The following is a 56,139-nucleotide window of genomic DNA, read 5'->3' on the forward strand; positions in this document are numbered from 1 at the left end:
TGCGGGTAATCGCCAAGGCGGCTCCACAACACCAGGTAGGGGCTGCGCGCCACCACGTGGATGGTATCGATCTGCAGCACGCCCATATTGCGGATGGTGTCCAGCACGTCGGCTTTTTGCGCCTTGCGCCGGCGCGGCTGCAGCAATCCCTGGGCCGCCAGGTGCAGGGCGCGCGCCGCGGCCAGGGTGAGATTCAATTCGGTCAAGTCTCGGTTCCTATGGGAGGTGATCGCCTATTTTAATAGTGATTTGACAGTATTTCTTCGCATTTTACGAGGGATGGTGGCCGCCAAGCAGCACTCCCCCGCTTTTTTCGCCCCGCTGCCGGGCTTTCGGCGCAGAATAAAGCCGTGCCAACGACCACCGCCCGCCAAGTCCTTCGCCAGCTGTATCGCGTGATACTGCTGCCCTCATTCACCCTGGTTTTGCTGGTGGTGATGTGGGCCGACGTGTTTTACCAGCTGAAACTGGACGCCGAAAGCGCGCACTACGACGCCGTTCAGCACAGCCACTCGCTGGCGCGCACGCTGGCCGAAAGCTCCAGCCACGTCCTGCGCCAGGCGGAACATGCCACCCAGTTATTCAAGCTCAAGTTCGAAGAAACCAACGGCGCCGTGCGCCTGCCCGAATTCAGCAAACGGGGGGGATTGCTCGATTCCGTCATGCCGGCCAGGCTTGAACTGCCGATCGCCCTGATCGACGCCAACGGCAAACTGGTGGACAGCATGCACGGCACGTTCCCGCCCAACTCCGCCAACCAGGCCTTTTTCAAAACCTTGTCCACCACGGGCGACGATACGACCATCGTCACCAACCCCATGGTGGAACCGATCACCAAGAAATGGCAAATCCAGATCGCGCGCCGGCTGGAAGACAAGGCCGGCAAGTTCGCTGGCGCAATCGTGCTGATGATCGACCCGGCATTCTTTGTTGAAGACTACGATCGCATGCACGTGGACGAAGGCGGCCTGGTGATGCTCATCAGCCGCGACACGGGCCTGGCCATCGGCCGGGTCGACGAGAAGCTCTTCATCAGCGACACCATGGATTTCGTGGCCCCGGCCGACCCTGTCAGCCGGCCGGAAGAACTCATACTGAAAACGCCGGTCGACCAGACGCAGCGCATCTATGCCTTCCGCGACATGCCGCGCTTCGCCCTGACGGCGGTGGTAGGCGACACGACCGAGCATGCACTGGCCAAATACAATAGCCAGCGCCGCCTGTACTTTGTCGTCACCGTCCTGGTTTCCATCGTGGTGCTGGTGTTCAGCCTGCTGCTCACGCGCCAGGCGCGGCGCCTGCGCGAGAGCATGCGCGAATCGACCGAGGCGCGCGAAAAGCTGCACGCGGCGGTCGACGCCAGCCTCGATACGCTGTTCCTGATGAAGGCCTGCCGCACCGGCGGCAGCGGTGGCGCCATCATGGACTTCACCCTGGTCGATGTGAACGAACGCGGCGCCAGCATCCTGGGCTACCCTGCCGCCGAAGCGCTGGGCAAGCGCATGGGCGATATGCTGACGCACTGGCGCAGCGAAGGCTTCTTCGATAAATGCCTGGCCGTGCTGCAGACGGGCGAGCCGCTGGAAGAGGAAATCGAGTCGACCGTGTTCGGCGAGCGCCTGTGGCTGCGGCACCAGATCGTCGCCATCGAGGACGGCGTTGCCATCACGGCGCGCAACATCACTGAACGCAAACGCTCCGAACTGGCGGTGCGCCAGAACCAGGCGGAACTCCAGGCCGTCAACGACGCCTCCCCGCTCGGCCTGGTGCGCGCCGACCAGGATGGCAAATGCACTTACGTCAACCGCACTTTCGAAGCCATCACCGGCATGCCGCGCGAGGCGGCCCTGGGCGATGGCTGGTTTGACGCCGTGCATCCGAACGACCGCGAGATGCTGCGCGCCTCCTTGCGCCACCTGAGCCAGACGCAGCAAGCCTTCCAGGAAACGCTGCGCTGCGTGCACCCGGACGGCAAGATCGTCTGGACCTCGATCAAGGTGGCGCCGATCGTCATCGACAAGGCAATCACCGGCTACGTCGGCACACTGGACGACATCACGCTGGTGCGCAAGTCCGTCATGGCCCTGCGGGAAAGCGAATCGCGCCTGCGCACCATCGCCGACACCCTGCCGGCCATGGTCGCCTACATCGATTTCGAAGAAATCTACCGCTTCCACAACCTGGCCTACGAGCGCGAATTCAGCAAATCGGGGCTGCACGTCACCGGCCGCACCATCCTGGAAACCGTGGGCGAGAAGCGCTACGGCGTGCTGCAGCCCTTCATTGCGCGTGCGCTGCGCGGCGAAACGCTGACCTTCGAGGAGGAAGACGACGGCGGCGATTACCCGCGTACTTATGACGTGGTCTATATCCCGCAGCTGGACGAAGACGGCATCACGGTAGTCGGCTTCCACGTGATGCGGCAGGACGTCACGGCGCAAAAGCGCGAGAAACAGCAGCTGCTGCGCCTGTCGCAGGTCGACGCGCTGACGGGACTGACCAACCGCGCCGGATTCCTGCAAAAGCTCAGCGAAACAATGGCCGCCTGCCGCGAAAGCGGCGGCCTGATGGCCGTGATGTACCTCGATATCGACCGTTTCAAGCCGGTCAACGACACCTACGGCCACGCCGTCGGCGACGCGCTGCTCAAGGCTTTCTCGGCGCGCCTGTCCAATACGGTGCGCGCCAGCGACACGGTGGCGCGCCTGGGCGGCGACGAATTCACCATCATCATGGACCGCATTTCCAAGCCGGAGGACGCCACTGCCACCGCCGCCAAGATCGTGCATGCAATGCAACAGCCTTTTGAACTGGACGGCATCCTGGCGCACGTCTCAACCAGCATTGGCCTCACTTATTACCGCAATGAGGATGTCAACCCGGCCGAGTTGCTGAAACGGGCCGATTCGCTTTTATACGAAGCCAAACAGGCCGGCCGCAACACCTACCGCAGCAGCCCCGCGCTGGCCGAAGTGCGTTCGCCGAACGCGGCCTGACGCGGATCAAGACATAGGCCTGCCGTTTGCGCTATATTTGCGCTTCCCACGCCCAGCTTTACATTTCATGCGCCTGCTGCACACTTCCGATTGGCACCTTGGCCAGTCGCTGCATAATTTTGAACGCCACTACGAGCACCAGCGCTTCCTGGACTGGCTGCTCGACACCATCGTGTCCGAACAGGCCGATGCCCTGCTGGTGGCAGGCGATATTTTCGACAATGCCAATCCATCGTCGGCTTCGCAGCGGCAGCTGTACACCTTCCTGCAGCAGGCACGTGCCCGGGCCCCGCAGCTGGATATCGTCGTGATCGCGGGCAACCACGATTCGCCCGGGCGCATCGAAGCGCCCGGCCCGCTGCTGGAAGCCCACGGCACCACCGTCATCGGCTACCCGCACCGCGACGCCGACGGCAATATCGCCATGGAGCGCATGCTGGTGCCGCTGACCGGCAAGGACGGCGCGGTCGCCGCCTGGGTGTTGGCCGTTCCCTTCCTGCGCCACGGCGACGTGCCGCGCGTCGCCTCCGTCGCCGCAGCTGATGCCGCCGCTCCAAGCGATGCCGGCGAGGCGCCCGAGACCGCGTCCGCCTTTGGCGCAGCCCCGAACGAAACGCCGGTAGCGCCGCAGCCGGATCCTTACCTTGCCGGCATCGCGGAACTGTACCGGCAGGCGCTGGATCTGGCGGCCGCCCGCGCCGCCGACCGCCAGGCCATCGTCGCCATGGGCCATTGCCACATGGTCAACGGCACCATGTCCGCCGATTCGGAGCGCCGCATCGTGATCGGCGGCACAGAAATGCTCCCAAGCGGGATCTTTGCACCGCCCATCGCCTACGCCGCACTGGGCCACCTGCACCTGGCCCAGCAAGTCGGCCCGCACGAACATATCCGTTACTGCGGCAGCCCGATTCCGCTCTCGTTCGCCGAGACGGGCTACCAGCACCAGGTGCTGCGCGTCGACTTTGACGGCGCCCAGGTCACAGCGATCACACCGCTGCACGTTCCGCGCTCGGTGCCGCTGCTGCGCATCCCCGAAAAGCCTGCTGCGCTGGAAGAAGTAAGGGCCGCGCTGGCCGCCCTCGCCTTGCCGGAAGTCCCGCTGGAACAACAGCCGCTGCTCGAAGTCCGCATCAAGCTCAGCGCGCCCGAGCCGGGCCTGCGCGCCGCCATCGAAGAAGCCCTGCAAGGCAAGCCAGTGCGCCTGGCCAAGATCGAAACCACCAGCGCCGCCCGCGCTTCCCTCGAAGAAGCCGCGCTCTCGCTCGACCAGCTGGCCACTTTGCAGCCGGACGATATTTTCAAGCGCCTGTACCGGCAGCGCTTCGGCAGTGAAGCGCCACCCGAGCAACTGGCAGCCTTTGCGGAACTGGTGCAGCCATGAGGGTGCTGCGCATCGCCGGCAAGAACCTGGCCTCCCTGGCCGATGAATTCGCGGTCGACTTCACTTCGCAGCCGCTGTCCGATGCGGGGCTGTTTGCCATCAGCGGCCCGACCGGCGCTGGCAAGAGCACCCTGCTCGACGCCCTGTGCCTGGCGCTGTACGACGACACGCCGCGCCTGCACAAGGCTGAAGGCAAGACACCCGACGTGGGCGACCCCGTATCATCACAGGACCCGCGCACGCTGCTGCGCCGCGGCGCCGCCGAAGGCTGGGCGGAAGTGGATTTTGTCGGCAACGACGGCGCCGCCTACCGCGCCCGCTGGAAGGTATGGCGCGCCCGCAGCAAGGCCGCCGGCGCCTTGCAGCCAAGCGCCATGTCCCTGCAAAAGCTGCCCGGATTGCAGCCGCTCGGCCACACCAAGACCGAAGTGATGGGGGAGATCGTCCAGCGTGTCGGCCTGAGTTTCGAACAATTCACGCGCGCCGTGCTCCTGGCGCAAAACGAGTTCTCCGCCTTCCTGAAAGCGAAAGACGACGATCGCGGCACCTTGCTGGAAACCCTGACGGGCAGCGGCATTTACAGCGACATATCGAAGCGCGCCTTCGAGCGCTGGCGCGCCGAAGAGCTGAAGCTGAAGACCCTGAGCGCCGGCTTGGCGACACAACAGCCGCTGGCGTCCGAGCAGCGCGCCGAAGTCGTCGCCCGATCCGATGCCGCCGAAGCGGCGCTGCATGCCAGCGCGCAGCGCGTCACGGCGCTGGAAGCGGAACTGCGCTGGCACCAGCAAGCCGAACGCCTCGCAGCCGCCGTGCAGCACGCCCGCGAGCATTGCCAGCAGCGCCAGCACGAATCGGAAACCGCCGCCCCGCGCCGCGCGACACTGGCAAAGCTCGACGCCGTGCAGCCGGCGCGCGCGCTGGATGACGACGTCGTGCGCCTGGCCGCCGAGCGCGCCGCCACCCAAGCCGCGATCTCGCTCGCCGCGCAGGAATCCGAGCGCACACGCATGGCCCTGGAAGTGCTCAGCAACGACGCCCAGCAAGCTGCTGACGTCCTGGCCGCCGCCGAAAGCGCCCAGCAAGCGGCCGCGCCGCTCCTGGACCAGGCCAAGGCACTCGACACCCGCCTGGCGCCGCTGCAAGCCGCCTTCGCGCAGGCCGCCAGTGCACGCGATACGGCCAGGCAGGCCGATGCCGCCGCCCTGTCCGTTTTGCAGGCGCGTGAGGCGCACAACCAGGCGCTCGCCAGCGAACAGCAGGCAGGCATGCAATGGCTGGCCCATCATGAACACTGGGCTGCCTTGGCGCCCGAGTGGCCGCGCTGGGACGTCCTGTTCACGCAAGCGGGCCTGCAAGCCGACCGCGCCGCGAAGCATTCGCAGGCGCTGGCGGCAGTACAGCAGGCCGCAGCCGGCCAGCGGCAGGATGAAGCCCATGCACGCAGCGGCCTGGATGCCGCCACCGAACGCCTGCGCCAGGCAGAAGCCCAGCGCGACCAGGCCGCAAGGACGCTGGCCGGTTTCAACGCCGACGAGCTGGCGCAGCAACGCCAGCACCTCGACCAGCAGCGCGCGCTGCTGGCGGACAGCAGCGCCGCTTGGCAAAACCTGGCGCAACTCACCCAGCGCCAGCAGGAATTCTCCTCCCGCGGCGCCGTCTTGCAGGCAGCACGCGACAGCGCGGCGGCCGAAGTAGCCGCAGCGCGCGAGGCCAACGTCGCGCTGTTTGCCGCTTCCACCCAGGCAGAACGCTCACTGAAGCTGGCGGAAGCCGCCACCGGCGAGAGCGTCGAAAAGCTGCGGGCCACGCTGCAGGACGACTCGCCATGCCCGGTATGCGGCTCGCACGAGCATCCCTACCGGCACGAGGACGGCCCGCTGCACGCCATGCTGGCGCAGCTGCAGTCCGAGGTGCGCGACTGCCGCGACAAACTGCAACGCAACCTGAAGCACGAGGCCGAGCAGCAGGCACGCCTCCAGTCCAGCGTCGAACAGCTTGCCGCCCTCGGCGCCGAGCAGCACAGCCTCGAAGCCGCCCTTGCCGGCGCCCAGCCGCGCTGGAGCGCCGCCAGCACGGCCCTCGCCGGCCACGTCAGCAGCCCGATCGCAGCCCTAGCAGCCACCGGCGACGCCACTTCCGCACGGACGCCGTCAAGCATCGTTCCATCTGCCAGCGACGAAATCCCGGCCTGGCTCGCCGCGCACAGCGCCAGCCTGAACGCCGCGCAACGCAGCCTGGAGACACGGGAGCAAGCGCAGCGCCAGGCCAGCCGCACGCGCGATGTAGCGCAAACCGCCTGCGAGCAAGCTGCCGCCGAATGCAACCGTCACCAGCATGCCCTGGCCGCCGCGCAAGCCGCGCTGGCGCAGTCCGACGCGCAGCAAAAAGCACTCGACGAACAGCGCATCGACACCGCCCTGCAAATCGCCACCCTGCTCGACCAGTTGGACGCGCCACTGTCCCGTCCTGGCTGGCAAGACGAATGGAAAGACAGCCCGTCCCGCTTCCACGAACAACGCAGCCGTGAAAGCAAGCAATGGCAAGCGCAGCGCCGGATGGCCGACGAACGCGCCGCCGCCATCGCCGCACTCTCCACCGAACTGCAAAGCCTGCGCAGCGCACAACAGCGCAGCAGCGCCGACGTGCGCGGCGCACAAGCCGCAGCCGACGCCGCGCAGGCCGCACTGGCCGAAGCGACGGCCGAACGGCAAGCGCTCTGGCAAGGCCGCTCCGTGCGCGAAGTGGAAGCCGGACTGCGCGCAGCCATCGACACCGCCCGCGCGACCTTGCAGGCGCGCCAGGAATCGGCCCAGCAAGCCGCGCAACAGCGAACCCGCGCCGACGAAGCCCTCGCCCAAGCGCTCAAGCAATTGGCGGAAAAAGACAAGGCAGCAGAAGGCGCCACCGCACGCCTGCAGGCCTGGCTCACCGACAATCAGGCCATCGGCATCGCCGGCTTGGAAGCGCTGCGCGCCCTGCTCGCCCACTCGCAGCAAGGCATCCGCGACGAACGCACCGCGCTGCAAGCGATCGACCAGGCCTTCGCTTCCGCCAAGGCGGTGCAAGCCGAACGCGAAGCCCAACACGCCGCCCACCTCGAAACCGCCCCCGCGGGCGAACAACGCAGCGCCGCCGAACTGGAACAGGCCCTGGCAACGCTGCAGGAAGAACGCAAGCAGGCCCACGACCACGCGACGGCCCTCAAGCTGCAGCTGGCGCAGGACGACGCCCGCCGCAAAGCCGCCGAAGCCATGTTGGCCGACATCTCCAAACAGCAGGAAATCGAACAGCGCTGGGCCACCATGTACGAGCTGATTGGCTCCCAGGACGGCAAGAAATTCCGCAACTACGCGCAGCAATTCACGCTCGACGTCCTGCTGGGCTACGCCAACGCCCACCTGGCCCAGCTCGCCCCGCGCTACCAGCTGGAACGCATCGACAACCCCGCCCAGCCCTCGCTCGGCCTGCTGGTGCGCGACCTGCACATGGGCGACGAAAAACGCTCCGTGCACTCGCTGTCCGGCGGCGAATCCTTCCTGGTGTCGCTGGCCATGGCGCTCGGCCTGGCCTCGCTGTCCTCCAACCGGGTGCGCGTGGAATCGCTGTTCATCGACGAAGGTTTTGGCAGCCTGGATGCGGAAACCCTGCGCGTCGCAATGGACGCGCTGGACGGTTTGCAGTCTATGGGAAGGAAGGTGGGCGTGATCTCCCACGTGCAGGAAATGACCGAACGGATCGCCACCAGGATCGTGGTGCAACCCGCCGCCAACGGCCGCAGCGCGATCTCAGTCAGCTAAGCGCCAGGTGCGCTGATCCTGTTCGGCGCGCACCATCTCCCACCCCAGTTCGCGGCGGATCTGCTGTGCGTCGGGCAAAGGACGGCGTTCCTCCTGGCGCGATTGCAGCCAGTTGCGCACGGCTTCCTTGGTGGGTTGCTTGGTCTGGTCCATCGTAAACCTCCATCGGCATGACGGTCACCCATTCAACGCGGGAAGCAGCCGCCAGTTGACGATTCGCCTCGTCCAATTTGTTATCATGTGTAAATGGGAGTCGACGCCATATCATCGTCCAGCAGCGCCGCGCAGCAGGCCAGCGCGCCCGCCCGGAAGGCCGCGCGCGCCGAGTCCACCCAGCAGCAGTACTCCGCCGAAGAGCAGGCAAAGATCGACCAGCTCAAGGCGCGCGACCTGCAGGTACGCCAGCATGAGCAAGCGCACCTGGCGGTCGCCGGCGGCCTGGCCACCTCCGGCGCCACCTACACCTACCAGCGCGGCCCGAATGGCGTGAACTATGCCGTCGGCGGCGAGGTCAATATCGACACCTCGCCCGGCAGCACGCCCGAAGAAACCATCAACAAGGCGCGCCAGATCCAGGCGGCCGCCCTGGCGCCGGCCGATCCCTCCGGCCAGGACCGCAGCGTCGCCGCCAGCGCGGCGCAAATGGCGCAGAAAGCCCAGGCTGAAATTTCAGCTAAGCAACAAAAGCTTGCCGCCAGCTATGGGCATTCTGAAAAGCAAGTAACGGTCGATATATTTGCCTGATAAAATCGCCGTTTTGCCCGGATTCCTTGCCATGTTCCTGAAAGCTCCACGCAACCTGACTTTCAAGTGCGCAAAATGCGCCAAAGCAGTAAAAGTTACTTTGCAGAAAACTTCTGCATGTTCCCACATTACGCCGTACTATGGTGTCTGCAGCTGCGGCGAAGTGAAGCTGCACGCCACTGGCGCCCCGGAAGCGGTCAAGTCCTACCTCGAATCAAACGGTTTGTGGACCCATCACCATTGATTTGGCTCAAGAAATCCTGAAACTTGCCGTAGCAGGGGGAAGTGCCCTAAAAGGTTTCCAATCATGAACCCCTTGAACTCCATTGGCCCGCGCCACTATCAGAACACTACCCTTTCCCCGGCTGTCAGCCAGCAGGATGGCAAGGCCACGCCTGCCAATGTGGTGAATGATGTGAACTCGGACAGCGCGGTTTCGCTGTCCAGCAATGCTGTCGACCTGCAAAAACGTGTCGAGCAGCTGGGCAACCGGACGGTCGACATGGCTCAGGACCTGATCGGCAGCTTCGCAAAGAGCTTGCTCGGAGACAATGCCAAAGGCGCCAAGATTTCTTTCGATTCCGTTGCACTGGAATCGAACGCCAGCTTCGGCGCCGCCGCCCTGCACGCCGAAGGCAGCGATGGCGTCAGCGACGCCCTGGGATTCAGCCTGAGCGAAGACTCCCACTTCCTCGGCAAAGGCACGATTACCACCGCCGACGGCCGCAAGCTGAACTTTGAAGTGGAAATCAAGTACGAAGCCCGCGCTACCGCCGGTGCAGCATCGAGCGTGCCATCGCGCCGCAAGGAAAATGCCGACCAGAACCCGGCCATGCCGCTGCCGAAAGTGGATTTCCCCGATATCGACTTCCCGGGCAGCCTGGCCGACCTGTTCCGCCTGATGGACAAGAGCGTCAGCGCCACCGTCAAGCAGCCGGACGAGCAGGGCAAGGAAAGCGACGCCGGCAAGCTCAGCATGCGCCTGCTCAAGCTGGTCGATTCCGCGACGCCGCTGGACAACTTCCTGCCGCCGAACGCCAGCGAAAAAGCGAAAGCCTACGGCCTCCTGCAGACCCAGCCTGGCCAAGCCGCCGACCTGGCGCATGCCGCCAACGACAGCCGCGATGCCGCCCGCAACGGCCAGATTGATCCGCCATCGACTGAAATCGAACCGGTCAAGACCGATGCAGCGCCAATCGACCCACCTAAGGCAGAGATCGCACCGATCGACCCGCCCGCGGCATAAGCCCGCGTATAATTGCGGCCTCCTTACTTGAAAGTCGGGGTCAGCTCTGGCAATCGGACATTTTGCTGCGCAAAATGTCCGATTGCCAGAGCTGACCCCGACTTTCTTACTACGAGCTACACATGCAAGAAATCCATTGGACAGAACAAGGCGAGCCGCGCTCCGCGCGCTGGCATTCCGAAGCAGGTAATCCGCCGCCCAAGCGTGTGCAGGTTGCCGATGACAGCATGAACGCTGACGTCGCCTACCGTCTGGCCTGCGAGGGCACCGCCCTGCTCTGGCGCGGCGATTTCCAGAACGCGCGCCAGCTGTTGCAGGCCCTGGCACGCCGGGCCGACCATAAGAAAGCCAAGGGCGGCAAAGGCCGCAAGGTGACCGCAGCCAAGGCGCCGGCCAACGCTACCGAGGCCTTCCACCTGTACCGCCAGGCTCAGTCACAGCGCGCGCGTACCCTGGCGATGGTGTTGATCCCTTTTGAGGCCGGTTACAAGATTCCGCTGCGCCGTGCGCCTGACGTGGCTTTGGCCTGCAATGAAGCTTATGGCCGCGGCGAGGATGCTTTCGTCATTTCCTTGCGCGAGCTGCAAGGCTTGATCGGCGCCCATGAATGGCGCAAGGCTGGCGTTCCGGTGGCTGCCCTGGGCGAGCGCATCCATCCGCATTACGGTGTGTTCTCGCCGGTACGTGGCGAATACGTGCAGCTGGTTGCGGATGCGCCCTTGCCGAAGGGTGCGTCCGAGCTGGCTTTCGATATTGGCGCGGGTACCGGCGTGCTGTCGGCCGTGCTGGCCAAGCGCGGCGTGCGGCGTGTGGTCGCCACCGATATGGACAAGCGGGCCCTGAGTTGCGCACGTGACAATCTTTCCCGCCTGATGCTGGATGGCAAAGTGGAATTGCTGGAAGCGGACTTGTTCCCTCCTGGCCAGGCCCCTCTGGTGGTCTGCAACCCGCCATGGGTGCCGGCCCGCCCCAATTCCTCGGTCGAGCATGCAGTTTATGACCCGGATAGCCGCATGCTGCGGGGGTTCCTGTCGGGCCTGAAAGCTCACCTGGCGCCACGCGGGGAAGGCTGGCTGATCCTGTCCGACCTGGCCGAACACCTGGGCCTGCGCTCCCGCGCCGAGCTGGAAAGCTGGATCGCCGACGCCGGCCTGACAGTGCTGGGCCGCCTGGACGCGCGCCCGGTCCACCCCAAGGCGAGCGATGCCAGCGATCCCCTGCATGCGGCGCGTTCGGCTGAGGTCACCTCGCTGTGGCGTCTGGGCGCTGCGTAATTCGACCTTGCGGAACCGCGTTGGGCGAGCTATAATGCTTGCCTCAGACGCGGGGTGGAGCAGTCTGGCAGCTCGTCGGGCTCATAACCCGAAGGTCACAGGTTCAAATCCTGTCCCCGCAACCAGATTCCAAAAAGCCGTTGCCCTCGCAGCGGCTTTTTCCATTTCCGGGTGCGCCAATGCGGATTTGCTCATACCTTGCGGCCCTGCCCTTGCTGGCAGCTTGCGCTTCTGCCACCGGCACTTCCGACGTCCTCGCACAAGAACTGAGCGCCAGGATCCTGGCCAGCAGCAGCGCCACCCTGACGCTGGAACAATGGTGCGCGGACCATGCCATGGCGGCCGAACCGAAAATCGTGGCGCGCCTGGTGCGCGGCGACGCCAAGCCAGCCAGCGCCGAAACCATCGCCCGCCTGGGCAGCTCCGACATCAAATACCGCCGGGTACAGCTCTATTGCGGCGCCCACCTGTTCTCGGAGGCCGACAACTGGTACGTCCCGAGCCGCCTGACGCCCGAGATGAACCGCCTGCTCGACGCAACCGACACGCCGTTCGGCAAAGCAGTACAGCCGCTGGCGCCATACCGCCGCACGTTCGCCAGCAAGATGCTGCATTCGCCGACCGCGCTGTTCGAGCACGGCGCGATCCTGTACACGTCCTCGCACCTGCCCATCGCCGAAGTGCGCGAAACCTATCAGCGCGGCACGCTCGCATTTTTGTAATCTAACTGTCACAATTGCACGCTACAAGAACCGCAAGGAGTAGCGCGTGAGCGACCAGAACCACAAAGACCAGCCGGCCAGCCCTGCCCGCCGGCGCATTTTCCAGGCCGCCGGTGCAGCCGGCCTTGCCGCCAGCCTGCCAGGCGTGACCGCCGCGCCAGCCAAGAAATCCGCCAGGCCTGCCAAAGCCATGTCCCTGGACGAGAAGCTGCAGGCCAACGTCAAGAACGTCGTGGTGATCTACCTGGAAAACCGCAGCTTCAACAACCTGTTCGCCGATTTCCCAGGCCTGGAGTCGCCAATGTCGGCGCTCAAGCCCGCCGATTACCAGCAGCGCGACTACGACGGCAGCATCCTGCCGTCGCTGCCGAAAGTCTGGGGCGGCCTGGTGCCCGTGCCGCAGGACATCGCCGGCAAGCGCTATGAACTCAAGGAAGACCAGCTTTCCGGCCTGCCGAATGCGCCATTCAAACTGGTCGACGCTGAAGGCAAGCCGCTGCCGGAAGCCGTCATCACGCGCGACCTGTGGCACCTGTTCTATCAAAACCAGATGCAGATCAACGGCGGCAAGAACGATGGCTTCGTCGCCTGGGGCAACACCGGCGGCATGGTCATGGGATATTACGGCGAGACGGAGAAAAACCTCGGCCTGTGGCAGGTGGCGCGCCAGTACACACTGTGCGACAACTTCTTCATGGCAGCCTTTGGCGGGTCCTACCTGAACCACCAGTTCCTCGTGTCGGGCCGCTGCCCGGTCTACCCGGACGCCGCCAACAGCCCGGCCAAGCGCAAGATCGCCGTGCTGTCCGACGGGCCAAGCGGCCACACCCTGGCGATCGATCCCAAGAGCCCGAAGACTGCGCTGGAAGGCAAGCCGCACTATGTGAACGACGGCGCCATTACGCCTGATGGTTTCGCCGTCAACACCATGGCCCCGCCCTACCAGCCGAGCTTTATCCGTCCCGCTGCGGGCGGCGACCCGCTGCATGCGGATCCGCACGACCCGGCCACCCTGCCACCGCAAACCTATGACACCATCGGCGACCTGCTGTCGCGCAAGGGCGTGAGCTGGGCATGGTATGGCGGCGCATTCCAGGCGGCGCTGGATCACAAGGGTGGCGGTTCCAAGCCGAACTTCCAGTACCACCACCAGCCATTCAACTACTTCAAGAGCTTTGCGCCGGGCACCGCCGAACGCAGCACCCACATCCGCGACGGCGGCCTGGGTGACAGCCCGATTTCCAACAAGTTCCTGGCCGACGTGGTGGCCGGCAAGCTGCCGGCAGTGAGCTTCTACAAGCCGCAGGGCAACCTGAACCTGCATGCCGGCTACTCCGATATCGAATCGGGCGACCAGCACATCGTCAACGTGCTGGAGCACCTGAAGAAGTCACCACAGTGGAACAATATGGTCGTGGTGGTCACTTTCGACGAGAACGGCGGCTGGTGGGATCACGTGGCGCCGCCGAAAGGCGACCGCTGGGGTCCGGGTTCGCGCATTCCGGCCATCATCGTGTCGCCTTTTGCCAAGAAGGGCAACGTGGACCACAGCTTCTACGACACCACCTCGATCCTGCGCCTGATCACGCGCCTGCACGGACTGCCGCTGCTGGAGGGCCTGGCCGTGCGCAACAAGGCCTTCGCCGAGCGCGGCGCGTTGCCGCCGGGCGACTTGACGGGAGCCCTCGCCTTCCGCTGACATGGTTGCCCGTGTTACAATTCGCCCGTTTTAAAGGGAAGCCCGACTGATTCAGCCGGGCTTTTGTTTTCTACGGCGGATAATGAGAGATAAAAAAGACAACGCGACAATCGACCTGCCGGGCTTCGAGCCCGCCGAGCCGATGACGGCGGAAGCCAAGCTTCCACCGCCGCCGCGTGTCCGCCGTGCTCCGCGCAAGCAAGAACAACTCGACCTGCTGGGTGAACTCGGTCCCACCGACTCCAGCGGCCTGCCAATCTGGCAGAATGATCCCAACCTGGACTTAACCGGCCTGCCGATCTGGCGCCGAGACTGAATATGACCGCCTTCGCTACCCTGCCGCTGTCCGACAAACTTCTTGCCAACCTGGACTCGCTGGGATACCGCGAAATGACCGAGATCCAGGCGCAAAGCCTGCCCTCCATCATGGAAGGGCGCGACCTGATCGCGCAAGCCAAGACCGGCAGCGGCAAGACCGCAGCCTTCGGCATCGGCTTGCTCTGCAACCTGAATACCGCCTGGTTCGCCGTACAGGGCCTGGTGCTCTGCCCGACCCGCGAACTGGCCGACCAGGTGGCCGGCGAATTACGCCGCCTGGCGCGCTGCGTGCCGAATGTGAAAGTAGTCGTGCTGACTGGCGGCTCGCCAATGCGTCCGCAAATCGCCTCGCTGGAATTTGGCGCCCACATCGTGGTCGGTACGCCGGGCCGCGTACGCGACCACCTGTCGCGCGAATCGCTCGACCTGTCCAATGTGCGCATGCTGGTACTGGATGAGGCGGACCGCATGACCGACATGGGCTTTTACGACGAAATCGCCGGCATCGTGCGCGCCTGCCCGAAGCGTCGGCAGACCTTGCTGTTCTCGGCCACTTACCCTGACGATATTCGCCAGGCGACGGAAGCCTTCCTTTACGATCCGGTCGAAGTAACCGTGGAAGCGCAGCACAGCGGCGGCCAGATCGAACAGCGCTTCTACGAAATCGACTTCGACGAACGCGACAAGTCGGTGGGCAAACTGCTCAAGCACTACCAGCCCGCCTCGGCCATCATCTTCTGCAACACCAAGGTGCACTGCAAGGAGCTGCTGGACGAACTGCACGCCGAAGGCTTCTCCGCCCTCGCCCTGTATGGCGAACTGGAACAGCGCGAACGCGACGAGATCCTGGTGCTGTTCTCCAACCGCAGCTGCTCGATCCTGATCGCCACTGACGTCGCGGCGCGCGGCCTCGATATCGCGAACCTGGAAGCGGTGATCAACGCCGACGTTTCGCGCGACACCGAAGTCCACATCCACCGCATTGGCCGCACCGGCCGCGGCGGCGAAAAAGGCCTGTCGCTGACGCTGTGCGCGCCGAACGAGAAGAAGTGGGTCAAGCTGATTGAAGACTACCAGGGCGCGCCGGCTGAATGGCACGACATCAAGGAGCTGGCGGAAGACGAATTCGTGAACGCCGAACCGGCGCCAATGCTGACGCTGTGCATCGCCGGCGGCAAGAAGGAAAAGCTGCGTGCCGGCGACGTGCTGGGCGCACTATGCGGCGACGGCGGCCTGACCAAGGAGCAAGTCGGCAAGATCGCCGTGACCGAGTTCCAGACTTATGTCGCGCTCGACCGCCGCATCGCTCATCAAGCCTTCGACCGCCTGAAAGCCGCCAGCACCATCAAGGGCGGTGACTTCGGCAGCTTCAAGGGCCGCAACTTCAAGATGCGCTTTATCGAAGTCTAAGCGCGGATGGAGACGCTGGCGGGGAATTGCGGGGCGCGGCGCACCATGGTCGCCTGCTCGAAGGCGTAAGCCATGCCGATCAGGGCCGCTTCGCTGAATGCGGTGCCAACGAAGGACAGGCCCACCGGTAGGCCGCGAACATAGCCGGCCGGCACTGTGACGTGCGGGTAGCCGGCAACGGCGGCGGGGGAAGAGAAGCTCTTGCCGTAATGGTCGCCGTTGATGAAGTCCGTCAGCCATGCGGTGCCGTCGGTTGGCGCAACCAGGGCGTCAAGTTCATGCGCTTTCAGCACCAGGTCGATGCCCTCTTCGCGTGAATAACGGTGGTTGTTGGCCAGGGCGTCCTGGTATTCCTTGCTGTCCAGCCCGGGTTTGGCTTCCGCGCGCTCCAGGTATTCCTGGCCGAAGTATGGCAGCTCCAGCCGGGAATTCTGCTTGTTGAAGGCGATCAGGTCGGCCATGTTTTTCACCTTGGCCTCCGGCGCATAGTCGCGCAGATAGGCTGCCAGGTCGGCCTTGAATTCGTGCAGCAGGACTTCGGTTTCGCTGTCGCCGTATTTTTCCGTGTTGGGCACCTGCACATCGACCAGGATTGCACCTTGTGCTTTCAAGGCTTCCAGCGCCTTCTCGATTTCGGCATCGACGCCATCGCTGCCGCCGAAGAAGTTGCGCGCCACTCCGAGGCGTTTGCCGCGCAAGCCATCGCGCTTCAGCGCCGCCGAGTAATCGGCCGTCTTGCCGTCGCCGTCTTGCGTCACCGGGTCTTTCGGGTCGACACCCGCCATTGCCGCCAGCATCAAGGCCGCGTCCGAAACACTGCGCGCCATTGGACCGGCGGTGTCCTGCGAGTGCGCAATCGGGATAATGCCGCTGCGGCTTACCAGGCCGATGGTCGGCTTGATGCCCACCAGTCCGCAAATCGATGCCGGCGAAACGATGGAGCCATCCGTCTCCGTTCCCACCGCCAGCGTGGCCAGTCCCGCCGCAATTGCCGCGCCGGAACCGGAACTCGAGCCGCTGCAGTTACGGTCCAGCGAATAGGGATTGCGCGTCAACCCGCCGCGCGCACTCCAGCCGCTGACGGAATGGTTGGACCGCATATTGGCCCACTCGCTCAGATTGGTCTTGCCGATGATGACGGCACCAGCTTCGCGCAAGCGCGCCGCCACGTGCGAGTCGCGCGCAGCACGCACGCCGGCCAGCGCCAGCGAACCGGCGGTTGTGCTCATGCGGTCGCCGGTGGCGATATTGTCTTTCAGGAGCACGGGAATGCCATGCAAGGGTCCGCGCACGCGGCGGGCGTGGCGCTCGCGGTCCATCTCGCGCGCAATCTTCAGCGCTTCGGGATTGATCTCGATGATCGAATTGATGCGCGGGCCGGATTTGTCGATGGTGTTGATCCGCGCCAGGTATTGCGAAGTGAGCGCATGTGAGGTCAGCTTGTTCGCCGCCATCAGCTCCTGCTGATGCTGGACGCCGGCATCCAGCACCGACGGCACCGCTGCCTGCGTACGCGGCAAAGTGGCTGCACCGCCGGCAGCCAGCCCCAACTTCACGAAACCCCTTCGATCCATCTGGTACGCCCTCTTATGTAGAAGAACAGCAAGAAACCACTAGCATACCAGCATGTTGCAAGTAAACAATGCTGCACAAAAGGAAAAAGCCCGCACGAGCGGGCTTTTTATTGCGCGATTGCAACAGTTCAGTGCATCAGGCGCGAACGACCTTCTTGAACTCGTGGGTACGGGTGTCGATTTCAACGATGTCGTCCTGGGACACGAACAGTGGCACCTGGATCGAGAAGTTGCGGCCTTCAATGGCGTTTTCCAGTTTCGCTTCCTTGGTCACGTTGCCGGAGGTGTTGCCCTTGACAGCTGGCTCCGAGTAAATGATCTGGCGAGCGATGGTGGTTGGCAGTTCAACCGAGATTGCCTTGCCGTCGTAGAAGACAGCTTCGCATTCCATACCGTCTTTCAGGTAGTTGACGGCTTCGCCCATGTTCTCTTCTTCGATTTCGAACTGGTTGTACTCTTCGTCCATGAATACGAACAGTGGGTCAGCGAAGTACGAGTAGGTAACTGGCTTCTTGTCCAGAACGACCACGTCGAACTTGTCGTCGCCGCGGAACACGTTTTCCAGCGGGGAGCCGGTCAGCAGGTTCTTCATCTTCCATTTGTAGGTGAAGCCAGTGCGGGACGAGCCGTTGACGTCGGAACGCAGAACGATGAATGGCTTGTCTTCAACCATGATGATGTTGCCGACACGAATCTCTTTTGCGAATTTCATAGCGAATATATACCGGTTAAGGGGAGTTGCAGTAACCGCGCATTATAGCACGGGGATATGATTTGTTACCTCAGCGATGCACAAAATTTAGTCAAATTCGTGGCCAGATCGCCGTTGGCCAGGATTTTTTGTTGCCATTCTGCCGACTTTGCCGAAATTTCAGGCATTGCCGTCACGAGGGCTTTCCACAGGCTTGGCCAGTTGCCCGGCGCGGCGCCATTCCAGCACAGGGAGAATTCATCGAGCGCACTGCCAGCGGAATAGCGCTGCAGGAAAGCGCGCAACTTCTTATGGTGCAGGTTTTCATCCTGCGCGTAAATATGCCAGATGAAGGGTTTGCCAGCCCATTGCGCCCGCACCCAGGAATCTTCTCCGCGCACAAAGTTCAGGTCGCAGGACCAGAGCAGCTTGTCGTAATCCTGCTGCGGCACGAAGGGCAGCACGCGCACCGTCAGCGCGCCCGCGGTCCGCACCGCGCCCGGCACCGCAGGTGCGCCGAGGAACGCGGCCACCGCATCGTTCGCCACGCCTTCCGGCACCAGGCAGGTCAGCGCTTGCTCGGCTTCGCGCCATGCAGCAAACAATTCGGCGACCGGTGCGTAGGGATAGCAGAACAGCGAAACCTTCATTGCTGCCGCTTCGGCCGCCGTCACACCCAGTGACGACAGAAAGCCCGACACCGCAGCGGGATCGGAAATATAGGCTTTGCGCTCAGCCTCAAGACCTGTTTCGCACAAGAGCCCGCCAGTTTTTTCAGTGAAGCCCGGGAAGAAGAAATACTTGGTCAACGGCAGGCGCGGATGCTTGGATGGCAAGCTGTGGCAGCCTTCAACCCACTCCTCCGCGCTCAAGCCTTCCAGGTTCAGCCATACCGGGCGCTGCGGGCGCTGGGCCATCGCGGCGATATAGCCGGGCGGGATGTCGCAGCCGAAAAACTCGATCACGATATCCGCCACCTCGGCCGGCGTGAACTCGCCTTCCTGCGACGCCCAGTGGCGCACGGCCACACTGTCGATAAGCTGGCGCTCGGCGCGCAGGTCAACTTGCGCGCAGATGCGCTGGAACGTCACCATATCGTCGACCCACAGCGTCACGGCGATGCCGTGCTCGCGCTGCAGCTGGCGCGCCAGGCGCCAGCAGATGCCGATGTCGCCGAAGTTATCGACAACTTTGCAAAATAGATCGAGGGACAAAGATGGCATAGGCTGAAAACGAAAAAGCCGCACTAGGCGGCTTCATTCTAATCTGTGGCGTCCCCACGGGGATTCGAACCCCGGTACTCACCGTGAAAGGGTGATGTCCTAGGCCTCTAGACGATGGGGACCCTGGACTTGCACTACGCTTTAAAGTTACTTGGCGTCCCCACGGGGATTCGAACCCCGGTACTCACCGTGAAAGGGTGATGTCCTAGGCCTCTAGACGATGGGGACGTCGAAAAGCGTGCGCGAATTATATCAGCGTGCAAGCCTCATTTCAAGGGCGCAACGGCGAAGTGTTCGGTGCGATTGTGATTCACATAATGTGATTCGGCCGACATCATGCCAACCAGCACCAGTATCGCCAACGGCGGCAGCGTAATGGCAAAGATCAGCGCCAGCCTTTCCCATTTCATGTGCATGAAGACAGCGACGATAAAGCCGGCCTTCAGCACCATCAGAATCAGGATCAGCGACCAGCGCAGCAAGCCGTGCACATGGAAGAAGTCCACCAGGTAGGAAAAGAAGCTCAGTACGAACAGCAGGATCCAGACTTTGACATAAATCGCTATCGGGTGCTGTTGATGGGCAGCGGTAGCATCGGACATGGCGGCCTCCTACCAGAGATAGAACAATGCAAAGATGAACACCCAGACAAGGTCGACGAAGTGCCAATACAGGCCGGTGATTTCGACGATGTCATATCCCTTTTTCTCGTAATGCCCGTTCAATACACGCCGCGCAATGATCCCCAGGTAAATCACACCCGCCGACACGTGCAGTCCGTGGAAGCCCGTAATCATGAAGAAGCACGAACCGAATTGCGCCGCACCCATTGGATTCGTCCAGGGGCGCACGCCTTCGTGAATCAGCTTGGTCCACTCAAAGGCCTGCATGCTGACGAACATCACGCCAAATGCGGCGGTCACCAGCATGAGGATGGCGGCCAGCTTTCTGTTGCGCGCGTAGGCTGCGTTGACCGCCATCGCCATGGTGCCGCTACTGGTGATCAGCACAAAAGTCATGATCGCAATCAGGAGCAGCGGGTAGTCGGTACCATTGATGGTCAGCGCGAAGACTTCGCTGGGATTGGGCCACGCTGACGTGGTGGAGGTGCGCACCGACATATAGCCGGTAAGGAAGGTGCCGAAGATGAAGGTGTCGCTCAGCAGGAAGATCCACATCATCGCCTTGCCCCACGGGACGCGGAACGCAGCGCGGTCGCCCGACCAGTCGGAGACGAAGCCCTTCATGTCATTGGTGCCGGTATCCATACCTCACCTCACAGGAATGCCTATCGTTGAGCAGAAAGCCCTGACCAGGTCCGGCGTCACCATGAACAGCAAGGCGAACAGCGCGAGCCAGAGGACGAACAGGAAATGCCAATACTGTGCGCAAAGCCCGATTGCCTCGCCAGCTTTACGCACCGCAAACGCAGCGGCGACCATGCCGCCCATCACGTGCACCGCGTGCAGGCCGGTAATCAGGTAAAAGAAGCTGTTGGCCGGATTGGCGGCGACGCCATAGTCGGCTGCCGTCATCGCCTGCCATGCGTAGAGCTGGGATAGCACGAACATGGCCGACAACACGAGCGCACCGATCGAAGCACTGCGCGCCGCATCGCGCCGGCCGGCAGCAACGTGGCGACGGGCCAGCTCCCACGCCAGGCTGCACAGCACCAGCAGCCCGGTGCTGCAATAAAGCTGCCACGGCACGTAAGTGATGGGCCGCCAGTCCTCGTACGCGGCACGCATCATGTAGGCCACGCCGAACAATCCGAACAGGGTGGAAACCACCACCATGAAGACCCACAGGCCGGTGCGGCGCGCCCCCTGCGGCCAGGCGGGACCATTGCCGCCATTGGCGCGCAACGTTGCGTTGGCGCTCATTTCGGCACCTCCGCCGGATCATGCTGCGGTGACAGGTGCGCCTTGGGATGCGGCGGCGGCGCATGCGGATCCGGGCCATATTCCGGTCCCGCATTCTGCGGGATGTAATCGCCCCCGGCACCCGGGCCATCGACACCGTATTCATACGCCCCACGGTGCACCGACGGCAGCTCGTGCCCCCAGTTGCCATGCTCCGGCGGCGTTTGCGGCGTGTACCACTCCAGGCTGGCCGCGCGCCACGGATTGCCGCCCGCCGCTGCGCCCCTGCGCACACTCCACGCAATATTAAACAGGAACAGCAGCTGCGCCACGCCGACAATCAGGGCCACGACGGAAATGAAGGTGTTCAGTGTATGGGCCGACTGCGGGATGAACGCATAGTTCTCGTAAGCGTAATAGCGGCGCGGCATGCCGAGAATTCCCAGGTAGTGCATGGGGAAGAAGATCGCATAGGCGCCGATGAAGGTAATCCAGAAGTGCGCCTGGCCCAGCTTCTCGCTGTACATGCGCCCAGTGACCTTTGGATACCAGTGATAGAGCCCGCCAAACACCGCCAGCACCGGCGAAACCCCCATCACCATATGGAAGTGCGCCACCACGAAGTAGGTGTTCGACAGCGGAATGTCCACGCTCACATTCCCCAGGAACAGGCCGGTCAGCCCGCCTATCAGGAAGGTGCTGATGAAGCCCAGCGCGAACAGCATCGGCACCGTCAGGTGGATGTCGCCACGCCACAGGGTAAGCGTCCAGTTATAGACCTTCAGCGCAGTCGGCACCGCGATGATCAAGGTAGTGGTCGCAAAGAAGAAGCCGAACCATGGGTGCATGCCGCTCACATACATATGGTGCGCCCACACCACGAAGCTCAAGCCGCCGATGATCACGATCGCCCACACCATCATGCGGTAGCCAAAGATGCATTTGCGCGCATGCACGCTGATCAAGTCCGAGATCACGCCAAAGGCCGGCAGAGCAACGATGTAGACCTCCGGGTGCCCGAAGAACCAGAACAGGTGCTGGAACAGCAGCGGGCTGCCGCCCTTGTAATGAAGCTGCTGCCCCATCGACACCAGTGCCGGCATGAAGAAGCTGGTATGCAGCGTCTTATCGAACATCATCATCACCGCGCTGACGAACAGCGCCGGGAAGGCAAGCAGCGCCAGGATGGTTGCGACGAAGATGCCCCACACCGAGAGCGGCATGCGCATCAAGGTCATGCCGCGCGTGCGTGCCTGCAGCACCGTGGTCACGTAATTCAAGCCGCCCATGGTGGCAGCAACGATGAACACCGCCAGCGAAATCAGCATCACAATGATGCCCCATTCCGTTCCCGGCGTACCCGGCAGGATCGCCTGCGGCGGATAGAGCGTCCACCCTGCCCCGGTCGGCCCGCCCGGCACGAAGAAGCTCACGCACAGGATCACCACCGCCAGCAGGTAGAACCAGTACGACAGCATGTTCAGGAACGGGAACACCATATCGCGCGCCCCGACCATCAGCGGAATCAGGTAATTCCCGAAGCCGCCCAGGAACAGCGCCGTCAGCAGGTACACCACCATGATCATGCCGTGCATGGTGATGAACTGGTAATAGCTGTTCGGGTCGATGAACTGGAATTTGCCCGGAAAGCCAAGCTGCAAGCGCATCAGGTCGGACAGGATCAGGCCGACGGTGCCGATGAACAGCGCCGTCAGCGTGTACTGGATCGCGATCACCTTGTGGTCTTGGCTCCAGACATACTTGGTCCAGAAACTTTGCGGCGCGTGGTCGTGGCCTTCGTCGTGCGAATCGTGGCCGTGCTCTTCACCATAAGACATGCGAGGTCTCCTCAGCGTACAGTCTTGATGTAGTCGATCAATGCCGCCACTTCCGCATCGCTCATCGGATTAGGCGGCATGATGTTCGGATAGCCCTTGACCACTTTGGCCTTGGGGTCGAGGATGGACTGCTTGATATAGGCCTCATCCACCGCGATGGTGGCGCCGCCTTCGAGCGACTCCTGCTTGCCAAACAAACCCTTCCACGTTGGGCCAACACTCGGCGCCCCGTCAACGCTGTGGCAGGCCACGCAGCCCTTCGATTGCGCGATCAGGCGTCCCTGCTTGCCCGGTTCGGCGGGACCGCCCACGCCGCCGGGCGCGTTATGTCCGCTGAAGGTCGGCTGCTTCGCCAGCCAGCTGTCGTAAGCCGCCAGCTCATCCACCACCACGGCGCTGCGCATATTCGAGTGTCCCACCCCGCACAATTGCGCACACATGACTTCAAAGCGCCCGGCCTGCGTCGGCGTCAGCCAGAACTGGGTCACCAGTCCCGGCACCATATTCATGCGGGTGCGGAATTGCGGCACATAGAAATCGTGCAGAACGTCCTGTGCGCGCAACATCACCTTGACCGGCTTGTTGATCGGGATATGGATCTCGCTGCCATCGACCAGCACGTCATCCTGCCCTGCCGGGTCGTCCGGATCGATGCCGAAGGGATTGGTGGCGTTGATGAAACGCACATCCGTCACGCCCAGCTTGCCATCCTTGCCCGGAAGGCGGAAATGCCAGTCCCACTGCTTGCCCATCACTTCGAACACACTCGCGTCCGCCGGCGGGGAAATCAGCTTGGCATACACGTTCAGGCCCGGCGCCAGCATCGCCACGATGCCCAGCGACGTGGCGCCAATCAGCCACCACTCCAGCTTGCCATTATGCGATTCCGCCGCGGCACGATGGCCCTCGCGGTGGCGGAATTTCACCACGGCGTAAGCGACAAACAGGTGGATGACAATGAACAGGACGGCGCAGATCACGAGCGTGATCATCAACGCATCGTCCATCGCCTGCCAGTTGGAAGCGATGGGAGTCAGCCACCAGGGGCTGAGCCAATGAAAAATAACTGCGCCAAGAACAATCAGGATGAGGGAGATTGCCAACGCCATAATGATAAGCCCGGTTAGTTATGGGAAAACTACACACGGCTACGCCCCGCTCGCAGGCGGGGCGTCACTGCCAAGGCTTATTCACTCGCGTTTTTCTGGCCTTTCCAGCATCCGGTAGAACAATGCACAGCTGGCGCCGAAGACGACGTGGGCGCCGAAGGTGGACCACCCCCGCAAATCTGCAAACCAGGTGAAGGCGCCGGACATGCCGTAGAAGTTCAGCACATACAGCAGCACGCCGAAGGCAGCGCCGGTCAGCATCACCAGTCCTGTGCTTGAATCAAGCTGGAACGGGGCGATGATGGCCGCCAGCATCATGGCGAAGGTAATACCGAGGATGTAGTGAACTGCGAGTGCTGCGATGACGACGCTCAAATCGTAGCCGGAAGTTTGCAGCACCTCCCAACCCATGACCATCGCAGCGACCATCCGTGTTGCCAGCCATCGGTCGCCGCCTTGCGCGGTGGCCCAAATCAACTCCAGCAACATCAGGATACCGCCGGCTCCGAAACCGGCGATGGCTGCGGCGGTCCAGTCAGCCTGGCGCGCCACCCAGCGATGCGATTGCAGCATGCGAAGTTCCATGACTTCCTCCTGTGCAGGGTCCGTAACTCATATTAGTACGCAAACCACGAAGATGCAAAGGAGTTAAGCTTGCACGCTTTTTAGGCAGTCTTGGAAGGAAGTAAGAAGAAATGCTGGCGTCCCCACGGGGATTCGAACCCCGGTACTCACCGTGAAAGGGTGATGTCCTAGGCCTCTAGACGATGGGGACCTGTTGGACTATTGCTACGTTGTGCCGCGTTGGTGGAGGTAAGCGGGATCGAACCGCTGACCTCTTGCATGCCATGCAAGCGCTCTCCCAGCTGAGCTATACCCCCTCTGGGCACAACATAATGCGAAAAGCTGGCGTCCCCACGGGGATTCGAACCCCGGTACTCACCGTGAAAGGGTGATGTCCTAGGCCTCTAGACGATGGGGACCATATGGACTTTCCGTTACTGCTATCAACCTGTGCAGACTTGGTGGAGGTAAGCGGGATCGAACCGCTGACCTCTTGCATGCCATGCAAGCGCTCTCCCAGCTGAGCTATACCCCCGTGCTGGCACAGATTGTTACTGCTCTTGGCGTCCCCACGGGGATTCGAACCCCGGTACTCACCGTGAAAGGGTGATGTCCTAGGCCTCTAGACGATGGGGACCCTGGACTTTCTTTTACTGCTTTTCCTTCGCAAAACTGGTGGAGGTAAGCGGGATCGAACCGCTGACCTCTTGCATGCCATGCAAGCGCTCTCCCAGCTGAGCTATACCCCCGTTTTGCAAGGAGACAGAAGTATAGCAGCCCTTCTGTGAAATGCAAATGCTAAATTGCAAGATTGTCGAAAATAATTAAGCAAATTTAGCGAGGCGGGCTGCCACAGTGTCGCGTCCAAACAGTTGCAGCACCGCATCGATGGCAGGCGTCTGCAACTGGCCGGCCACCATCAAGCGCAGCGGCATGGCCAGCTGAGGCATTTTCAGGCCGTGCGCAGCCAGCACTTCCTTGATCATGGCGGCGATGGCTTCCTTGGTCCACTCGACGGTAGCGATACGGGCGGCGAAGTCGGCCACGGCTGGCTTGACGGCATCGGTGTAGTGCTGGGTCATCAGGGCCGCGTCAGGGTTCGGCTGGCGATAGAACAGCATCGCAGCGTCGGCCAGTTCGTTGATGGTGTTGGTGCGGTCTTTCAGCAGGGCCAGCACCAGCGGCAGCGCAGGCGCGCCTTCCAGCTTGCCGCCATCGGCCAGCAGCTTCGGCGTAACCAGTTCGGCCAGGCGGGTGTTGTCGGACTGCTTGATCCAGTGGTTGTTGACCCAGGCCAGCTTGTCGTAGTTGAACTGGGCTGGCGAAGCGGTCAGGCTCTCCAGGTTGAACCACTCGCAGAACTGCTGCATCGAGAACAGCTCATCGTCGCCGTGCGACCAGCCCAGGCGGGCCAGGTAGTTCAGCATGGCTTCCGGCAGGTAGCCCTGGGCCGGGTATTCCATCACGCTCACGGCGCCGTGGCGCTTGGACAGCTTGACGCCGTCGGAGCCCAGGATCATCGGCAGGTGGCCGTATTGCGGCAATTCGGCGCCGATGGCGCGCAGGATGTTGATCTGGCGCGGGGTGTTGTTCACATGGTCGTCGCCGCGCAGGACGTGGGTGATCTTCATGTCCCAATCGTCGACCGCCACGCAGAAGTTGTAGGTCGGGGTGCCGTCAGGACGCGCGATGACCAGGTCATCCAGCTCCTTATTGGCGATGGTGATGGTGCCCTTGACCACGTCGTTCCAGGTGACGTCGCCATCGAGCGGATTCTTGAAGCGGACGACCGGCTTGCGATCGGCGGGAATTGCAGGCAGGGTCTTGCCCTCTTCCGGACGCCAGGTACCGTCGTAGCGCGGCTTTTCGCCGGCAGCGGTAGCCTTGTCGCGCATGGCCTGCACTTCTTCCGGCGAGGAATAGCAATGGTAGGCGGTACCGGCGGCCAGCATTTGCGCCACGACTTCGCGGTAGCGGTCCATGCGCTGCATCTGGTAGAACGGGCCTTCGTCATGGTCCAGGCCCAGCCACTTCATGCCGTCCAGGATCGCCTGCACGGCTTCCGGGGTCGAACGTTCCAGGTCGGTATCCTCGATACGCAGCACGAAGGTGCCGCCGAAGTGGCGAGCGAAGGCCCAGGAATACAGCGCAGTGCGCGCGCCGCCAACGTGCAGGAAACCGGTCGGGCTAGGTGCGAAACGGGTACGGACTTGAGTCATTTCGGGTGGAATGCGGAAAATTATAAAGGCGCTATTTTACCCGTAAAGCCACCACTTGAGCTCGTGTCACACCTTGGGGTCTGACCCCAAGGTGTGACACGGCCTCGGCTGTTACTTGACGGTGACGGTGATGGTTTTCGACAGGCCGGGGCCGTAGCTTTGGTGGGCGCCGTTGGCGAATTGCATGGTCAGCTTGTAGGTGCCGGGCGGCAGCTTGACTTCGGTTTCGGTCTGGCCTTTGCCGAAGTGCAGGTGGGTTTCGTCGAAGGGGACGGATTCGCCGACCTTCATGCTGTCGCCGTTGATGATCAGGTGGTGGTGGCCGGTATTCGTGTCCATCGTGCCGGCTGGCTTTACTTCCATGCCGGTCACGGCGAATTTGACTTTGAAGGGGCTGCTAACCACTGCGCCGTCTTTGGGTTCGGTGAAGTCTACCGATTGCGCTGCCGCCGCACCAGCAGCCAGGGCCATTGCGAGGGCCGCCATAATCTTTTTCATGTCTTTCTCCTCATTTGAGTGGTGGTCCAACGTACTTGACGATCAGGCCTTTCGGACCGACTGCCCATCCGGCGTCGGGCGCCGAAAAGGCAACGGCGTTCAGTTTCGTTTCCTTTTCGATAATTGTCCAGCTTTTACCGCCATCGCGGGTGTAGCCCGAGCCGGCCAGGCCGACTGCGACGAAACTGGCGTTCGTTCCCGGCACTGGGACCACGGCGGACATGAAGCCAGATGGCTGGATTTGAAGCGGCGACCATCCTGCTCCGCCATCCGTGCTGACGGCGCCATTCAGGGTGCCCAGGCCTGGTTCCTTGTAGTCGCCGCCTGCCACCAGGCCGCGCCCTTTGCCGTCAAAACCTACAGAAAAGGCGCCCTTGCTCGCTGCGGCGGCTGGAATCTGGATGGCGGCCGCCTGCCAGTTGCGCCCCCGGTCGACCGAGCGGAAGACGCGCGATTGCGCTGCGCCGCCGGTGACGAACCAGGCATCGCCCTTCCCGCCTACGCTCAGGCAGGTGCCGCTGGCGGCGAATGCGCCCTCTTGCGGCAAGGCTGCCAGGCCTTTCGGGTCGCTGACCGCCTGCCAGCTTTCGCCGCCGTCCGTCGTGACCAGGACGGTGAATGCGCCCCGCACTGGATCGCCAAAGACAATGCCGTTGCGGGCATCCCAGAATGCCATGGCGTCCCAGAAGCCTTCCGGCTCCTGGTTCACCACCAGCAATTGCCAGGTCACGCCGCCATCGCGCGTACGGTACATGCGCGATGCAGCGCCCGGGCCGGCGCCCATCACGATGGCGGTGTTGGCGTCGAATGCTTCGATGTCGCGGAAATCGTAGGCTTCTGCGCCCGGCACCGGCAGCACGCTCCAGTGTTCGCCGTCCGCGGTGCGCAGCACGGTGCCATGGGCGCCACTGGCCCAGGCCAGCTTGTCGCTCAGGACGGAGAGGCCGCGCAACTCGGCGTCGGAGGCAGAACGTTGCGGAATCCATGCGGACGTGCTGCCTTGTGCAAGCGCCGGCGGCGGAGGCACAACAGCCGGCGCAAATTCTCCAGCGGCTGGGCGCGGCCCCGTGCATGCGGCCAGCAGGGCCAAGGCGGCCAATGCCGCGCAAGTGAGGGAGCTTCGCATCAGTCGTGCTTGATGACGATGCTTGGGAACTTGCTGCTCATATCCTTGGCTTTTTCGGCGACCTTGACAGCCACCTTGCGCGCAATCGCCTTGTAGATGGCCGCTTCCGGGCCATCCGGTTCGGCGACCACAGTCGGCTTGCCGGAATCGGCCTGCTCGCGAATCGCCAGCTTCAATGGCAAGGCGCCCAGGAAGTCGACGCCGAAGTCGGCGCACATCTTTTCGCCGCCACCGTGGCCGAAGATTTCCTCCACATGGCCGCAGTTGGAGCAGATATGGGTGCTCATGTTCTCCACCACACCCAGGATCGGGATGCCGACTTTCTCGAACATCTTCAGGCCCTTGCGCGCGTCCAGCAGCGCGATGTCTTGCGGGGTGGTGACGATCACGGCGCCGGTCACCGGCACTTTCTGCGACAGCGTCAGCTGGATATCGCCGGTACCAGGCGGCATGTCGACGATCAGGTAGTCCAGGTCGCGCCAGTTGGTCTGCTCCAGCAGCTGCTGCAAGGCCTGGGTGACCATCGGGCCGCGCCACACCATCGGCTCGTCGGGATCGATCAGGAAGCCGATCGAGGAAACCTGGATGCCGTGGCCTTCCATCGGGTCCATGGTCTTGCCGTCGGATGTGGTCGGGCGGCCGGAAACACCCAGCATCATCGGCTGCGACGGGCCGTAGATATCGGCATCCAGCACGCCAACCGAGGCGCCTTCGGCAGCCAGCGCCAGCGCCAGGTTGACCGCGGTGGTCGACTTGCCCACGCCGCCCTTGCCCGAGGCGACGGCGATGATATTCTTCACGTTCGGCATCAGCTTCAGGCCGCGCTGCACGGTGTGGGAAATGATCTTGGTGCTGACGGTCAGATTGACCTTGGCGCCCAGCGGCTGCAGGGCAGCCAGCACATTGGCACGGATCGATTCGATTTGCGACTTGGCCGGATAACCCAGTTCGATTTCCAGGCCGATTTCGCCGCCTTCGACCTTCAGGTTGCGGACGGACTTCGAGAAGATAAAGTCCTTGTTTGTATTAGGGTCAATTACTTTGGACAGTGCTGATTTGACGTCATCTACAGTGATACTCATGCAATTCTCCATTGGTGATGGCGCAGTCTAGCGCATCCACTGGTAAAATGCTCTTTTTATCCACCTTACAAGCGCATCAATTATGACTCGCAAGCTGTTCGTCACCACTGCCCTGCCATACGCAAACGCTGCCTTCCACATCGGCCACATGATGGAGTACATCCAGGCCGATATCTGGGTCCGTTTCCAGCGAATGCAGGCCGAGGGCGACGGTTTGCGCGAAGTGCACTTCGTGGGCGCCGATGACACCCACGGCACCCCGATCATGATCGCCGCTGAAAAAGAAGGCATCACCCCGCAGGAATTCGTGGCCAAGATCGCGGCTGGCCGTCCGCAATACCTGGACGGCTTCCATATCGCTTTCGATAACTGGTACTCCACCGATTCGCCGGAAAACGTGGAACTGTCCCAGGGCATCTACCGCAAGCTGCGCGAGGCTGGCCTGATCCAGACCAAGACCGTGGACCGCTTCTTCGACCCGGTCAAGGGCATGTTCCTGGCCGACCGCAACATCAAGGGCGAGTGCCCGAAATGCCACGCCAAGGACCAGTACGGCGACAACTGCGAGGTGTGCGGCGCGGCTTACCAGCCGACCGACCTGATCAATCCTTACTCGGTCTTCACCAACGCCACCCCGATCCTGAAGCCTTCGGAACAATATTTCTTCAAGCTGTCCGACCCGCGCTGCTTCGAATTCCTGCGCGATTGGCTGAACACCCCTGGCCGTTTGCAGCCGGAGATGGTGAACAAGGTTTCCGAGTGGCTGGGCGAAGCCGGCGAAAAGCTGGCCGACTGGGATATTTCGCGTGACGCGCCCTACTTCGGCATCCCGATCCCTGACGCGCCGAACAAATACTTCTACGTCTGGCTGGACGCGCCGGTCGGTTACCTGGCCTCGCTGAAGAACTACTGCGGCAAGAAAGGCATCGACTACGATGCGCTGCTGGCCGACCCGGGCACGGAGCAGATCCACTTCATCGGCAAGGACATCGTTTCCTTCCACCTGCTGTTCTGGCCTGCGATGCTGGAATTCGCCAAGCACCCGACTATCGACCGCATGAAAGTGGCCGTGCATGGCCACCTGACCGTGAACAACGAGAAGATGTCCAAGTCGCGCGGCACCGGCATTTCGCCGCTGCGCTACCTGAACCTGGGGATGAATCCCGAGTGGCTGCGCTACTACCTGGCCTACAAGCTGAACTCGCGCGTCGAAGACCTGGACTTCACCGGCGACGACTTCGTGGCGCGCGTAAACTCGGACCTGATCGGCAAATTCGTCAACATCGCTTCGCGTTGCGCGGGCTTCATCGCCAAGAAATTCGACGGCAAGCTGGCTTCGTCCGTGTCCGCCTCGTCGCAGGAGTGGATCAAGAAGGCGCTGGTGGCTGAAGATGGCTCCGAGCGCCAGGCATCCATCGCTGCCAACTTCGAATCGCGCGAATTCGGCAAGGCACTGCGTGAAATCATGGAAATTGCCGACGTAGCCAACCGCTTCGTCGACGAGAACAAGCCATGGGTGCTGGCCAAGGACGAGTCCAAAGTCGCGGAACTGCATGACGTCTGCACCACCGCCTTGATCCTGTTCCGCCAGCTGACCATCCTGCTCTCGCCAGTACTGCCGGGTGTGGCCGCCAACGTGCGCACCTTCCTGAACGATGCCGCCTACACCTGGGCTGACACTTCGGTTGCCAATGGCGCCGCATGGCAGCCAATGCTGGGCCGCACCATCGGCGCCTACAGCCACCTGATGACCCGCGTTGATGCCAAGATGATCGAAGACCTGTTCGATGCGCCTGCACAGCAGGCTGCCGCCGTTGCAGCTCCTGCTGCCGCTGCCGTCGAAGCTGCGCCTGCACTTGATGGCGAGCCGCATGCGGCGAGCGCTGCCGGCGACATCGAAGAACTGTCGCCGGAAATCTCGATCGACGATTTCACCAAGATCGACCTGCGCATCGCCAAGATCGTCAATTGCGAACACGTGGAGGGCGCCGGCAAACTGCTGCGCCTGACGCTGGACGTGGGCGAAGGCCGCTACCGCAACGTCTTCTCCGGCATCAAGTCGATGTACAAGCCGGAAGACCTGGTCGGCAAACTGACCGTGATGGTCGCCAACCTCGCCCCGCGCAAGATGAAGTTCGGCGTGTCCGAAGGCATGGTGCTGGCCGCATCCGCCAAGGACGAAAAAGCCAACCCTGGCATCTACGTGCTGAACCCATGGCCGGGCGCTGAGCCGGGCATGCGCGTCCGCTAAGCATGGACATGATAGTCCGCGAAGCGACCGTCGAAGATGCGTCACTGATCGCCGAGCTCACGCGCAAAGCGTGGGCCGGCAAGGTCAACGTTACTTCCAGCGGACATCGCGAAACCGCCGTCAACGTCGCCGACCACCTGCGCGACGGCGGCGGTTTTATTTTGCTCGATGGCGAAACCCCGATCGGCTCAGTGCGCTGGCTGCCGCTGGATTCAAATCCCGATGTGTGGGAAATCCTGCGCATGGGCGTGATTGCCGACTACCGCGGCACCAACCTCTCGCAGCACCTCCTGGAAGCAGTCATCCACCATGCCTTGGCCGCTGGCATCGAAGAAGTCCGCCTTGCCGTCCGCAGCGACCAGCCCCAGCTGATCGACTTCTACACCGCCTACGAATTCACTCTCGCCGAAGAGTTGGAATACTCCCACGCCAACCCGCTGGAGCCGGCCCCGCTGGTCATGCGGCGCCTGCTGAGGCACTGATCCTTATCAAACGTGCCACGCGCCGCCGGGCATATGATAGGAAGGCTGCCCTTCCTTTCGCCGGCCATGAAATTCTCCAAAAGCAAGTGGTTCATTTATACCCTCTTGGTCGGCCTGATTCCGATCCTGATCAGGTTGCTCGTTTGGTTCGTCGTCACCACAAATCAAGTCGAGCCAATTTCGGCAATTGAGCTTGTTACGTTCGGCTTGGTGATACACGCATCAGTTATCAACGAGGCTGAGCATTTACCTGCAAAAGATCACGAATGGAAAAGCGCACTAAATGGCCAAGCGATCACATTCATTACGCTATATGGTGCTCTCTATGCTTTGGCTGCTTTTGGGGATAAAGTAGATGGAGCGGTGGAGGCTGATGCAATCGAGGAGATTGCAATATCCCTGTCCAGCATGTCGATATTGCTCGCCATCATGAATTTGCATCATTTCTCGACAAGGAGTAAAAGATGACAACGGGCACAGCAATTGTTTATCTTATAGGCGCGATTGGGGCAATCGTCGGTATTGGTGGCTCAATCCGACTTTATCGCTTAACAAATAAGCTTTACCCTTCCGACAAGAGGCGTGCGCGCACCAAGAATTAGCGCAAATCAGCCATAAATTGGCTCACCAATGCGATCGGTTTGGGGGGCTTGGGCGGCGGCTTTTGGCAGGCGGTCAGCATGATGGCCGCGACGAGCGCGGCAAGGGTGAAGGTACGCATGACAAGCTCCAGCGCAAAATTTGAAGGTAGCAGATTTAACGCCGGGAGGTCGCACGGCCGGAGGAGATAATGATCCCTCCAACGATCAGGATAAATGCGAGCGCGTGGTAGATTTTGGGTGTCTCGCCGAGTATTAGCGACGATAACAAGGCTGTAAATAAAGGCGTCAAGTTAACGAAGAATGACGCCACTGCCGGACCAGCCTGCTGTACGCCAGCGCCCCAGCAGCGAAATGCAACGATGGCCGGGCCAATTGCGACATACACGAGCGCAGCTATTAATGACCAGCTCCAGTGAATACCCGCAGATGAGAATATCGCTTCGCCGCCAGCAAATAAACCGGACCACACCGCGCCAAATGCCACCTGCGCCAGGAGGAAACTGGCCCAATCGCCACGAATATCCGCGGGCCCCGTGGTTCGGATTAAGAGCCAGCTATATAAAGACCAGGCGATCGTGGCGAGAATCATGAATATATCGCCAGCCACCAGCCGTAATTCCATTAAATGCGACCATTCCCCACGGGCCAATACCAGCAATACCCCGGCAATCGATAAGACGGCGCCTGCGATTTGGCGGCGCGATACGGCTGCGCCAAAAAACAGCCAGCCGGTCAGCATCATCCAGACTGGCATGCCGGACGCGACCAGGGTCACATTGATCGGTGTAGAGCTCTGCAATGCGAGATACTGCAAGGCGTTATAGAGCCCGATCCCCAGCAATCCCAGTACAGTGAAACGCCGCCAGTTCGACCAGAGGCCACTGCCCGGGCGGAACACTGGGCCGGCAAGCGGCAGCAACACGACGAAAGCAATCGCCCAGCGCAGGAAGTTCAGCAGAATCGGCGGCACATCGTGCGCCACCATGCGTCCCACGATGGCGTTCCCCGCCCACAATATTGGAGGAATGGTCAGGAGAATGGCGGTGCGGGTTTTCATGTTGCCCGAAAGAATACGCGATTTCGCATTCTCTTGCCGGGCGTGGCTCAGCCCCCACGGCGAAGGAAGTTTTGCTTGTCGCAAAACTTAGCAGCAGTGACAATGTGTCGCAGCAGGAGAAGGCTTTCCTAACAATATTAAGAAGATATCCACTCTCATGAAAAAACTGCTCCCAGCAATCGCCTTAGCCCTTCCCTTCGCCGCTTCGGCGCAATCCCAGGTCAATATTTATGGTGTCGTTGACGCCTTTACCGGCCGCATGGCGACCGCCAGCGCGCCACAGGCCATGAATGTGGTCAACAGCGGCGGCATGATCACCTCCTTCTACGGCTTTTCCGGTGCGGAAGCGCTGGGCGGCGGCCTGAAAGCCCAGTTTCAGCTGGAAGGGTTCTTCCGCGGGGACACCGGCGAAGGCGGCCGCGTCAACGGTGAAGCCATGTTTGCACGCAATGCCAACGTCGGCCTGGCCGGACAGTTTGGCATGGTGCGCCTGGGCCGGATTGGCAATCCGCTGTTTATCGCTGCGGGCCAGATCAATCCGTTCGGCCCATCGACCCGTTTATCGCCCCTGATCAACCAGATCTTTACCATCCCCGGCGGCAACGCGACCCTGGGAGATACCGGCTGGAGCAATTCGATCCAGTACGCATCGAACCCAGTGCACGACACCACCTTCATCGCCCAATACTCGCTGGGCGAACAACCGGGCGTCCACAACAATAACTGGGCGGCAGTCGCAAAATATGTCGGCCAGGAGCTGGCTGTCACGCTCGGTGCGCAGGACGTGCGCTTCGGCCCGGGCGTGAGCCTCACAGTGCCGCAGCAGCGCACCTACCTGGCCGCCGCTTCCTATGACTTCAAGGCGGTCAAACTGTATGCCTCCTATTCCCACCACTCGGCCAAGGTCAGCGAACGCGAAGGCCACAGCGTGCAAGCCGGCTTCACCGTGCCGGCCCAGGGCGGTGCCGGACGCTGGATGGTGTCCTGGTCGCGCCTGACGGAACAGGCGAAAATAGTGCCGGAATTTCATCGCGATACGGCCGCCGCCGGCTACGATTACAACCTCTCGCCCCGTACCGACCTGTACGCTGTGCTGATGTACGACAAGATTAGCAACGCTGGCAAAGGAAATACCTACGTAGGAGGACTCCGACATCGTTTCTGATGAGAAAAGACGGTAGAATGTCCGTTGCTGAACCCCGTTATTTTCACGATATGAAATTTCTCAAGCAGAACCACAAATACGAGTCCGACCACTCCTTGTTCATCAAGGAACTGAAAGCCAAGAACCCGCAAATCGAAGCTGGCCAGCAAGCCGGCCGCTCCATCCTGTGGGACAAGCCTTCGACTTCGCTGGACGACCAGGCCCGTAACAAGGCTTCGACCGTCAAGCAACAGGCTTACGTCTACCAGAACAAGGTATAAGTTCCAGGACGGCACACAGCATGTCGCCAAAAGACGCGGTGGACGAACAGGCCGAACAGGCTGACCTGGCCGTCGCCGCGGACTTGCCGCCTGACGCAGGCGGACCAAGCAGCGGCGCGGATAGCGCGCCACCCGACGCCAGCGCCACGGAAGAAGCCGACGGCGCCGCTTTTGCGCGCCTGTACGGCGAGCCGGTACTCAAGCTGCCCAACGACCTCTACATCCCGCCCGATGCGCTGGAAGTGATCCTCGAGGCCTTCGAAGGCCCGCTGGACTTGCTGCTGTACCTGATCCGCAAACAGAACTTCAACATCCTCGACATCCCGATGGCCCAGGTGACCTTGCAGTACCTGAGCTATGTGGAGGAAATCCGCAAGACCAACCTTGAGCTGGCCGCCGAGTACCTGCTGATGGCCGCGATGCTGATCGAGATCAAGTCGCGCATGCTGCTGCCGCAGCGCCAGCACGACCTGGACGTGGAGGCGGAAGACCCGCGTGCCGAACTGGTGCGCCGCCTGCTCGAATACGAGCAGATCAAGCTGGCCGCCTATGAGCTGAACACCCTGCCCCAGGTCGGCCGCGACTTCGTGCGCACCCAGATCTTCATCGAACAAAGCCTGGTCCCCACCTGGCCCGACGTCGAAGTGGTCGACCTGCAGGACGCCTGGCGCATGCTCATGAAGCGCGCCACGCTCAAGCAGCACCACAAGATCACGCGCGAGGAATTGTCGGTGCGCGAGCACATGACTTCCATCCTGCGCAAACTGCAATCGAGCCGCTTCATCGAATTCACCGAGTTGTTCAACCCCGAATCGCCGCCGCCGGTGGTGGTGGTGAACTTCGTGGCGATGCTGGAGCTGGCCAAGGAAACCCTGATTGAAATTACCCAGGCGGAGCCGTTCGCGCCCATTTACGTGCGCCTTGCATATTCGCCTGCTTAATCGCCTGCTTACCTAAAAACTATGAAAATCATCTCCAACATCGAAGAACTGCGCGACCAGCTGAGTGGCCAGTTGCGTACCGCATTCGTGCCAACCATGGGCAACCTGCACGAAGGCCACCTGTCCCTGATGCGCCTGGCACGCAAGCACGGCGACCCGGTCGTGGCGTCCATTTTCGTGAACCGCCTGCAGTTCGGCCCGAACGAAGACTTCGACAAATATCCGCGCACCTTCCAGGCTGACGTGGAAAAGCTGGAGAAGGAAGGCGTCTACGTGCTGTTCGCGCCGACCGAAAAAGACATGTACCCGGAGCCGCAGGAATACCGCGTGCAGCCGCCGGACGGCCTGGGCAATACACTGGAAGGCGAGTTCCGCCCAGGCTTCTTTGGCGGCGTGTGCACCGTGGTGACCAAGCTGTTCTCCTGCGTGCAGCCAAAGGTGGCGGTGTTCGGCAAGAAGGACTACCAGCAGCTGATGATCGTGCGCAATATGGCGCGCCAGCTGGGCATGCCAACCGAAATCATCGCAGCCGAAACCTACCGCGCCGACGACGGCCTGGCCCTGTCCTCGCGCAATATGTACCTGTCGGCCGACGAACGCGCCGAAGCCCCTGCCCTGTACCGCGCCCTGAACCAGGTGGCCGACGAAGTGCGCTCCGGCCACCTCGACGTGTTCCAGCTGGAGCATAAGGCGATGGAAGAACTGGCCGCACGCGGCTGGAAGCCTGACTATATCTCGATCCGCAAGCGCAACGACCTGCAGCCGCCTAACGCCGGCGACCTGGCGCAAGGCGAAAAACTGGTGGTGCTGGCTGCGGCCAAGCTGGGCACCACCCGCCTGATCGACAACCTGGAAATCTGAGCGGCCGATGATGTCTTTCAGCGTTACGATGCGCGGCCGCCGTGCTGCCGCCGATCTGTCCGAAACCGTGGAACGCCTGGCCAAGCTGACTGGCCGCAGCATTGCCGAAACCGAACGCTTCCTGGCCATGCCGGCGGTGGCGGTCAAGCGCGGGGTCGACCTGCGCACGGCCAACCGCTACCAGGCGGCGCTGGAAGATTGCGGCGTCTACGCCACCATCGAACGCGAAAGCATTGCTGAAACCAGCCTGGATGGCATTCCTGAAGGATTTCGCAAGCTGCCGGAGCAGCTGCGCCAGGCCGACCGCGAGCACCGCTATACAGACCGCATCCACGCCGTCATGGTCGGCCTGCTGGCAGATGGCGTCGACGGTCCGGGCCTGCGCTTCGCCATGGAGCAGAACCTCAAGGGCATGTGCGGCGGCCAGATCAGCATCGAAGGGCTGCTGCGCTATTTCTCGTCCGACCGCCTCGACACCATCCTGCGCGATGCGGCCTATACCATCGATGTCTACCGCCGTGGCGGCTATCGCCATGTGGTCAATTATGGTTATGGCGGCGGCAACCAGATCAGCGCTGCGGACTCGATCTTCTTCACCCTGGCCGCGCGCCGCTATGAGGCCTTGCTGGCCATCCTGCACGACCACGGCTTGCTGTCGCCGGAAGGCCGGCTGCCGTCCAGCGTTGTGCTGCGCGATGGCAAGGGCGAGCTGTTGCGCTCGCAGGGCCAGCGCGTCCAGTTCTGCCACCTCGATTCGCCGTATGTGCAATCGGGCACGATCGAAGGCTGCCATGCCATTGGCGTCGAAGTCACGCGTCCCTTGCGCAACGGCCTGCTCTGCACGGCCATGATTCCTTACGCTAACCTGATGATGGATGGCGGGGCATTCCGCCCCTTGCCGCAGGAGGCAACGCTGGAGTGCCGCACGTTGAACGGCTATGCGCTGCCGCAAGTCCCGGAGCTCAAGCTGAAAGGCAATCTCGAAGTCGAGCTGGACCTGCAAACTCCGCCGGCCTCGCAGGAGCACCAGGCTTTCTTTGCCGGCTTCCCGGCCCGCGTGCGTGAACGGTCCGGCGGCCGGATCGAGGCTGCCCGCCTGGCGCCAGGCCTCTTCCTGGTCGGAAGAAACCTGGAGCAGGCGGCACAAGTCGTCACCCAGGTGCTGGAGCCTCTGCGGCTCAGGTCGTAACGCTCTGGGTCCAGGCCAGGGCGGACAGGTGGGCTTTGTTGACGTCCTCAGGGGTCAGTGACAGCGATTCGGCCAGCGAGCTGACCAGGTTGCTGTTCAGCTCGCAAGCCTCCGCCAGCGCCAGGTAAGGGCCGTATTTGCCGCCGCGGGTCAGCAGGGCCTTCACCACTTCCTCATGCAGCTGGATCTCCTCGAGCACGTCCTTCATCGGCATGCCGAGCAGGCGATCGAGCAGCGAGAACATGCCGGCAACAAAGATATTCTCCGCATCGGCCTTGCCCAGGGCCTTCTGGCCCAGCAATTCAGCCAGGCGGCCGCGCACCACCGCCGTTTCCAGCAGCACCGGTGAGAAGCCGGAAGTCGACGCCGTCGCCAGCAGCAGGGTCAGCCAGCGGTACAGCGGCTGGTAGCCCATCAGCTGGATCGCCTGCTTCAGCGATTGCACTTCACGCCCGGCGCCGAAGCCGGCCGAGTTAATGTAGCGCAGCAGCTTGTAGGTCAGGGCCGCGTCGCGTTTCAGCGCGCTTTCCAGCTGGGCGATATCGGCATTGGCGTTCACCATCTGCATCAGTTGCAGGATGATGGTTTGCGATGGGTTCAAGCCCTGCCCTTCGCTGCCGGGCCGCGGCGTCAGGTGCAGCTTGCCGACGAAGGCGTCCAGGCCCAGCGCGGCGCAAGCATCGAAATCGGACCAGGTGGTGACCGGGCGGCCCACCATGCGGATATTGGACGTCTTCAGCAGCGAATAGGCGCGCGCCTGCGCCGCTACGTCGGCGCCGGTGAAGCGCACTTCAACATAGGAACAGATGGTGCCGAGGCGGCTGCCCACCCGCGCCAGGTCGGCTTCGCGCAGCAGGATGCCGACGCCGCCGGCGCGCAAGCCCTGCACCGCCGCCAGCGTGGCCGGATTGGCCAGCTCGGAGGTTTTCAGGGACAGCACCGTATGTTCAGGCGGCATGTCGAACATGGAATCGGTCGACAGCATGCCGGGCACGGCCTGCAGGAACAGGGTCTTCTGCTTGAGCAGCCAGCCGTGTTCGGGATGGTTCACCTGGCTGGCGACAAAACCCACCAGGCCTTCGAGTTCTTCCAGCGTCGGTGCCGGGGCATTAGCGTCGTGCTGTTGCCAGGTAAGTTCATAGCCCACAACGCGTTGCTCGGGGTCAAGCAGGGGCTCACGAACCAGGAAATGTGTCTGATGCATACGTAGTCTTATGCTGGGATCAGGATGGAACAGCGGCGGCCATGGCTGCCGCCGCTAACTACTGTTTTATTCTTGTTGCAAAGCCGGCATCAAGCGCCGAGCTTTTCGAAGATCTTGTTCAGTTTTTCATCCAGGGTGGCGGCGGTGAACGGTTTCACCACATAGCCGTTGGCGCCTGCCTGCGCAGCCGCGATGATGTTTTCCTTTTTGGCTTCGGCGGTCACCATCAGCACCGGCAGCTTGGCCAGTGCGGGGTCGGCACGGATGTTCTGCAGCATGGTCAGGCCATCCATATTCGGCATATTCCAGTCGGACACCACGAAGTCGAATTGCTCCGCGCGCAGCTTGGCCAGCGCCATCACGCCGTCCTCTGCCTCGTCCACGTTGGCATAACCCAGTTCCTTCAAGAGATTTCGCACGATGCGGCGCATCGTCGAGAAATCGTCAACAACCAAAAATTTCATCTTTGGATCAGCCATGAATTGCTCCGTTGTTTCTACTTACGCGGTTATTAATTAAAGTGGTGTTCCCAGCAAGTTGTAGGATAGCATTTTCGTTGCCCCAAGGCGAACTTAAAACTGTCCCCGTATCAAACGCGCAATGCGCGCGAGCCATGTTGTGCAAGGTAACCCAATACCATCCCGGGCAGCGCCTGCAAGGCTCCAACTTCGTGGGTGGCGCCAACGGCGATCGCTTCGCGCGGCATGCCGAATACCACGCAACTGGCTTCATCCTGCGCGAAATTATACGCCCCGGCGTTCTTCATCTCCAGCATGCCCGCCGCACCATCCTTGCCCATGCCGGTCAGGATCACGCCGACCGCGTTCTTGCCCGCATTCTGGGCCGCCGAGCGGAACAGCACGTCGACCGAGGGACGGTGACGGTTGACCGGCTCCCCCTGGTCCAGTTTGGTCATATAGTTGGCGCCGGATCGCGTCAGCAGCAGGTGCGAGTGGCCAGGCGCGATATAGGCGTGGCCGGGCAGCACACGCTCGTTGCCCTGGGCTTCCATCACTGAGATCTTGCACAATGAATCGAGGCGCTTGGCGAACGACTTGGTGAAGCCTTCCGGCATGTGCTGGGTGATCAGGATGCCCGGGCAGTCCGAGGGCATCTGCATCAGGAATTCTCGGATGGCTTCGGTGCCGCCTGTTGACGCGCCGACAATAATCAGTTTTTCCGAGGACATCAATGGGTTCCGTAATTGCGGCAGCGTGGCGCCGCCCTCGCCCGCCGTGCCGGCTGCCGGCAGGGTGCGCGCCCGCACGCGGGCCTTGGAGGCGGCGCGGATCTTGTCGGAGATCAGGTCGGCGTATTCGCGCATGCCGGACTGGATCGAGATTTTCGGCTTGGTGACGAAGTCGACCGCGCCCAGTTCCAGCGCGCGCAGTGTGATTTCCGAGCCGCGCTCGGTCAGCGAGGACACCATCACCACCGGCATCGGCCGCAGGCGCATCAGGCGTTCGAGGAAGTCGAGGCCGTCCATCTTCGGCATTTCGACGTCCAGCGTCAGCACGTCCGGGTTGGTCTGCTTGATCAGCTCGCGCGCCACCAGCGGATCGGGCGCCACGCCCACCACCTCCATGTCCGGCTGGCTCTTGATGATCTCGCTCATCACGCTGCGGATCAGCGCAGAGTCGTCGCAAATCAGGACTTTGATCTTGTTCATGTTTACACCTGGCTTTTTCAGAACAGCTCGACCTCGCCCGCCACAGGTTTCGACTTGAGGCGGTTGGCGTAGTCGTTCTCACGCTGCGCCAGGGTGTCGTTATGGGTTTGCATCAGTTTCTTGACCAGCACCTTGCCGGTCTTGGGGAAGAAGTACACCTTGCGCGGGTAGATATCGCACAGGTCTTCCGCCACAATGCGGATCTTTTCGTTTTTCAGGAAGCTTTGCACGAAGGCGGCATTGCGTTCGCCGACGTTAATCGCGGTGAAGCCCTTCAGCACGGCGCCGCCGCCGAATACCTTGGCCTCCAGGTTGTCGCGCCGCGCGCCGGCTTTGAGCAGGTCGTTGATCAGCACTTCCATCGCATACGTGCCGTAGCGTGCCGAGGCTGACACCGGGCTGTTCTGGTCAGCGCCGCCATCGGGCAGCATGAAGTGGTTCATGCCGCCCAGGCCCGTCTGGCGGTCGCGGATGCAGGCCGAGACGCAGGACCCGAGCACTGTCACGATCAGCATGTCCTTGCTGGTGTAGTAGTACTCGCCCGGCAGGATCTTGGCGGCGTCGCAGTCGAACGTGCGGTCGTAATAGACGTTGGTCGCGAATTGTTCTTTATCCATGTCATGCCCTCTTGCGCTCATCGAGCTCGTAGACAGTCTTACCGCGCAACTTCAAAGCGTCCGACACGTAAAGGAAGTTCTCGGAATGGCCGGCAAACAGCAGGGCATCCGGTTTCATCAAGGGCACGAAGCGCGACAGGATCTTGCGCTGGGTCGCCTTGTCGAAGTAAATCATCACGTTGCGGCAAAAAATCACGTCGAAGCCGGGACGGATGTCCCACTTCTCGTCCAGCAGGTTCACTTGCCGGTAGGTGATCAGCTGGCGCAGCTCCTGGCGCACGCGCGCCATGCCTTCGTTGGCGCCGCGCCCTTTCAGGAAAAAGCGGCGCTGCTGTTCGGGCGTCAGCTTCTCGATCCTCTCCATCGGGTAGACGCCGTTGGCGGCCGTGGCCAGCACATTGGTGTCGATATCGGTGGCGAGGATGTGCACCGGCGGCGTGAGCGTGTTGAACGCCTCGCAGCAGGTGATGGCAATCGAATACGGCTCTTCGCCGGTCGAACTGGCGGAGCACCATATATTGATCTGCTCCCCGCGCCGCGCCTTCAGGTGTTCGGCCAGCAGCGGGAAGTGGTGCGACTCGCGGAAGAACGAGGTCAGGTTGGTGGTCAGCGCATTGGTAAACGCCTCCCACTCGCCATTGCCCAGGCGCCCTCCTTCCAGGTCGTCCAGGTAGCGCATGAAACTGTTGATGCCGGTGGCGCGCAAGCGTCGCGCCAGGCGGCTGTACACCATTTCCTGCTTCGAATCGGCCAGCGCAATGCCGGCCCGCTTGTAGATCATTGCGCGGACCCGTTCAAAATCCTTGCCGTTGAAATCAAACTCTTTCACGGTCTCTCTGGTCAGCGCCATTTTTTGTGGCCTCCGCGGTTACATGGATTTAAAACTCTTCCCAGTCATCGCCGGACGGCGCGGCGGCTGCAATTTTCTTTTTCGGCGCTGCGGCTGGCGCGGCGGCAGGCACCACGGCGGTGCTGCGTGCCGGCACCGCCGGCTTGGCCTTGCGCGGCGGCGGCGCCACGGCGCGCTTGCCGAATTCGTCGCCGGCCAGCTTGAAGATGGCCACGGCGTCGGCCAGGCGCGAAGCCTGTTCCTGCATCGATTCTGCGGCGGCGGCGGCTTCTTCCACCAGGGCGGCATTCTGCTGCGTCATTTCATCCATCTGGCCGATGGCGGCATTGACTTCCTCGATGCCGTGGCTCTGTTCCAGCGTGGCGGCGGTGATTTCGCCCATGATGTCGGCCACCTGCTTGATCGACGTCACGATCAGGCCCATGGTCTGGCCGGCTTCGTCGACCAGGCGTCCGCCGGCATCGACCTTGTCGACGGAATCGTCGATCAGGGCTTTGATTTCCTTGGCCGCTGCAGCCGAGCGCTGCGCCAGGTTGCGCACTTCCGAGGCCACGACCGCGAAGCCGCGGCCCTGCTCACCGGCGCGCGCCGCTTCCACCGCTGCATTCAACGCCAGGATATTGGTCTGGAAGGCGATGCCGTCGATCACCCCGATGATGTCCACGATCTTGGTGGACGACTGCTTGATCGAGCCCATGGTATCGACCACTTGCGACACCACCTGGCCGCCCTTTTCCGCCACCGAGGAGGCCGACACCGCCAGCTGGTTGGCCTGGCGTGCATTGTCGGCGTTCTGCTTCACGGTGGAAGTGAGGTTTTCCATCGATGCCGCCGTTTCTTCCAGCGAGGAAGCCTGCGATTCGGTTCGCGCCGACAGGTCGGCATTGCCGGTGGCGATTTCCTGCGAGGCGGTGGTAATGGTCTCGGTCGAGGTGCGCACCTGGCCGACAGTCTTCACCAGGCTGTCGTTCATGTCCTTCAGCGCCTGCAGCAGCTCCGAGGTTTCGTCCTTGCCTTCCACGGTCACTTGCGAGGTCAGTTCGCCGGCGGCGACTTTCTGCGCCACGCCCACGGCGCCCGACAGCGGGCCGGTGATGGATTTGGTGATCACCAGCGCGCACACGATGCCCACGCCAACCGCGACGGCGGCCAGCACCACCATCCACATCGTCAGGTTGCGGTCGCCCTTGTTGGAGCTATCCTTGAAGTCGTTGGCGGCGGCCTGCTGCAGGTCCACCAGCTTGTTCAGCGCGGCCAGCGTTTGCTGGTTCAGCGGATCGATGCGGCCGGCGATGACTTTCGCCGCGCCTTCGGCATTGAAGGCCATGATCTGCCCCATGGCCTCCTTGAAGGCGGCGTCGACGTCGGTCTGCAGCGCCGAGATGTCGTTCAGGACTTTCTTCTCCGCGTCGTTCAGGCCCAGGCCTTGCAGCTTGCCGCGTGCCGCGTCGTAGCGGGCGCGGTTGGCCTTGACCTTCTCCTCTTCCTTCTGCATCAGGCTGACGTCCGACTGCAGGCCGATATTGCGCATGGCGATGCCCGTTTCCAGCATCGCGCTCTTCATGGCCTGCGCCTGCAATTCCTTGGCGCTGGTCAGCTCCAGGCCGGTCATCAGGGCCGACTTGTTGCGGTAGTTGAGCACATTGGTCAGCAGCACCGTGCCGACCAGGATCAGTAAAATCACGCCGAAGCCGAAACCCAGCCGCGTGCCTATCTTGTAATCCCGCGCGTTCATTTTGGTATCTCCCTCGTTTGTCTATTATTGTGCCGGGCGCCGTCACCTTGATGCGGCCCCCGGTGGCGGATCATGCCGCCAGTTTTTCGCTCAAGCCCATTTCCGGGCTGGACATCAGGCGCTGGATGTCCACCAGGATCAGCATGCGCTCATCGATGGTGCCCAGGCCGATCATGTACTCCGTGCTGAAGGCCGTGCCCATGTCGGGCGCCGGCTTGATCTGTTCTTCGGTCAGCGACGTCACATCCGACACCGAATCGACGACCATGCCTACCACGCGGCCGTTGATGTTGAGGATGATGACCACGGTGAATTGGTCGTACACCGGTTCGCCCAGCTTGAATTTGATGCGCATGTCCACCACCGGAATGATGATGCCGCGCAGGTTGATCACGCCCTTGATGAATTCAGGGGCGTTGGCGATGCGGGTCACGGCTTCGTAGCCGCGGATTTCCTGCACTTTCAGGATATCGATGCCGTACTCTTCGGACCCCAGCTTGAATGCCAGGAATTCCTGGACCGTGTTGCCGGCGTTCTCTGCGTCGCTCATGGTGTTTCCTTTACAAAGTTTGATTCGTCAACCAGCTGGCGCGAGGAGCGCACCAGCGCCGTCACGTCCAGGATCAGCGACACGCCTCCGTCGCCGAGGATGGTGGCTCCGGAAATGCCGGTCACCTTGCGGTAATTCGATTCCAGGTTCTTGACCACGACCTGCTGCTGGCCGACCAGTTCGTCCACGAACAGGCAGGCTTTCTTGCCTTCGGTTTCCACGATCACCAGGATGCCCTTGCATGGATCGGTAAAGCGCGGTTCGATATCGAAAATCTGGTACAGCGGGATCAATGGCAGGTACTCGCCGCGCACCTTGATCACGCGGCCCTTGCCACTGATTTCCTTCACGTCTTCCGGCGCCGGCTGCAGCGATTCGAGCACGAAGCCAAGCGGCAGGATGTAGACTTCTTCGCCGGTCTGGATCAGCATGCCGTCCAGGATGGCCAGCGTGAGCGGCAGGGAAATCGAAATCGTGGTGCCAAAACCCTTGGCGGAGCGGATGTCGACGGTGCCGCCCATGGCGGTGATGTTGCGCTTGACCACGTCCATGCCGACGCCGCGGCCTGATACATCGGTCACCTGTTCGGCGGTCGAGAAGCCCGGCGCGAAGATCAGCTGCCACACATCGGCGTCCGTCATATTATCGGACAGCGGCAAGCCGCTCTGGCGGGCTTTCGCCAGAATCTTATCCCGGTTCAAGCCGCCGCCATCATCGGACACTTCGATGATGATGCTGCCGCCCTGGTGCGAAGCGGACAGGAACAGGCGCCCCGTTTCGGACTTGCCGGCCGCCTTGCGCACCTCCGGCATTTCGATGCCGTGGTCGATCGAGTTGCGCACCAGGTGGGTCAGCGGGTCGACGATGCGTTCGATCAGGCCCTTGTCCAGTTCCGTGGCGGCCCCGCTGGTGACGAATTCGACTTTCTTGCCAAGCTTGGTGGCCAGGTCGCGCACCATGCGCGGGAAGCGCGAAAACACGAAGTCCATCGGCATCATGCGGATCGACATCACCGATTCCTGCAGGTCGCGCGTGTTACGCGTCAACTGCGAGATGCCGCTCATGAGCTTTTCGTGCAGCACCGGGTCAAGGCTGCCGGCGCGCTGTTCGATCATCGCTTGCGTGATCACCAGCTCGCCCACCAGGTTGATCAGCTGGTCGACTTTTTCCACCGACACGCGGATCGACGAGGACTCGCCGCCGGCCGGCGCGTGGGCCTGCTTCTCCGCTTCCTTGCGGGCAGCTTTCTTTTCCTGTTCTTCGGTCGGTTTGGGCGCTTCGGCCGGGGCATCCTTGATGCCGGCCTGCGCGCGGATCACTTCCAGCGGCTGGAAGAAACCATAGCCGCGCGCATCTTCGGCGGCGGCGCCGGCATCGGCGCGGATCTGCTCCAGCGGCTGGAAGAAACCATAGCCTTCGCCATCGGCGGAAGTGGCCGCGGCAGGTGCGGCGGCAGGCGCGGCGCCGCCCGGCGGCAGCGGGTCGAAGAAGCCGTAGCCCAGCTCCGCTTCCTTGCGTTCGCGTTCGGCGTGTTCACGTGCGGCCTGGGTCGGGCTCAGCGCCGGCAGCTCGCTGACCTGCATCTGGTCGGCGTCGATCACGAAGGAGCAGATGGCCACGATATCGTCCAGCGATTCGTGGGTGGTGACGATCATGGCGTGGCGTTCGGCATCGAGCGGCATCAGCTCCACATGGCCCATCAGGCCAAGTTCGGCGGCCAGCGCTTCCACCTCACGGTGCACCATGGGCGGCAATTCCAGCCGATAGCGCTTGCCGCCGCTGTGGTCCACGGCCTGAACCTCCGGCGTGCTGAAGCCCGATGCCACGGGCGCCATGGCCTCGATGTGCACATCCTGCGCCAGTTCCTGCAGCATCATGCGCACGTCGCCCACGGCTTCCTGGTCGACGGCGGAACCGTTGCGGTGGCCGTCCAGCTGCATCTTGAGGATGTCCTTGGCCGCCAGGAAGGCGTCGACGTGGGTCGAGGTCAGCGCCATTTCACCCTTGCGGATGCGGTCCAGCAGCGTTTCCAGCACGTGCGTCACTTCGCTCATGTCGGTCACGCCGAAGGTCGACGCGCCGCCCTTCACCGAGTGCGCGGTGCGGAAAATCGCGTTCAAGTCTTCTTCGCTGGGCGACTCGACGTCGACCGCCAGCAGCAGGCGCTCCATTTCAGCCAGCAGTTCTTCCGCTTCGTCGAAGAAGACCTGGTAGAACTGGCTAATATCGATGGTCATGCCACACCCCTTAATTAGCCAATGACCTTCTTCACTACCTCAATCAAGCGTTGCGGGTCGAAAGGCTTGACCAGCCAGCCGTTCGCGCCGGCGGCGCGGCCCTTGGCCTTCATCTCGTCGGACGACTCGGTGGTCAGCATCAGGATTGGCGTCTTGGCGAAAGCCGGCTGTTCGCGCAGCAGCTTGATCAGCTGCAGGCCATCCATGCGTGGCATATTCTGGTCGGTCAGCACCAGGTCAATCGGCTGCAGCTTGGCCTTTTCCAGGCCATCCTGTCCGTCGACTGCTTCCACCACCTGGTAGCCGGCTGCCTTCAGGCTGAAGGCCACCATCTGGCGCAGCGAGGAGGAGTCGTCGACTGCAAGAATTGTTTTAGCCATCTTTTTATCTCACTTGGTTAAATTTTTTGTATTCAGAATAATTCGATGTCGCCGCTTTCCAGGTGCTTCTGGCTGACCGCCTTGCGCAGCACGCTGCGCAGCTCCAGGCTCTGGATCGCCAGCGCCATGCTGACCTTGCTCAGCAGGTCGACGATTTCATCGCTGCCCGACTCGGGCACCACTTCGGCGCCGTGCGCCCCCAGCGTCCCGAGGAACTCGCGCAAGCCGGTCACGCGCTTCAGCGTGCGGTCGATCAGCTGGCTGGTCATGTCCTGGAACTGCATGCTGGTGATGGCGGCATTCACATAGCCGCTCACCTGCTCGTTCATTTCCTTCAAGCGCGCCTTGTCTTCCGGCGATGGATTGCCGCCCTGCAGCAGCAGCTCGATCGTTGTTTGCTGGGCGCTGACCGCTTCGTGGATGGCCATGAAATTGCGCGTCAGCTTGTCGATCGCCTCTTCCAGCAGCAGGTTGGTCTGCAGCAGGTCGGTCTCGACTTCCGTCAGGTGCTTGCGGCCATGGTCCGACACCCCGGACAGCAGCCGTTTCACGTGGGAGCCAAGGATTTTCTTTCTGGTCATAACGGTCTCGTCTATTTCTTCCCTGGGGCCGCTGCCGCTGCGGCTTGCGTCGCTTCCGTATCAAGGCCGACTTGCAATTTGCCGCCGTCCCGCAGCACATTTTCCTCGGTCTTCTTGTTCATCACGATGATGCTGATGCGGCGATTGATCGGGTTGAAAGGATCCTGCCGGTCCAGGTGGGCGGCACTGGCCAGGCCCACCACGCGCAGGATCTTATTGTCGGCCAGTCCGCCATGCAGCAGCGCGCGGCGCGAGGCATTGGCACGGTCGGCCGACAGTTCCCAGTTACTGTACCCCGTTTCGGTGAAATACGGCGTGGAGTCGGTGTGCCCGGACAGGCCGATCTTGTTCGGCACGTCGTTCAGGGCCGGCGCGATGGCTTCCAGGATTTCACGGGCGTAGGGCTTGAGTTCGGCCTTGCCGGCATCGAACATGGGCCGGTTTTGCAAATCGACAATCTGGATGCGCAAGCCTTCGCTGGTGAAATCCAGCAACAGCTGCTCCTTGAATTTTTTCAGTTCGGCGCTGGTATCGATGGTCATTTCGATACGCTGGCGCAGGGCCTGCAAGCGGCCGCGCTCTTCCTCTTCCAGCGCCTTCTTGGCGGCATCGAGGTTGTACGACTTTGACTTGGTCGGATCATCCGCCATCTTGACCTGGCCGGTACGGCGCGACAGGTCGGAGCCGCCGCCCTGGATCACCGAGGAACTGTCGCCGCTGCCCGAGCCGCCCTGCATGGCGACTTTCAGCGGCGTCTTGAAGTATTCGGAAATGCCGTTCAGGTCGCCCTTGGTGGTCGAACCGAGCAGCCACATCAGCAGGAAGAACGCCATCATTGCCGTCACGAAGTCGGCATAGGCGATCTTCCAGGCGCCGCCGTGGTGGCCGCCCCCGCCTTTCTTGATCTTCTTGACGATGATGGGCCGCAGGCCTTCTTCAGCCATGACAGGTCCTCGCTTCCATTACTTCGACTTCGATTTCTTGATATGTTCTTCCAGCTCGGAGAAGCTTGGACGCTCGGTCGAATACAGCACCTTGCGGCCGAACTCCACGGCCAGCGCCGGCGCATAGCCGTTCAGGCTGGCGAGCAGGGTCACTTTCACGCATTGGAACATCTTGGTCGACTCTTCCAGCTTCTGCTCCAGCAGGCTGGCCAGCGGACCGACGAAACCATAAGCCAGCAAAATACCGAGGAAGGTACCAACCAGCGCGTGCGCGATCAGCATGCCCAGCTCGGATGGCGGGATGCCCACCGACTCCATGGTGTGCACCACGCCCATCACCGCCGCCACGATACCGAAGGCCGGCAGGCCGTCGCCCAGCTTGGCGATGCAGTGCGCCGGCACATGGCCTTCCTGGTGGTGGGTGTCGATCTCATTGTCCATCAGGTTCTCGATCTGGAAGGCATCCATATTCCCCGACACCATCAGGCGCAGGTAGTCGGTCATGAATTCGACAATATGGTGGTCCTCCAGCACGGCGGGATACTTGCTGAACAGCGGGCTGTCTTCCGGCTTGTCGATGTCGCCTTCGATCGACATCAGGCCTTCCTTGCGCACCTTGGACAACACGTCGAACAGGAGCGACATCAGCTCCATGTACAGGTCCTTGGTATAGCGCGAGCCCTTGAACAGGGTTGGCAGCGCAGCCAGCGTCGCTTTGATGGATTTGCCGTTATTGCCGACGAAGAAGGCACCAGCTGCGGCGCCGCCAATCATCAGCAGCTCCAGCGGCTGGAACAGTGCCGCCAGATGGCCGCCGGACAGTGCGAAGCCACCAAAAACGGCGCCGAGGACGATGATGTAACCGACAATGACTAACAAGCGCGCAAACTCCCCGATAGCTAGTTAAAAGCAATAATATTCCACAGTGGAACTACAATAGCGTGAAGACGCTCCTGCGGCAAGGAAAACAGCCTCTAAATTGCTCTTATATAGAGAGGCGGAGCGCCCTCTGTGGTAAGGATGGTCTTGACGCCACCAACTGCTGGAATCTCAAATTCATAACTGGCAAGCAAACTGCCTGCCCGCATCTCGCGCTGGGCCTTGCTCCATAGCGCCGGCATGGCGGCTGGCGACAGGTAGGCAAACACCAGGTCGTAATCAGCAAAGTTCAACTGCTCATAGTCGCCACGCATGAAGCGGGCGCGGCTGCCGGACAAGGCGGCGCGCAGGCGCGATACCAGCCAGGGTACTGGCGCCAGCTCGATTCCCACCACTTCCGATTCCGGCCGGGCGGCCGCCATATGCAGGGTGAAGCCGCCCAGGCCGCTGCCGATATCGATCATGCGCAGCGCCCTGCCCTGCGGCAGTTCGGCCAGCACAGCGCGCCACACGGCGGCGTTGGATGGATAGTAAGGAACCTGGGTGCGGTAGGTCGACCAGTACCAGCCAAGCAGGATGAGGAAGGCGGCGGCGGCCAGCCATGGCGGCAGATGGAGGGCCAGTCCGGCCAGCAGCGCGATGGGGAACAGGAGCTGGATCGGCAGCCACCAGCGCGCCAGGCCGACCTTCCAGCTGATGGCGGCGGCGAGGCATCCTTGCAGCAGCGCGGCTTGCAGCAGCGTCAGGCCGTGACCGAACGATTCAAGCGCAACAGCCAGCGCGGCGCATGGCAGCACCGCGCCGGCCTGGACCAGCAGCGCCTGAAGGGCGGGGACTCTTAAATACATTGCGGGAGTATAACCATGCCAGCGGCGCTGACATATCGGTGCCTGACTCTGCGGGTCAGACACCTTCCAACTCAAGCGGCGACCGCTTCGGCGGCATCCTTGGCCTTGCGGGTCTTGCCGGCGCGCGAAGGCATGTGGCACAGGCCGCACTTGTAGTCGCGGTTCAGGTCCATGGCGTCGACCACGAACTTGCCTTTGCAGCAGGTGCAAGCCTTCATCTGCAGCATATTGCTGCTGGCGAACTTGACCAGTGTCCAGGCGCGGGTCAGCGAGAGCAGCGGCTCTTCGCCGGCAACCGGCGGCATTTGTTCCAGGTAGAGCTGGTAAGCCTTCATCACGGCATGGATGCCGCTGGCGCCCGCGTGCTCGACCAGGAAGTTATGGATATTCATGAACAGCGAAGAGTGGATATTCGGCTGCCAGGTCAGGAACCAGTCGGTCGAGAAAGGCAGCATGCCCTTCGGCGGCGACATGCCCTTCAGCTCTTTATACAGCTTGAGCAAGCGTTCGCGCGACAGGGAGACTTCGGTTTCCAGCAGTTGCAGGCGGGCGCCCAGGTTGATCAGCTCGATGGCCAGCTGGATTTCCTGCGCTTCGGTGACCACACTCTTCTTGCTCATGGCGCCGCTCCTTAAGCGATTTCTTCAACAGCCTGGCCAGCCATCAGGATGGCGGCGTGGGACTGGGCCAGGGAACGGTCCTTGTTGTAGTTGGTCAGCATGCCGAGGATGGCGCTGTCGTCGAAGCGGAAACGGGCCAGCATCATATTGCCGCCAGCCAGTTTCAGGATCTGGGCGTTGCTCATGCCTTCGATCAGGTCCGCGATGTCGGCCGAGATGCCGAGACGGAAGATAGCGGTGACTTTGTCGGCGCGGATCATCTGCTGGGCCAGTATCAGGTAGCTCAGGTTCGCATCGCGGATTTCAGCCATCATGTCGTTTGCGGTCATGTCCATCTCCAGTCGGTTTCAGCTTGCAACGTAAATATTCGTTGCCGTTGAGATACATTCTGCTGGAGGCGGCACAAAGCGCATAGAGGCCGCACTCTGTATTTTGGGTCGGGAATAGACGAAGTGACCCTGTAGGAGTTTATCCTACAATGGCCTGCCCATAGAGGGGCGACGCCAGTATTGGCGCGGGTTTGCGGGGCGTTCGGTCTCGCCAAAACTGCAGGAGCCGAGGGTAAAAATGCGATATCGCCGTGCTGCTTTTTTGCGACATCTGGACTGGTAACGGCAGGGTTTTGGAGAACTTTAGGGTTCTGAGCAAAAAATTTTAAGTTTTTTTCACGCGATCCAAACTGCCGAACAGCAAGCCTTTTACCGGGCTTCTAAAAACGGTAACGGCAGGACTTTTGCGAACTTTAGGGTTTTTTGAAAATTTTTTTGAAAATTTTTTGATGCTTTATAAATCAATGGCTTAGCACACAAAACCCGGTGAATCTGGGTCTGACCCAAGGGTCAGACCCGTCCACTGCAAGCGGCACAGACGGGGGCAGCCCCTTGGGTCTGACCCAGGTTTGCTGGGTTTAGAGAGGCAAAAGGTTGCTACAATCTCACTTTGTTTAAGTCTCAAGGAAAGCGCCCGCATGATTTCCCGTTCCGACTGCCTGGCCCGCGACGCTGCGGACACCCTGGCCCCGCTGCGCGAGCAGTTCGACCTGCCCGCTGGTGTGATTTACCTGGATGGCAACTCCCTGGGCGCCCGCCCGAAAGCCGCCCTCACCCGCGCCACCGAAGTGATCGCCAAGGAATGGGGCAAGGACCTGATCACCAGCTGGAACAGCGCCGGCTGGTTCGAGATGCCGAAACGCCTGGGCGACAGGCTGGCCCCGCTGGTCGGCGCCAAGCCCGGCGAAGTCGTCGTCACCGACACCACCTCGATCAACCTGTTCAAGGCCCTGGCCGCAGCCCTGCACGCACAGTCGCACACCGGCCGCAAAGTCATCGTCACCGAGCGCTCGAACTTCCCTACCGATATTTATATGGCGCAGGGCCTGACTTCATGGCTCGACCGCGGCTATCAAGTCAAACTGGTCGACAGCCCCGAACAGCTGCAAACCGCCATCAACGCCGACACCGCTGTGGTCATGCTGACCCATGTGAACTACCGCACCGGCTACCAGCACGACATGGCCGCCACCAGCGCCCTCGCCCACCAGCACGGCGCTTTGGCCGTGTGGGATTTGGCGCATTCGGCTGGCGCCGTGCCGCTCGATCTGCACGCCGATGGCGCAGATTTCGCTGTCGGCTGCACCTATAAATACCTGAACGGCGGCCCGGGCTCGCCGGCCTTCATCTGGGTCCCGGAACGCAACCAGGACAAATTCAGCCACCCGCTTTCGGGCTGGTGGGGCCACGCCAATCCATTCGCCATGGCGCCGGACTTTGCTCCCACCAAGGGCATCGGCCGCGCGCTGTGCGGCACCCAGCCCGTCACTTCGCTGGCGATGGTGGAGTGCGGCCTGGATGTCTTCGCGCAAACGAGCATGCAGGCGGTACGCACCAAGTCGCTGGCCCTGACCGACTTGTTCATCGCCCTGGTCGAACAGCGCTGTCCAAACCATCCACTGGGCCTGGTCACGCCGCGCGAGCATGCGCGCCGCGGCTCGCAAGTGAGCTTCACCCACCCTTATGGCTACGCCGTCATGCAAGCCCTGATCGCGCGCGGCGTGATCGGCGACTACCGCGAGCCGGAAATCATGCGCTTCGGCTTCACGCCGCTGTACACCAGCTTCGCCGACGTGTGGGATGCTGTGGAGATCCTGAAGCAGATCCTGGACGATAAAGCCTACGACATCACTGCCGCACGCGGCGCTGTAACCTGAGACACGATATGAGCGAAGAAAAGAAAGGTGCGGCCTGGCATGGCGCGCAGATGGATTTTTCCAAATCCATGAGCTATGGCGATTACCTGGGCCTGGAAAAAATCCTGAACGCGCAGCACCCGCTGTCGCCCAATCACAATGAGATGCTGTTCATCGTGCAGCACCAGACCAGCGAATTGTGGATGAAGCTCATGCTGCACGAGCTGCACGCGGTGGTAGACCACCTGCGCCGCGACGACCTGCCGCCGGCCTTCAAGATGCTGGCCCGCGTGGCGCGCATCATGGACCAGCTGGTGCATGCCTGGGACGTGCTGGCGACCATGACGCCGCCTGAATACACCGCGATCCGCCCCTACCTGGGCGCCTCTTCCGGCTTCCAGTCGCACCAGTACCGCGAGATCGAATTCATCCTCGGCAACAAGAACGCCAATATGCTGGCGGTGCACCAGCAGAAGCCGGAGAGCCACGCCATCCTCGACACGGCGTTGAAATCGCCATCGCTGTACGACGAGGCGATCCGCCTGCTGGCCCGCAACGGCCTGCACATCGATGCCGAGCGCCTGAACGCCGACTGGACCCAGCCTACGGTAGCCAACGAGTCGGTCAAGAATGCTTGGCTCGAGGTGTACCGCGACACCAGCCGCTACTGGGCGCTGTACGAGCTGGCCGAAAAGCTGGTGGACATGGAGACGGCGTTCCGCTTCTGGCGCTTCCGCCATGTCACCACGGTGGAGCGCGTGATCGGTTTCAAGACCGGTACCGGCGGCACGGCCGGCGTGTCCTACCTGCGCAAGATGCTGGATGTGGTACTGTTCCCGGAATTGTTCGCACTGAGGACCGCCCTTTGAAAAAACTGCACGCTGCACTGGCCGCGCTGGCCGTCGCCGCATCCACCCTGCTTGGCGCGGCACCGGCGCAGGCGCGCGACGACCGCCCTGGCGTCTTTGACTACTACACGATGTCCCTTTCATGGTCGCCGGAATTCTGCGCCGGCCGTGGCGGCGGCGATCCGGTCCAGTGCGCCACTGGACGCCAGCTTGGCTTCGTGCTGCACGGCTTGTGGCCGCAATTCGAACGCGGCTACCCGGAAAGCTGCGGCCGCAGCCGCATTTCCAACAAGCTGCGCGACCAGTACGAATCGCTCTACCCTTCGCCCAAACTGCTCTTCCACGAATGGAACAAGCACGGCTCCTGCTCCGGCCTGCAACCGCAGGATTACCTGGCGCTGAGCGCCAAGCTGCGCGACAGCCTGAAGATTCCTGCCGCCTTTGCACGGCCGCAGCAACCGGTGCGTGTCACGCCCGGACAGTTCGAAGATGAGTTCCACAAAGCCAATCCATGGCTGGCCAAGGACTCCGTGCTGCCGGTATGCGGGTCCGGCGGCCGTTTCCTGCGTGAGGCCCGGGTCTGTTTCGCCAAGGATGGGAAGTCGCGCAGTTGTTCGCAGGAAGCGATCGCCTATTCGCAGAAGAGCTGCGGCCAGGCGAATTTCCTCATGAAAAATGTCCGCTGACCTCGCTTGCATTCGTGCGCCGCGCCGATGGCGCTTGAGGCGAAAATAAGCGCGCTGTACCGCGCGCCTGCATTGCAATAACACGGGGGGGAACCGTCTCGCGGGCTCGCAAACATAAGGAGCCAATGATGAAGACTCATCTCGGCAAAGGGTTGGCGGCGCTGACCCTGTTTGCAGCTTGTGCTGCTGCGCAAGCTGACCCAACGACTTATAACGCGACACTTACCGGTGCGGCGGAAAACCCGCCAAACCTGTCGACTGCCACCGGCAATGTTTCGGTGCTGTTCGACATCGACAACCACTACTTCAGCATCGCGGCCAGCTTTAATGGCCTGGCAGGCGGCAGCACGGCTGCCCACGTCCACTGCTGCACCGCCCTGCCGGGCGACGGCAGTGCCGGCGTGGCTACCATGCTGCCGACGTTCACCGGTTTTCCGACCGGCGTGACCAGCGGCGCCTATGCCGCCATTTTCGATACTTCGCTGGCCTCGTTCTGGAACCCGACATTCCTGAGCGACCATGGCGGCACCACTTCAGGGGCTGAAGCAGCCTTGCTGGCCGGCTTGAATGGCGGCTCGAGCTACTTCAACATCCACAGCGATGCCTACCCAGGCGGCGAGATCCGCGGCTTCCTGGCGGCGCCGGTTCCCGAGCCGGCGCAGGCCCTGCTGCTGCTGGCCGGCCTGCCCCTGCTGTTCCTGCGCAGGAGGACAACTTAACGCGGGATCGGGTTGCGCGAAGCCACGTTCAGCATGTTCCAGGAACGGATGACCGCAACCACGAAGCCCAGTTCCGCGATCTCTTCGTCGGAGAATTGCTCTTTGACACGGGCAAATGCTGCGTCGTCGGGGTCGCGGACCGGGATCGCATTCACCAGCTCGGCCCACTCCAGGGCCGCGCGTTCACGCTCGCTGAAGAACGGCGCCTCGCGCCAGCCGGCGACGGCGTTCACGTGGCGCGGGTCGACGTCCATTTTCAGCAAGTCGGTGTAATGCATATCGATGCAGAAGCCGCAGCCGTTGATTTGCGAGATGCGCAGCAGGACGAGGTCGACCAGTTTCTTGCCCAGCAACTCGCGGTTCAGGCCGTTCGACAGGGCCAGCAGGTTCTGGAACGATTTCT

54 protein-coding genes, 9 tRNA genes and 1 pseudogene (2 of these 64 only partly in view) are annotated in these 56,139 nt (G+C 62.1%); 23 read left to right on the top strand and 41 right to left on the bottom strand.

The window, feature by feature from the left end:
- Positions 1-206: the start of a winged helix-turn-helix domain-containing protein gene (locus GM658_RS11360; protein WP_155454159.1), read on the bottom strand. 1,027 nt of this gene lie to the left of the window's left edge; the window shows 206 of its 1,233 coding nt (coding positions 1-206); it begins with the start codon at positions 204-206; the stop codon falls past the left edge of the window.
- A gap of 144 nt (positions 207-350) precedes the next feature.
- Between GM658_RS11360 and GM658_RS11365 the strand changes: the two genes are divergently transcribed.
- The 3 genes from GM658_RS11365 to GM658_RS11375 all read left to right on the top strand — a co-directional run bounded on the left by GM658_RS11365 (position 351) and on the right by GM658_RS11375 (position 8,177).
- A complete protein-coding gene (locus GM658_RS11365; RefSeq protein ID WP_371865081.1) occupies positions 351-2,996 on the top strand; it encodes a sensor domain-containing diguanylate cyclase in 2,646 nt (881 codons plus the stop codon).
- Positions 2,997-3,063: 67 nt separating this feature from the next.
- Positions 3,064-4,380: an exonuclease SbcCD subunit D C-terminal domain-containing protein gene (locus GM658_RS11370; RefSeq protein WP_155454160.1), complete on the top strand. Its 1,317-nt coding sequence runs from the start codon at positions 3,064-3,066 to the stop codon at positions 4,378-4,380.
- The gene (locus tag GM658_RS11375) at positions 4,377-8,177 is read left to right on the top strand and encodes an AAA family ATPase (RefSeq protein ID WP_155454161.1); all 3,801 of its coding nucleotides are present in this window, start codon (positions 4,377-4,379) and stop codon (positions 8,175-8,177) included. Before GM658_RS11370 ends, GM658_RS11375 begins: the two co-directional genes overlap by 4 nt.
- Here GM658_RS11375 and GM658_RS28860 read toward each other — a convergent pair.
- Positions 8,166-8,330: a hypothetical protein gene (locus GM658_RS28860; protein WP_170298777.1), complete on the bottom strand. Its 165-nt coding sequence runs from the start codon at positions 8,328-8,330 to the stop codon at positions 8,166-8,168. The two genes, GM658_RS11375 and GM658_RS28860, sit on opposite strands and share 12 nt — an antisense overlap.
- Positions 8,331-8,423: 93 nt before the next feature.
- Here GM658_RS28860 and GM658_RS11380 point away from each other — a divergent pair, with 93 nt between their 5' ends.
- The 8 genes from GM658_RS11380 (at position 8,424) to dbpA (ending at position 15,590) form a co-directional block, all read left to right on the top strand.
- A complete protein-coding gene (locus tag GM658_RS11380; protein ID WP_155454162.1) occupies positions 8,424-8,921 on the top strand; it encodes a putative metalloprotease CJM1_0395 family protein in 498 nt (165 codons plus the stop codon).
- A gap of 307 nt (positions 8,922-9,228) precedes the next feature.
- Positions 9,229-10,167 carry a hypothetical protein gene (locus GM658_RS11390; RefSeq protein WP_155454163.1) on the top strand — a complete coding sequence of 313 codons (939 nt, stop codon included), beginning with the start codon at positions 9,229-9,231 and terminating at the stop codon, positions 10,165-10,167.
- A 122-nt stretch (positions 10,168-10,289) separates the two neighbouring features.
- Positions 10,290-11,441 (top strand): methyltransferase, encoded by a 1,152-nt coding sequence (locus GM658_RS11395; protein ID WP_155454164.1) that lies wholly within the window; start codon positions 10,290-10,292, stop codon positions 11,439-11,441.
- 48 nt (positions 11,442-11,489) lie between these two features.
- Positions 11,490-11,566: transfer RNA gene (locus GM658_RS11400), tRNA-Met, on the top strand.
- Between the two features lie 54 nt (positions 11,567-11,620).
- Complete coding sequence (locus tag GM658_RS11405) at positions 11,621-12,163, top strand: hypothetical protein (protein ID WP_155454165.1); 543 nt, start codon at positions 11,621-11,623, stop codon at positions 12,161-12,163.
- A gap of 46 nt (positions 12,164-12,209) precedes the next feature.
- Complete coding sequence (locus GM658_RS11410; protein WP_170298778.1) at positions 12,210-13,862, top strand: acid phosphatase; 1,653 nt, start codon at positions 12,210-12,212, stop codon at positions 13,860-13,862.
- An 82-nt stretch (positions 13,863-13,944) separates the two neighbouring features.
- On the top strand, positions 13,945-14,178 hold the full coding sequence (locus tag GM658_RS11415; RefSeq protein ID WP_155454166.1) for a hypothetical protein: 234 nt from the start codon (positions 13,945-13,947) through the stop codon (positions 14,176-14,178).
- 2 nt (positions 14,179-14,180) lie between these two features.
- The gene (dbpA, locus tag GM658_RS11420; RefSeq protein WP_155454167.1) at positions 14,181-15,590 is read left to right on the top strand and encodes an ATP-dependent RNA helicase DbpA; all 1,410 of its coding nucleotides are present in this window, start codon (positions 14,181-14,183) and stop codon (positions 15,588-15,590) included.
- Here the strand turns inward: dbpA and GM658_RS11425 are convergent.
- The 21 genes and pseudogenes from GM658_RS11425 to apbC form a co-directional block, all read right to left on the bottom strand.
- Positions 15,587-17,164 carry an amidase gene (locus GM658_RS11425; RefSeq protein ID WP_155454168.1) on the bottom strand — a complete coding sequence of 526 codons (1,578 nt, stop codon included), beginning with the start codon at positions 17,162-17,164 and terminating at the stop codon, positions 15,587-15,589. The two genes, dbpA and GM658_RS11425, sit on opposite strands and share 4 nt — an antisense overlap.
- Positions 17,165-17,300: 136 nt before the next feature.
- The gene (locus tag GM658_RS11430) at positions 17,301-17,876 is read right to left on the bottom strand and encodes an elongation factor P (protein WP_155454169.1); all 576 of its coding nucleotides are present in this window, start codon (positions 17,874-17,876) and stop codon (positions 17,301-17,303) included.
- Between the two features lie 65 nt (positions 17,877-17,941).
- A complete protein-coding gene (earP, locus tag GM658_RS11435) occupies positions 17,942-19,078 on the bottom strand; it encodes an elongation factor P maturation arginine rhamnosyltransferase EarP (protein ID WP_155454170.1) in 1,137 nt (378 codons plus the stop codon).
- Between the two features lie 46 nt (positions 19,079-19,124).
- Positions 19,125-19,200, bottom strand: a tRNA-Glu gene (locus tag GM658_RS11440).
- A gap of 30 nt (positions 19,201-19,230) precedes the next feature.
- Positions 19,231-19,306 (bottom strand) — tRNA-Glu (locus GM658_RS11445).
- Positions 19,307-19,344: 38 nt separating this feature from the next.
- Positions 19,345-19,680, bottom strand: a complete 336-nt coding sequence (locus GM658_RS11450; protein WP_155454171.1) for a cytochrome C oxidase subunit IV family protein — start codon at positions 19,678-19,680, stop codon at positions 19,345-19,347.
- Positions 19,681-19,689: 9 nt separating this feature from the next.
- The gene (locus GM658_RS11455) at positions 19,690-20,346 is read right to left on the bottom strand and encodes a heme-copper oxidase subunit III family protein (protein ID WP_155454172.1); all 657 of its coding nucleotides are present in this window, start codon (positions 20,344-20,346) and stop codon (positions 19,690-19,692) included.
- A 123-nt stretch (positions 20,347-20,469) separates the two neighbouring features.
- A pseudogene (locus GM658_RS11460) lies at positions 20,470-20,961 on the bottom strand (cytochrome c oxidase subunit 3); the annotation flags it as partial.
- Positions 20,958-22,778, bottom strand: coding sequence for a cytochrome c oxidase subunit I (gene ctaD, locus GM658_RS11465; RefSeq protein WP_155454174.1), 1,821 nt, complete (start codon positions 22,776-22,778; stop codon positions 20,958-20,960). The gene ctaD and the pseudogene GM658_RS11460, both read right to left, overlap by 4 nt.
- A gap of 11 nt (positions 22,779-22,789) precedes the next feature.
- Positions 22,790-23,887, bottom strand: a complete 1,098-nt coding sequence (locus GM658_RS11470; protein ID WP_155454175.1) for a cytochrome c oxidase subunit II — start codon at positions 23,885-23,887, stop codon at positions 22,790-22,792.
- An 81-nt stretch (positions 23,888-23,968) separates the two neighbouring features.
- Complete coding sequence (locus GM658_RS11475; protein WP_155454176.1) at positions 23,969-24,472, bottom strand: hypothetical protein; 504 nt, start codon at positions 24,470-24,472, stop codon at positions 23,969-23,971.
- Positions 24,473-24,586: 114 nt separating this feature from the next.
- A tRNA-Glu gene (locus GM658_RS11480) sits at positions 24,587-24,662 on the bottom strand.
- Between the two features lie 30 nt (positions 24,663-24,692).
- Positions 24,693-24,768, bottom strand: a tRNA-Ala gene (locus GM658_RS11485).
- 26 nt (positions 24,769-24,794) lie between these two features.
- Positions 24,795-24,870 (bottom strand) — tRNA-Glu (locus GM658_RS11490).
- Positions 24,871-24,910: 40 nt separating this feature from the next.
- Positions 24,911-24,986: transfer RNA gene (locus GM658_RS11495), tRNA-Ala, on the bottom strand.
- A 26-nt stretch (positions 24,987-25,012) separates the two neighbouring features.
- Positions 25,013-25,088, bottom strand: a tRNA-Glu gene (locus GM658_RS11500).
- 36 nt (positions 25,089-25,124) lie between these two features.
- Positions 25,125-25,200, bottom strand: a tRNA-Ala gene (locus tag GM658_RS11505).
- 75 nt (positions 25,201-25,275) lie between these two features.
- Positions 25,276-26,670 carry a glutamate--tRNA ligase gene (gene gltX / locus GM658_RS11510; protein ID WP_155454177.1) on the bottom strand — a complete coding sequence of 465 codons (1,395 nt, stop codon included), beginning with the start codon at positions 26,668-26,670 and terminating at the stop codon, positions 25,276-25,278.
- A 111-nt stretch (positions 26,671-26,781) separates the two neighbouring features.
- Positions 26,782-27,168 (bottom strand): DUF4399 domain-containing protein, encoded by a 387-nt coding sequence (locus GM658_RS11515; RefSeq protein ID WP_155454178.1) that lies wholly within the window; start codon positions 27,166-27,168, stop codon positions 26,782-26,784.
- 10 nt (positions 27,169-27,178) lie between these two features.
- Positions 27,179-28,294, bottom strand: coding sequence for a WD40/YVTN/BNR-like repeat-containing protein (locus tag GM658_RS11520; protein WP_155454179.1), 1,116 nt, complete (start codon positions 28,292-28,294; stop codon positions 27,179-27,181).
- Positions 28,294-29,376: an iron-sulfur cluster carrier protein ApbC gene (gene apbC / locus GM658_RS11525; protein WP_155454180.1), complete on the bottom strand. Its 1,083-nt coding sequence runs from the start codon at positions 29,374-29,376 to the stop codon at positions 28,294-28,296. Before apbC ends, GM658_RS11520 begins: the two co-directional genes overlap by 1 nt.
- An 82-nt stretch (positions 29,377-29,458) precedes the next feature.
- On the opposite strand from apbC, the gene metG reads away from it, so the two are divergent.
- From metG to GM658_RS11540, 3 genes are read left to right on the top strand one after another with little or no spacing between them, the layout of a single operon-like run.
- On the top strand, positions 29,459-31,627 hold the full coding sequence (gene metG, locus GM658_RS11530; RefSeq protein WP_155454181.1) for a methionine--tRNA ligase: 2,169 nt from the start codon (positions 29,459-29,461) through the stop codon (positions 31,625-31,627).
- A gap of 2 nt (positions 31,628-31,629) precedes the next feature.
- The gene (locus GM658_RS11535) at positions 31,630-32,109 is read left to right on the top strand and encodes a GNAT family N-acetyltransferase (protein ID WP_155454182.1); all 480 of its coding nucleotides are present in this window, start codon (positions 31,630-31,632) and stop codon (positions 32,107-32,109) included.
- A 12-nt stretch (positions 32,110-32,121) separates the two neighbouring features.
- Positions 32,122-32,577 carry a hypothetical protein gene (locus GM658_RS11540; protein WP_211841849.1) on the top strand — a complete coding sequence of 152 codons (456 nt, stop codon included), beginning with the start codon at positions 32,122-32,124 and terminating at the stop codon, positions 32,575-32,577.
- 130 nt (positions 32,578-32,707) lie between these two features.
- On the opposite strand, the gene GM658_RS29525 is transcribed toward GM658_RS11540, so the two are convergent.
- Positions 32,708-32,830, bottom strand: a complete 123-nt coding sequence (locus GM658_RS29525) for a hypothetical protein (protein ID WP_267874971.1) — start codon at positions 32,828-32,830, stop codon at positions 32,708-32,710.
- 35 nt (positions 32,831-32,865) lie between these two features.
- Positions 32,866-33,768, bottom strand: coding sequence for a DMT family transporter (locus tag GM658_RS11545; RefSeq protein ID WP_155454184.1), 903 nt, complete (start codon positions 33,766-33,768; stop codon positions 32,866-32,868).
- 157 nt (positions 33,769-33,925) lie between these two features.
- Here GM658_RS11545 and GM658_RS11550 point away from each other — a divergent pair, with 157 nt between their 5' ends.
- Genes GM658_RS11550 through GM658_RS11570 form a run of 5 tightly spaced genes read left to right on the top strand, consistent with a single transcriptional unit; the run spans position 33,926 to position 38,184 of the window.
- Complete coding sequence (locus GM658_RS11550; RefSeq protein ID WP_155454185.1) at positions 33,926-34,933, top strand: porin; 1,008 nt, start codon at positions 33,926-33,928, stop codon at positions 34,931-34,933.
- A gap of 50 nt (positions 34,934-34,983) precedes the next feature.
- Positions 34,984-35,193 carry a DUF3460 family protein gene (locus tag GM658_RS11555; RefSeq protein WP_155454186.1) on the top strand — a complete coding sequence of 70 codons (210 nt, stop codon included), beginning with the start codon at positions 34,984-34,986 and terminating at the stop codon, positions 35,191-35,193.
- A gap of 20 nt (positions 35,194-35,213) precedes the next feature.
- Complete coding sequence (locus GM658_RS11560) at positions 35,214-36,134, top strand: segregation and condensation protein A (protein WP_155454187.1); 921 nt, start codon at positions 35,214-35,216, stop codon at positions 36,132-36,134.
- Positions 36,135-36,155: 21 nt separating this feature from the next.
- The gene (panC, locus tag GM658_RS11565) at positions 36,156-36,995 is read left to right on the top strand and encodes a pantoate--beta-alanine ligase (protein ID WP_155454188.1); all 840 of its coding nucleotides are present in this window, start codon (positions 36,156-36,158) and stop codon (positions 36,993-36,995) included.
- A 7-nt stretch (positions 36,996-37,002) separates the two neighbouring features.
- Positions 37,003-38,184 (top strand): hypothetical protein, encoded by a 1,182-nt coding sequence (locus GM658_RS11570; RefSeq protein ID WP_155454189.1) that lies wholly within the window; start codon positions 37,003-37,005, stop codon positions 38,182-38,184.
- Here the strand turns inward: GM658_RS11570 and GM658_RS11575 are convergent.
- From GM658_RS11575 to flhD, 15 genes are all read right to left on the bottom strand, one after another.
- Complete coding sequence (locus GM658_RS11575) at positions 38,174-39,388, bottom strand: EAL and HDOD domain-containing protein (RefSeq protein ID WP_155454190.1); 1,215 nt, start codon at positions 39,386-39,388, stop codon at positions 38,174-38,176. The two genes, GM658_RS11570 and GM658_RS11575, sit on opposite strands and share 11 nt — an antisense overlap.
- Before the next feature lie 89 nt (positions 39,389-39,477).
- Entirely contained in the window at positions 39,478-39,867 is a 390-nt protein-coding gene (gene cheY / locus GM658_RS11580) for a chemotaxis response regulator CheY (RefSeq protein ID WP_028104141.1), read from the bottom strand.
- A 110-nt stretch (positions 39,868-39,977) separates the two neighbouring features.
- On the bottom strand, positions 39,978-41,057 hold the full coding sequence (locus tag GM658_RS11585; RefSeq protein WP_155454191.1) for a protein-glutamate methylesterase/protein-glutamine glutaminase: 1,080 nt from the start codon (positions 41,055-41,057) through the stop codon (positions 39,978-39,980).
- A 17-nt stretch (positions 41,058-41,074) separates the two neighbouring features.
- A complete protein-coding gene (gene cheD, locus GM658_RS11590) occupies positions 41,075-41,695 on the bottom strand; it encodes a chemoreceptor glutamine deamidase CheD (protein WP_211841850.1) in 621 nt (206 codons plus the stop codon).
- Positions 41,676-42,524 carry a CheR family methyltransferase gene (locus GM658_RS11595; protein WP_155454193.1) on the bottom strand — a complete coding sequence of 283 codons (849 nt, stop codon included), beginning with the start codon at positions 42,522-42,524 and terminating at the stop codon, positions 41,676-41,678. Before GM658_RS11595 ends, cheD begins: the two co-directional genes overlap by 20 nt.
- A 28-nt stretch (positions 42,525-42,552) precedes the next feature.
- Positions 42,553-44,259 carry a methyl-accepting chemotaxis protein gene (locus tag GM658_RS11600; RefSeq protein WP_155454194.1) on the bottom strand — a complete coding sequence of 569 codons (1,707 nt, stop codon included), beginning with the start codon at positions 44,257-44,259 and terminating at the stop codon, positions 42,553-42,555.
- Positions 44,260-44,329: 70 nt separating this feature from the next.
- The gene (locus tag GM658_RS11605; protein WP_155454195.1) at positions 44,330-44,809 is read right to left on the bottom strand and encodes a chemotaxis protein CheW; all 480 of its coding nucleotides are present in this window, start codon (positions 44,807-44,809) and stop codon (positions 44,330-44,332) included.
- Entirely contained in the window at positions 44,806-47,046 is a 2,241-nt protein-coding gene (cheA, locus tag GM658_RS11610) for a chemotaxis protein CheA (protein WP_155454196.1), read from the bottom strand. Before cheA ends, GM658_RS11605 begins: the two co-directional genes overlap by 4 nt.
- Before the next feature lie 14 nt (positions 47,047-47,060).
- Positions 47,061-47,426: a response regulator gene (locus tag GM658_RS11615; protein ID WP_155454197.1), complete on the bottom strand. Its 366-nt coding sequence runs from the start codon at positions 47,424-47,426 to the stop codon at positions 47,061-47,063.
- Positions 47,427-47,458: 32 nt separating this feature from the next.
- Positions 47,459-48,007 (bottom strand): chemotaxis protein, encoded by a 549-nt coding sequence (locus tag GM658_RS11620; protein ID WP_155454198.1) that lies wholly within the window; start codon positions 48,005-48,007, stop codon positions 47,459-47,461.
- A gap of 11 nt (positions 48,008-48,018) precedes the next feature.
- The gene (gene motB, locus GM658_RS11625; RefSeq protein ID WP_155454199.1) at positions 48,019-48,951 is read right to left on the bottom strand and encodes a flagellar motor protein MotB; all 933 of its coding nucleotides are present in this window, start codon (positions 48,949-48,951) and stop codon (positions 48,019-48,021) included.
- A gap of 18 nt (positions 48,952-48,969) precedes the next feature.
- Complete coding sequence (gene motA, locus GM658_RS11630; protein WP_155454200.1) at positions 48,970-49,830, bottom strand: flagellar motor stator protein MotA; 861 nt, start codon at positions 49,828-49,830, stop codon at positions 48,970-48,972.
- 95 nt (positions 49,831-49,925) lie between these two features.
- Complete coding sequence (locus GM658_RS11635) at positions 49,926-50,678, bottom strand: class I SAM-dependent methyltransferase (RefSeq protein WP_155454201.1); 753 nt, start codon at positions 50,676-50,678, stop codon at positions 49,926-49,928.
- A 71-nt stretch (positions 50,679-50,749) separates the two neighbouring features.
- Complete coding sequence (gene flhC / locus GM658_RS11640) at positions 50,750-51,298, bottom strand: flagellar transcriptional regulator FlhC (protein WP_155454202.1); 549 nt, start codon at positions 51,296-51,298, stop codon at positions 50,750-50,752.
- Between the two features lie 11 nt (positions 51,299-51,309).
- A complete protein-coding gene (flhD, locus tag GM658_RS11645; protein WP_155454203.1) occupies positions 51,310-51,627 on the bottom strand; it encodes a flagellar transcriptional regulator FlhD in 318 nt (105 codons plus the stop codon).
- Positions 51,628-52,265: 638 nt separating this feature from the next.
- Between flhD and kynU the strand changes: the two genes are divergently transcribed.
- The 4 genes from kynU (at position 52,266) to GM658_RS11665 (ending at position 55,736) form a co-directional block, all read left to right on the top strand.
- Positions 52,266-53,504, top strand: coding sequence for a kynureninase (kynU, locus tag GM658_RS11650; protein ID WP_155454204.1), 1,239 nt, complete (start codon positions 52,266-52,268; stop codon positions 53,502-53,504).
- An 8-nt stretch (positions 53,505-53,512) separates the two neighbouring features.
- Positions 53,513-54,352, top strand: coding sequence for a tryptophan 2,3-dioxygenase (kynA, locus tag GM658_RS11655; RefSeq protein WP_155454205.1), 840 nt, complete (start codon positions 53,513-53,515; stop codon positions 54,350-54,352).
- Positions 54,349-55,017, top strand: a complete 669-nt coding sequence (locus tag GM658_RS11660; RefSeq protein ID WP_155454206.1) for a ribonuclease T2 family protein — start codon at positions 54,349-54,351, stop codon at positions 55,015-55,017. Before kynA ends, GM658_RS11660 begins: the two co-directional genes overlap by 4 nt.
- A 125-nt stretch (positions 55,018-55,142) precedes the next feature.
- Positions 55,143-55,736 (top strand): CHRD domain-containing protein, encoded by a 594-nt coding sequence (locus GM658_RS11665; protein WP_229416867.1) that lies wholly within the window; start codon positions 55,143-55,145, stop codon positions 55,734-55,736.
- On the opposite strand, the gene GM658_RS11670 is transcribed toward GM658_RS11665, so the two are convergent.
- Positions 55,733-56,139 carry the 3' portion of a carboxymuconolactone decarboxylase family protein gene (locus GM658_RS11670; RefSeq protein ID WP_155454207.1) on the bottom strand. It continues 37 nt past the right edge of the window, so only the last 407 of its 444 coding nucleotides appear in the window; the start codon falls outside the window, past its right edge; it ends in the stop codon at positions 55,733-55,735. The two genes, GM658_RS11665 and GM658_RS11670, sit on opposite strands and share 4 nt — an antisense overlap.

Origin of the sequence: Massilia eburnea, assembly GCF_009720745.1 — a bacterium.
In the GTDB taxonomy this organism is placed as follows: domain Bacteria; phylum Pseudomonadota; class Gammaproteobacteria; order Burkholderiales; family Burkholderiaceae_D; genus Rugamonas; species Rugamonas eburnea.

Excerpts from the sequence above, each read along its gene's own strand:
- GM658_RS11470 (WP_155454175.1), bottom strand. The coding sequence starts at position 23,887 with ATGGCGTTGGCAATCTCCCTCATCCTGATTGTTCTTGGCGCAGTTATT.
- cheA (WP_155454196.1), bottom strand. The coding sequence starts at position 47,046 with ATGACCATCGATATTAGCCAGTTCTACCAGGTCTTCTTCGACGAAGCG.
- GM658_RS11595 (WP_155454193.1), bottom strand. The coding sequence starts at position 42,524 with ATGGCGCTGACCAGAGAGACCGTGAAAGAGTTTGATTTCAACGGCAAG.
- GM658_RS11605 (WP_155454195.1), bottom strand. The coding sequence starts at position 44,809 with ATGAGCGACGCAGAGAACGCCGGCAACACGGTCCAGGAATTCCTGGCA.
- GM658_RS11425 (WP_155454168.1), bottom strand. The coding sequence starts at position 17,164 with ATGGATCGAAGGGGTTTCGTGAAGTTGGGGCTGGCTGCCGGCGGTGCA.
- GM658_RS11475 (WP_155454176.1), bottom strand. The coding sequence starts at position 24,472 with ATGGAACTTCGCATGCTGCAATCGCATCGCTGGGTGGCGCGCCAGGCT.
- GM658_RS11665 (WP_229416867.1), top strand. The coding sequence starts at position 55,143 with ATGATGAAGACTCATCTCGGCAAAGGGTTGGCGGCGCTGACCCTGTTT.
- flhC (WP_155454202.1), bottom strand. The coding sequence starts at position 51,298 with ATGAGCAAGAAGAGTGTGGTCACCGAAGCGCAGGAAATCCAGCTGGCC.
- GM658_RS11390 (WP_155454163.1), top strand. The coding sequence starts at position 9,229 with ATGAACCCCTTGAACTCCATTGGCCCGCGCCACTATCAGAACACTACC.
- GM658_RS11430 (WP_155454169.1), bottom strand. The coding sequence starts at position 17,876 with ATGAAATTCGCAAAAGAGATTCGTGTCGGCAACATCATCATGGTTGAA.
- GM658_RS11535 (WP_155454182.1), top strand. The coding sequence starts at position 31,630 with ATGGACATGATAGTCCGCGAAGCGACCGTCGAAGATGCGTCACTGATC.
- GM658_RS11395 (WP_155454164.1), top strand. The coding sequence starts at position 10,290 with ATGCAAGAAATCCATTGGACAGAACAAGGCGAGCCGCGCTCCGCGCGC.
- GM658_RS11455 (WP_155454172.1), bottom strand. The coding sequence starts at position 20,346 with ATGGATACCGGCACCAATGACATGAAGGGCTTCGTCTCCGACTGGTCG.
- motB (WP_155454199.1), bottom strand. The coding sequence starts at position 48,951 with ATGGCTGAAGAAGGCCTGCGGCCCATCATCGTCAAGAAGATCAAGAAA.
- GM658_RS11615 (WP_155454197.1), bottom strand. The coding sequence starts at position 47,426 with ATGGCTAAAACAATTCTTGCAGTCGACGACTCCTCCTCGCTGCGCCAG.
- cheY (WP_028104141.1), bottom strand. The coding sequence starts at position 39,867 with ATGGCTGATCCAAAGATGAAATTTTTGGTTGTTGACGATTTCTCGACG.
- GM658_RS11415 (WP_155454166.1), top strand. The coding sequence starts at position 13,945 with ATGAGAGATAAAAAAGACAACGCGACAATCGACCTGCCGGGCTTCGAG.
- GM658_RS28860 (WP_170298777.1), bottom strand. The coding sequence starts at position 8,330 with ATGGACCAGACCAAGCAACCCACCAAGGAAGCCGTGCGCAACTGGCTG.
- GM658_RS11545 (WP_155454184.1), bottom strand. The coding sequence starts at position 33,768 with ATGAAAACCCGCACCGCCATTCTCCTGACCATTCCTCCAATATTGTGG.
- dbpA (WP_155454167.1), top strand. The coding sequence starts at position 14,181 with ATGACCGCCTTCGCTACCCTGCCGCTGTCCGACAAACTTCTTGCCAAC.
- GM658_RS11520 (WP_155454179.1), bottom strand. The coding sequence starts at position 28,294 with ATGCGAAGCTCCCTCACTTGCGCGGCATTGGCCGCCTTGGCCCTGCTG.
- GM658_RS11380 (WP_155454162.1), top strand. The coding sequence starts at position 8,424 with ATGGGAGTCGACGCCATATCATCGTCCAGCAGCGCCGCGCAGCAGGCC.
- GM658_RS11635 (WP_155454201.1), bottom strand. The coding sequence starts at position 50,678 with ATGTATTTAAGAGTCCCCGCCCTTCAGGCGCTGCTGGTCCAGGCCGGC.
- gltX (WP_155454177.1), bottom strand. The coding sequence starts at position 26,670 with ATGACTCAAGTCCGTACCCGTTTCGCACCTAGCCCGACCGGTTTCCTG.
- GM658_RS29525 (WP_267874971.1), bottom strand. The coding sequence starts at position 32,830 with ATGCGTACCTTCACCCTTGCCGCGCTCGTCGCGGCCATCATGCTGACC.
- GM658_RS11570 (WP_155454189.1), top strand. The coding sequence starts at position 37,003 with ATGATGTCTTTCAGCGTTACGATGCGCGGCCGCCGTGCTGCCGCCGAT.
- kynA (WP_155454205.1), top strand. The coding sequence starts at position 53,513 with ATGAGCGAAGAAAAGAAAGGTGCGGCCTGGCATGGCGCGCAGATGGAT.
- GM658_RS11555 (WP_155454186.1), top strand. The coding sequence starts at position 34,984 with ATGAAATTTCTCAAGCAGAACCACAAATACGAGTCCGACCACTCCTTG.
- ctaD (WP_155454174.1), bottom strand. The coding sequence starts at position 22,778 with ATGTCTTATGGTGAAGAGCACGGCCACGATTCGCACGACGAAGGCCAC.
- GM658_RS11550 (WP_155454185.1), top strand. The coding sequence starts at position 33,926 with ATGAAAAAACTGCTCCCAGCAATCGCCTTAGCCCTTCCCTTCGCCGCT.
- kynU (WP_155454204.1), top strand. The coding sequence starts at position 52,266 with ATGATTTCCCGTTCCGACTGCCTGGCCCGCGACGCTGCGGACACCCTG.
- GM658_RS11405 (WP_155454165.1), top strand. The coding sequence starts at position 11,621 with ATGCGGATTTGCTCATACCTTGCGGCCCTGCCCTTGCTGGCAGCTTGC.
- cheD (WP_211841850.1), bottom strand. The coding sequence starts at position 41,695 with ATGAGCGCAAGAGGGCATGACATGGATAAAGAACAATTCGCGACCAAC.
- flhD (WP_155454203.1), bottom strand. The coding sequence starts at position 51,627 with ATGACCGCAAACGACATGATGGCTGAAATCCGCGATGCGAACCTGAGC.
- GM658_RS11600 (WP_155454194.1), bottom strand. The coding sequence starts at position 44,259 with ATGAACGCGCGGGATTACAAGATAGGCACGCGGCTGGGTTTCGGCTTC.
- GM658_RS11585 (WP_155454191.1), bottom strand. The coding sequence starts at position 41,057 with ATGAACAAGATCAAAGTCCTGATTTGCGACGACTCTGCGCTGATCCGC.
- GM658_RS11575 (WP_155454190.1), bottom strand. The coding sequence starts at position 39,388 with ATGCATCAGACACATTTCCTGGTTCGTGAGCCCCTGCTTGACCCCGAG.
- GM658_RS11620 (WP_155454198.1), bottom strand. The coding sequence starts at position 48,007 with ATGACCAGAAAGAAAATCCTTGGCTCCCACGTGAAACGGCTGCTGTCC.
- GM658_RS11515 (WP_155454178.1), bottom strand. The coding sequence starts at position 27,168 with ATGAAAAAGATTATGGCGGCCCTCGCAATGGCCCTGGCTGCTGGTGCG.
- earP (WP_155454170.1), bottom strand. The coding sequence starts at position 19,078 with ATGCCATCTTTGTCCCTCGATCTATTTTGCAAAGTTGTCGATAACTTC.
- apbC (WP_155454180.1), bottom strand. The coding sequence starts at position 29,376 with ATGAGTATCACTGTAGATGACGTCAAATCAGCACTGTCCAAAGTAATT.
- GM658_RS11450 (WP_155454171.1), bottom strand. The coding sequence starts at position 19,680 with ATGTCCGATGCTACCGCTGCCCATCAACAGCACCCGATAGCGATTTAT.
- metG (WP_155454181.1), top strand. The coding sequence starts at position 29,459 with ATGACTCGCAAGCTGTTCGTCACCACTGCCCTGCCATACGCAAACGCT.
- GM658_RS11375 (WP_155454161.1), top strand. The coding sequence starts at position 4,377 with ATGAGGGTGCTGCGCATCGCCGGCAAGAACCTGGCCTCCCTGGCCGAT.
- GM658_RS11370 (WP_155454160.1), top strand. The coding sequence starts at position 3,064 with ATGCGCCTGCTGCACACTTCCGATTGGCACCTTGGCCAGTCGCTGCAT.
- panC (WP_155454188.1), top strand. The coding sequence starts at position 36,156 with ATGAAAATCATCTCCAACATCGAAGAACTGCGCGACCAGCTGAGTGGC.
- GM658_RS11560 (WP_155454187.1), top strand. The coding sequence starts at position 35,214 with ATGTCGCCAAAAGACGCGGTGGACGAACAGGCCGAACAGGCTGACCTG.